The 56659-nt window shown below is 62.0% G+C and carries 51 protein-coding genes, 1 tRNA gene and 3 pseudogenes (1 of these 55 cut by a window edge); 31 read left to right on the forward strand and 24 right to left on the reverse strand.

Annotated features, from left to right (window positions below; genetic code table 11):
• Window positions 1–2 precede the first annotated feature (2 nt).
• A complete protein-coding gene (locus tag VGP39_RS19855; protein WP_327569799.1) occupies window positions 3–2186 on the forward strand; it encodes a PBP1A family penicillin-binding protein in 2184 nt (727 codons plus the stop codon).
• 147 nt (window positions 2187–2333) lie between these two features.
• Here VGP39_RS19855 and VGP39_RS19860 read toward each other — a convergent pair whose 3' ends face one another.
• The 4 genes from VGP39_RS19860 to VGP39_RS19875 all read right to left on the reverse strand — a co-directional run bounded on the left by VGP39_RS19860 (window position 2334) and on the right by VGP39_RS19875 (window position 6486).
• Window positions 2334–3173 (reverse strand): SprT family zinc-dependent metalloprotease, encoded by an 840-nt coding sequence (locus VGP39_RS19860; RefSeq protein ID WP_327569800.1) that lies wholly within the window; start codon window positions 3171–3173, stop codon window positions 2334–2336.
• Window positions 3174–3419: 246 nt separating this feature from the next.
• Window positions 3420–4748 carry a polyhydroxyalkanoate depolymerase gene (locus VGP39_RS19865; protein ID WP_327569801.1) on the reverse strand — a complete coding sequence of 443 codons (1329 nt, stop codon included), beginning with the start codon at window positions 4746–4748 and terminating at the stop codon, window positions 3420–3422.
• 125 nt (window positions 4749–4873) lie between these two features.
• Window positions 4874–5701: an ABC transporter permease gene (locus VGP39_RS19870; RefSeq protein ID WP_327569802.1), complete on the reverse strand. Its 828-nt coding sequence runs from the start codon at window positions 5699–5701 to the stop codon at window positions 4874–4876.
• A complete protein-coding gene (locus VGP39_RS19875; protein WP_327569803.1) occupies window positions 5698–6486 on the reverse strand; it encodes an ABC transporter ATP-binding protein in 789 nt (262 codons plus the stop codon). The genes VGP39_RS19870 and VGP39_RS19875 overlap by 4 nt, the downstream gene beginning before the upstream one ends.
• 241 nt (window positions 6487–6727) lie before the next feature.
• Here VGP39_RS19875 and VGP39_RS19880 point away from each other — a divergent pair, with 241 nt between their 5' ends.
• Window positions 6728–8053 (forward strand): ActS/PrrB/RegB family redox-sensitive histidine kinase, encoded by a 1326-nt coding sequence (locus VGP39_RS19880; RefSeq protein ID WP_327569804.1) that lies wholly within the window; start codon window positions 6728–6730, stop codon window positions 8051–8053.
• 92 nt (window positions 8054–8145) lie between these two features.
• Window positions 8146–8700 (forward strand): ActR/PrrA/RegA family redox response regulator transcription factor, encoded by a 555-nt coding sequence (locus tag VGP39_RS19885; RefSeq protein WP_327569805.1) that lies wholly within the window; start codon window positions 8146–8148, stop codon window positions 8698–8700.
• Between the two features lie 38 nt (window positions 8701–8738).
• Here the strand turns inward: VGP39_RS19885 and VGP39_RS19890 are convergent, their stop codons facing one another.
• Window positions 8739–9224 carry an MmcB family DNA repair protein gene (locus VGP39_RS19890; RefSeq protein ID WP_327569806.1) on the reverse strand — a complete coding sequence of 162 codons (486 nt, stop codon included), beginning with the start codon at window positions 9222–9224 and terminating at the stop codon, window positions 8739–8741.
• 172 nt (window positions 9225–9396) lie between these two features.
• Between VGP39_RS19890 and VGP39_RS19895 the strand changes: the two genes are divergently transcribed.
• Window positions 9397–11085, forward strand: a complete 1689-nt coding sequence (locus VGP39_RS19895) for an alpha-amylase family protein (protein ID WP_327569807.1) — start codon at window positions 9397–9399, stop codon at window positions 11083–11085.
• A 118-nt stretch (window positions 11086–11203) separates the two neighbouring features.
• Here the strand turns inward: VGP39_RS19895 and VGP39_RS19900 are convergent, their stop codons facing one another.
• Window positions 11204–12820, reverse strand: coding sequence for an alpha-amylase family glycosyl hydrolase (locus tag VGP39_RS19900; protein ID WP_327569808.1), 1617 nt, complete (start codon window positions 12818–12820; stop codon window positions 11204–11206).
• A gap of 147 nt (window positions 12821–12967) precedes the next feature.
• On the opposite strand from VGP39_RS19900, the gene VGP39_RS19905 reads away from it, so the two are divergent.
• Together VGP39_RS19905 and VGP39_RS19910 are read left to right on the forward strand one after the other, a co-directional pair.
• Window positions 12968–13636: an MBL fold metallo-hydrolase gene (locus tag VGP39_RS19905; protein ID WP_327569809.1), complete on the forward strand. Its 669-nt coding sequence runs from the start codon at window positions 12968–12970 to the stop codon at window positions 13634–13636.
• A 212-nt stretch (window positions 13637–13848) separates the two neighbouring features.
• Window positions 13849–14598 (forward strand): hypothetical protein, encoded by a 750-nt coding sequence (locus VGP39_RS19910; RefSeq protein WP_327569810.1) that lies wholly within the window; start codon window positions 13849–13851, stop codon window positions 14596–14598.
• A gap of 181 nt (window positions 14599–14779) precedes the next feature.
• Here the strand turns inward: VGP39_RS19910 and VGP39_RS19915 are convergent, their stop codons facing one another.
• Together VGP39_RS19915 and VGP39_RS19920 are read right to left on the reverse strand one after the other, a co-directional pair.
• A complete protein-coding gene (locus VGP39_RS19915) occupies window positions 14780–17278 on the reverse strand; it encodes a PAS domain-containing protein (protein ID WP_327569811.1) in 2499 nt (832 codons plus the stop codon).
• Between the two features lie 142 nt (window positions 17279–17420).
• On the reverse strand, window positions 17421–18638 hold the full coding sequence (locus VGP39_RS19920) for a PHB depolymerase family esterase (protein ID WP_327569812.1): 1218 nt from the start codon (window positions 18636–18638) through the stop codon (window positions 17421–17423).
• 432 nt (window positions 18639–19070) lie between these two features.
• Between VGP39_RS19920 and VGP39_RS19925 the strand changes: the two genes are divergently transcribed.
• Entirely contained in the window at window positions 19071–19211 is a 141-nt protein-coding gene (locus VGP39_RS19925) for a formylglycine-generating enzyme family protein (RefSeq protein WP_327569813.1), read from the forward strand.
• Window positions 19212–19576: 365 nt separating this feature from the next.
• On the opposite strand, the gene VGP39_RS19930 is transcribed toward VGP39_RS19925, so the two are convergent.
• On the reverse strand, window positions 19577–21172 hold the full coding sequence (locus VGP39_RS19930; protein WP_327569814.1) for a hypothetical protein: 1596 nt from the start codon (window positions 21170–21172) through the stop codon (window positions 19577–19579).
• A 438-nt stretch (window positions 21173–21610) separates the two neighbouring features.
• Here VGP39_RS19930 and VGP39_RS28205 point away from each other — a divergent pair.
• A pseudogene (locus VGP39_RS28205) lies at window positions 21611–21901 on the forward strand (formylglycine-generating enzyme family protein); the annotation flags it as partial.
• Between the two features lie 148 nt (window positions 21902–22049).
• Here the strand turns inward: VGP39_RS28205 and htpX are convergent.
• Window positions 22050–22958, reverse strand: a complete 909-nt coding sequence (gene htpX / locus VGP39_RS19940) for a zinc metalloprotease HtpX (RefSeq protein WP_327569816.1) — start codon at window positions 22956–22958, stop codon at window positions 22050–22052.
• Window positions 22959–23191: 233 nt separating this feature from the next.
• Here htpX and VGP39_RS19945 point away from each other — a divergent pair, with 233 nt between their 5' ends.
• The 4 genes from VGP39_RS19945 to VGP39_RS19960 all read left to right on the forward strand — a co-directional run bounded on the left by VGP39_RS19945 (window position 23192) and on the right by VGP39_RS19960 (window position 30068).
• Window positions 23192–24433: an LLM class flavin-dependent oxidoreductase gene (locus tag VGP39_RS19945; RefSeq protein WP_327569817.1), complete on the forward strand. Its 1242-nt coding sequence runs from the start codon at window positions 23192–23194 to the stop codon at window positions 24431–24433.
• 219 nt (window positions 24434–24652) lie between these two features.
• A complete protein-coding gene (locus tag VGP39_RS19950; protein ID WP_327569818.1) occupies window positions 24653–26164 on the forward strand; it encodes a glucan biosynthesis protein G in 1512 nt (503 codons plus the stop codon).
• Complete coding sequence (gene mdoH, locus VGP39_RS19955; RefSeq protein ID WP_414644742.1) at window positions 26152–28305, forward strand: glucans biosynthesis glucosyltransferase MdoH; 2154 nt, start codon at window positions 26152–26154, stop codon at window positions 28303–28305. The genes VGP39_RS19950 and mdoH overlap by 13 nt, the downstream gene beginning before the upstream one ends.
• Window positions 28306–28691: 386 nt before the next feature.
• A complete protein-coding gene (locus VGP39_RS19960; protein WP_327569819.1) occupies window positions 28692–30068 on the forward strand; it encodes a cytochrome P450 in 1377 nt (458 codons plus the stop codon).
• Window positions 30069–30203: 135 nt separating this feature from the next.
• Here VGP39_RS19960 and VGP39_RS19965 read toward each other — a convergent pair whose 3' ends face one another.
• Window positions 30204–31223, reverse strand: a complete 1020-nt coding sequence (locus tag VGP39_RS19965; protein ID WP_327569820.1) for an adenylate/guanylate cyclase domain-containing protein — start codon at window positions 31221–31223, stop codon at window positions 30204–30206.
• Window positions 31224–31373: 150 nt separating this feature from the next.
• Here VGP39_RS19965 and VGP39_RS19970 point away from each other — a divergent pair.
• Window positions 31374–31604: pseudogene (locus tag VGP39_RS19970) on the forward strand (hypothetical protein); the annotation flags it as partial.
• A 170-nt stretch (window positions 31605–31774) separates the two neighbouring features.
• Here the strand turns inward: VGP39_RS19970 and VGP39_RS19975 are convergent.
• Window positions 31775–32617 carry a glucose 1-dehydrogenase gene (locus VGP39_RS19975; protein ID WP_327569821.1) on the reverse strand — a complete coding sequence of 281 codons (843 nt, stop codon included), beginning with the start codon at window positions 32615–32617 and terminating at the stop codon, window positions 31775–31777.
• Between the two features lie 159 nt (window positions 32618–32776).
• Here VGP39_RS19975 and VGP39_RS19980 point away from each other — a divergent pair, with 159 nt between their 5' ends.
• Window positions 32777–33745: a sensor histidine kinase gene (locus VGP39_RS19980; protein WP_327569822.1), complete on the forward strand. Its 969-nt coding sequence runs from the start codon at window positions 32777–32779 to the stop codon at window positions 33743–33745.
• Between the two features lie 274 nt (window positions 33746–34019).
• Window positions 34020–35867: a putative bifunctional diguanylate cyclase/phosphodiesterase gene (locus tag VGP39_RS19985; protein WP_327569823.1), complete on the forward strand. Its 1848-nt coding sequence runs from the start codon at window positions 34020–34022 to the stop codon at window positions 35865–35867.
• Window positions 35868–36067: 200 nt separating this feature from the next.
• Here the strand turns inward: VGP39_RS19985 and VGP39_RS19990 are convergent, their stop codons facing one another.
• Window positions 36068–37045: a tripartite tricarboxylate transporter substrate binding protein gene (locus tag VGP39_RS19990; protein WP_327569824.1), complete on the reverse strand. Its 978-nt coding sequence runs from the start codon at window positions 37043–37045 to the stop codon at window positions 36068–36070.
• A gap of 204 nt (window positions 37046–37249) precedes the next feature.
• On the opposite strand from VGP39_RS19990, the pseudogene VGP39_RS19995 reads away from it, so the two are divergent.
• The 5 genes and pseudogenes from VGP39_RS19995 to VGP39_RS20010 form a co-directional block, all read left to right on the forward strand.
• Window positions 37250–37417, forward strand: a pseudogene (locus VGP39_RS19995) (alkene reductase); the annotation flags it as partial.
• A 132-nt stretch (window positions 37418–37549) separates the two neighbouring features.
• Window positions 37550–37626: transfer RNA gene (locus VGP39_RS20000), tRNA-Arg, on the forward strand.
• A 79-nt stretch (window positions 37627–37705) separates the two neighbouring features.
• Complete coding sequence (locus VGP39_RS20005; RefSeq protein ID WP_327569825.1) at window positions 37706–39820, forward strand: FAD/NAD(P)-binding protein; 2115 nt, start codon at window positions 37706–37708, stop codon at window positions 39818–39820.
• Window positions 39821–39871: 51 nt separating this feature from the next.
• Entirely contained in the window at window positions 39872–40198 is a 327-nt protein-coding gene (locus VGP39_RS28210) for a DUF3850 domain-containing protein (RefSeq protein ID WP_414644744.1), read from the forward strand.
• 15 nt (window positions 40199–40213) lie between these two features.
• Complete coding sequence (locus VGP39_RS20010) at window positions 40214–40786, forward strand: hypothetical protein (protein ID WP_327569826.1); 573 nt, start codon at window positions 40214–40216, stop codon at window positions 40784–40786.
• Here the strand turns inward: VGP39_RS20010 and VGP39_RS20015 are convergent.
• The gene (locus tag VGP39_RS20015) at window positions 40771–41181 is read right to left on the reverse strand and encodes an NUDIX domain-containing protein (RefSeq protein WP_327569827.1); all 411 of its coding nucleotides are present in this window, start codon (window positions 41179–41181) and stop codon (window positions 40771–40773) included. The genes VGP39_RS20010 and VGP39_RS20015 overlap by 16 nt on opposite strands.
• A 379-nt stretch (window positions 41182–41560) precedes the next feature.
• Between VGP39_RS20015 and VGP39_RS20020 the strand changes: the two genes are divergently transcribed.
• On the forward strand, window positions 41561–41704 hold the full coding sequence (locus VGP39_RS20020) for a hypothetical protein (protein WP_327569828.1): 144 nt from the start codon (window positions 41561–41563) through the stop codon (window positions 41702–41704).
• Window positions 41705–41755: 51 nt separating this feature from the next.
• On the forward strand, window positions 41756–42988 hold the full coding sequence (locus VGP39_RS20025; protein ID WP_327569829.1) for a rhodanese-like domain-containing protein: 1233 nt from the start codon (window positions 41756–41758) through the stop codon (window positions 42986–42988).
• Window positions 42989–43018: 30 nt separating this feature from the next.
• On the opposite strand, the gene VGP39_RS20030 is transcribed toward VGP39_RS20025, so the two are convergent.
• From VGP39_RS20030 to VGP39_RS20040, 3 genes are all read right to left on the reverse strand, one after another.
• Window positions 43019–43273: a hypothetical protein gene (locus VGP39_RS20030; RefSeq protein WP_327569830.1), complete on the reverse strand. Its 255-nt coding sequence runs from the start codon at window positions 43271–43273 to the stop codon at window positions 43019–43021.
• A 126-nt stretch (window positions 43274–43399) separates the two neighbouring features.
• Window positions 43400–44341, reverse strand: coding sequence for a hypothetical protein (locus VGP39_RS20035; protein WP_327569831.1), 942 nt, complete (start codon window positions 44339–44341; stop codon window positions 43400–43402).
• A gap of 23 nt (window positions 44342–44364) precedes the next feature.
• Entirely contained in the window at window positions 44365–44970 is a 606-nt protein-coding gene (locus VGP39_RS20040; RefSeq protein WP_327569832.1) for a hypothetical protein, read from the reverse strand.
• Window positions 44971–45233: 263 nt separating this feature from the next.
• Between VGP39_RS20040 and VGP39_RS20045 the strand changes: the two genes are divergently transcribed.
• A complete protein-coding gene (locus VGP39_RS20045; protein WP_327569833.1) occupies window positions 45234–45740 on the forward strand; it encodes a hypothetical protein in 507 nt (168 codons plus the stop codon).
• Window positions 45737–46465 carry a DUF72 domain-containing protein gene (locus VGP39_RS20050; RefSeq protein ID WP_327569834.1) on the forward strand — a complete coding sequence of 243 codons (729 nt, stop codon included), beginning with the start codon at window positions 45737–45739 and terminating at the stop codon, window positions 46463–46465. Before VGP39_RS20045 ends, VGP39_RS20050 begins: the two co-directional genes overlap by 4 nt.
• Window positions 46466–46481: 16 nt before the next feature.
• On the opposite strand, the gene VGP39_RS20055 is transcribed toward VGP39_RS20050, so the two are convergent.
• Entirely contained in the window at window positions 46482–46811 is a 330-nt protein-coding gene (locus tag VGP39_RS20055) for a hypothetical protein (RefSeq protein WP_327569835.1), read from the reverse strand.
• A gap of 107 nt (window positions 46812–46918) precedes the next feature.
• Between VGP39_RS20055 and VGP39_RS20060 the strand changes: the two genes are divergently transcribed.
• Window positions 46919–47116 (forward strand): hypothetical protein, encoded by a 198-nt coding sequence (locus tag VGP39_RS20060; protein ID WP_327569836.1) that lies wholly within the window; start codon window positions 46919–46921, stop codon window positions 47114–47116.
• Window positions 47117–47229: 113 nt separating this feature from the next.
• Here VGP39_RS20060 and VGP39_RS20070 read toward each other — a convergent pair whose 3' ends face one another.
• The 3 genes from VGP39_RS20070 to VGP39_RS20080 form a co-directional block, all read right to left on the reverse strand.
• Window positions 47230–47574 carry a DUF899 family protein gene (locus VGP39_RS20070; protein WP_327569837.1) on the reverse strand — a complete coding sequence of 115 codons (345 nt, stop codon included), beginning with the start codon at window positions 47572–47574 and terminating at the stop codon, window positions 47230–47232.
• Between the two features lie 174 nt (window positions 47575–47748).
• On the reverse strand, window positions 47749–48009 hold the full coding sequence (locus VGP39_RS20075; RefSeq protein ID WP_327569838.1) for a hypothetical protein: 261 nt from the start codon (window positions 48007–48009) through the stop codon (window positions 47749–47751).
• A 95-nt stretch (window positions 48010–48104) separates the two neighbouring features.
• The gene (locus VGP39_RS20080; RefSeq protein WP_327569839.1) at window positions 48105–49082 is read right to left on the reverse strand and encodes a tripartite tricarboxylate transporter substrate binding protein; all 978 of its coding nucleotides are present in this window, start codon (window positions 49080–49082) and stop codon (window positions 48105–48107) included.
• Window positions 49083–49219: 137 nt separating this feature from the next.
• Between VGP39_RS20080 and VGP39_RS20085 the strand changes: the two genes are divergently transcribed.
• From VGP39_RS20085 to VGP39_RS20095, 3 genes are all read left to right on the forward strand, one after another.
• Window positions 49220–49639 (forward strand): VOC family protein, encoded by a 420-nt coding sequence (locus tag VGP39_RS20085; RefSeq protein WP_327569840.1) that lies wholly within the window; start codon window positions 49220–49222, stop codon window positions 49637–49639.
• A gap of 143 nt (window positions 49640–49782) precedes the next feature.
• Window positions 49783–51366 (forward strand): AMP-binding protein, encoded by a 1584-nt coding sequence (locus VGP39_RS20090; RefSeq protein ID WP_327569841.1) that lies wholly within the window; start codon window positions 49783–49785, stop codon window positions 51364–51366.
• Entirely contained in the window at window positions 51363–51536 is a 174-nt protein-coding gene (locus VGP39_RS20095; protein WP_327569842.1) for a hypothetical protein, read from the forward strand. The genes VGP39_RS20090 and VGP39_RS20095 overlap by 4 nt, the downstream gene beginning before the upstream one ends.
• A gap of 7 nt (window positions 51537–51543) precedes the next feature.
• On the opposite strand, the gene VGP39_RS20100 is transcribed toward VGP39_RS20095, so the two are convergent.
• Window positions 51544–53835: a xanthine dehydrogenase family protein molybdopterin-binding subunit gene (locus VGP39_RS20100; RefSeq protein ID WP_327569843.1), complete on the reverse strand. Its 2292-nt coding sequence runs from the start codon at window positions 53833–53835 to the stop codon at window positions 51544–51546.
• Window positions 53832–54320, reverse strand: coding sequence for a (2Fe-2S)-binding protein (locus tag VGP39_RS20105; protein ID WP_327569844.1), 489 nt, complete (start codon window positions 54318–54320; stop codon window positions 53832–53834). The genes VGP39_RS20100 and VGP39_RS20105 overlap by 4 nt, the downstream gene beginning before the upstream one ends.
• A 240-nt stretch (window positions 54321–54560) precedes the next feature.
• On the opposite strand from VGP39_RS20105, the gene VGP39_RS20110 reads away from it, so the two are divergent.
• The 3 genes from VGP39_RS20110 (at window position 54561) to VGP39_RS20120 (ending at window position 56495) form a co-directional block, all read left to right on the forward strand.
• On the forward strand, window positions 54561–55355 hold the full coding sequence (locus VGP39_RS20110) for an alpha/beta fold hydrolase (protein ID WP_327569845.1): 795 nt from the start codon (window positions 54561–54563) through the stop codon (window positions 55353–55355).
• A gap of 14 nt (window positions 55356–55369) precedes the next feature.
• A complete protein-coding gene (locus VGP39_RS20115) occupies window positions 55370–55711 on the forward strand; it encodes a hypothetical protein (RefSeq protein WP_327569846.1) in 342 nt (113 codons plus the stop codon).
• Window positions 55712–55820: 109 nt separating this feature from the next.
• Window positions 55821–56495 carry a dienelactone hydrolase family protein gene (locus tag VGP39_RS20120; RefSeq protein ID WP_327569847.1) on the forward strand — a complete coding sequence of 225 codons (675 nt, stop codon included), beginning with the start codon at window positions 55821–55823 and terminating at the stop codon, window positions 56493–56495.
• Window positions 56496–56506: 11 nt separating this feature from the next.
• Here the strand turns inward: VGP39_RS20120 and VGP39_RS20125 are convergent, their stop codons facing one another.
• Window positions 56507–56659: the 3' portion of a tripartite tricarboxylate transporter substrate binding protein gene (locus VGP39_RS20125; protein WP_327569848.1), read on the reverse strand. It continues 855 nt past the right edge of the window; the window shows 153 of its 1008 coding nt (coding positions 856–1008); its start codon lies beyond the right edge, outside the window; it ends in the stop codon at window positions 56507–56509.

The following is a 56659-nucleotide window of genomic DNA, read 5'->3' on the forward strand; positions in this document are numbered from 1 at the left end:
ATATGGCGTGGGGACGGAAAAACAGCGGCGGACGCCGGGAGCCGATGTTCGGGCTCGCCGCATCGTTGGCCGAATTGCGTCTCGGCCCGCAGGATCGCGTGACGGTCGCCGACGACAAGCCGAAGAATAAAACCACGAAGCGCAAGGCGGCCGGCCCGGACAACAGTGCGCCGCGCGCCGGCAAGCCGCCCGCCGGCCGCGGCGGCAGCAAACGCAAATCCAAGGGCGCCGCGCGCGGCGGCGTCTATCGACTGTTCTATTGGGGCGCGGTGCTCGGCCTGTGGGCGGGAATAGCGGTTGTCGGCGCCGTGGTCTGGGCGGGCGCGCATCTGCCCGCGATCCAGTCGCTGGAAATTCCGAAGCGTCCGCCGACCATCCAGATCACCGGCCTCGATGGCAGCGTACTGGCGACGCGCGGCGAAATGGCCGGCAGCAACATTTCGCTCAAGGACCTGCCGCCCTATCTGCCGAAGGCCTTTATCGCCATCGAGGATCGCCGGTTCTATTCGCATTACGGCGTCGATCCGCTGGGGATCGCGCGCGCGGCGGTGGCGAACGTGATGCATCGCGGCGTCAGCCAGGGAGGCTCGACCCTGACGCAGCAGCTCGCCAAGAACCTGTTTCTGACCCAGGAGCGCACCATGCTGCGCAAGCTGCAGGAGGTTGAACTCGCGCTGTGGCTGGAACGCAAGCATTCCAAGACCGAGATTCTCGAACTCTACCTCAACCGCGTCTATTTCGGCTCCGGCGCCTATGGCGTCGAGGCCGCGGCGCAAAGATATTTCGGCAAGTCGGCGAAAAACGTCACGCTTCCCGAGGCCGCGATGCTGGCGGGCCTGGTCAAGTCGCCGTCGCGACTGGCGCCGAACCGCAATCCCGAAGGCGCCGAGAAGCGCGCGCAGACCGTGCTCACCGCAATGGCGGACGCAAAGTTCATCACCGAACCGCAGGCGCAGGTCGCGATCGGCCATCCTTCCTACAATGTGAAGGCGCCCGGCGCCGGCACCGTCAATTATGTGGCGGACTGGATCGGCGAAGTGCTGGACGACCTGGTCGGCCAGATCGACCAGAACATCGTGGTGGAAACCTCGATCGATCCGAAACTGCAGGCCATCGCCGAAGCCTCCATCATCGACGAGCTTGCGGCAAAAAGCGTGAAATTCAATGTCAGCCAGGGCGCGCTGGTGGCGATGACGCCGGACGGCGCGGTGCGCGCCATGGTCGGCGGCCGCAATTATGCCGACAGCCAGTACAATCGCGCGGTGACCGCGAAGCGGCAGCCGGGCTCGGCGTTCAAGCCGTTCGTCTTTCTCACCGCGATCGAAGCCGGAATGACGCCGGAGACGATCCGGCAGGATGCGCCGCTCGACGTCAAGGGCTGGAAACCGGAGAATTATACTCACGAATATTTCGGCGCGGTGACGCTGACGCAGGCGCTGTCGATGTCGCTCAATACTGTGGCGGTGCGGCTCGGCCTCGAAGTCGGGCCGAGAAACGTGGCACGCACTGCATACCGGCTCGGCATTTCATCAAAACTCGACGCCAATGCCTCGATCGCGCTCGGCACCTCGGAAGTCTCGCTCACCGAACTGGTCGGCGCTTACGCGCCGTTCGCCAATGGCGGACGAGGCGTCGCCCCGCACGTCGTGAACAGGATCCGCACCGTGGAAGGCAACAAGGTGCTTTATGCGCGGCCTGTCGATCAACTCGGCCAGGCGATAGCTCCGCGCCATGTCGCGATGATGAACACCATGATGCAGGAAACCCTAGTCAGCGGCACCGCGCGAAAAGCCGAGATTCCCGGCTGGTCCGCCGCCGGCAAGACCGGCACGAGCCAGGATTTCCGCGATGCCTGGTTCATCGGCTACACCGCCAACCTCGTCACCGGGGTCTGGCTCGGCAATGACGACAACTCGCCGACAAAAAAGGCCACCGGCGGCGGCCTGCCGGTCGAGGTCTGGACACGGTTCATGAAGACCGCGCATCAGGGCGTGGCGGTGGCGGCATTGCCGGGCGCGCAAGCCGGCGGTTTGTTGCCGAATTTTGCGCAAGCCAACTCGCAGCCCACGCCGGCCGTCAATGCGCCGGGGAGTTCAGGCAGGCCCGCGCCGACGCGAACCTCGGTGCGGCCCGAGGCGGCCAGCGGACTCGACGGCTGGTTGATGGATCGGCTGTTCGGGCGGTAGAGGCACGTGCCCCGGACGCAGCGCAGCGCGTAGCTCTTGCGAAGCGGTGCGCTGCAGAGCCGGGGCCCAGCTATCTTCGCTAAACCGGGGTCCCGGCTCTGCGGAGCGGCATGAAGAATGCCGCACCGCGTCCGGGACACGACGCCCTCAATCCTGCACCCCGTAGCGGTGGAGGTCGTTGCCGCTCGTATCGAGCCAGGTCTTGGCGCGCTCGACGTGGTCGCAGACCCGCGCGACCACCCTCCAGAACCGCGGCGAGTGGTTCATCTCGACCAGATGCGCGACTTCGTGGGCGGCGAGATAATCCAGCACAAAGGGCGGCGCCAGAATGAGCCGCCACGAGAACGACAGCGATCCTGCGGACGTGCACGAACCCCAGCGGCTCGACTGATCGCGGATCGACAGCCGTTTTACCCGGACACCGAGCGCTGCGGCATAGGACTGCGCCGCTTTTTGCAAATCGCGGCGGGCTTCGCGCTTGAGATAATCGCCGATGCGGCGCTCGATATGCTCGACACCTCCGGCCACGCAGAGAATGCGCTCGCCGCTGTCACGCGTCTCGGTCCAGACCGAGCCGCGTTGACCTGAGCGATGCACGATCCGGTGCGCGACGCCGCGCAATGGAACCACGGTGCCCGGAAGAAACGGCGCTGCCTTCGGCAAGCGGCCAAGACGTGCGGCGATCCAGGCGCCATGGCGGTGCGCGAATTCTTTGGCGTCGGCGAGCGTGCCGCGCGGCGGCATGGTCAGGATCGCCTCGCGATCGCTTGGATGAATGCGCAATGTGTAGCGCCGCGCGCGGCGATGCCGTCGCAAACGTATCGAATAGATTTGCGAGCCATGCTTGACGAGGAGGCGGGAAGGTTCGGCGGGGCGTCGGTAAAGGAGGGCGCGGGCGGCCATGTCTGCTAGTCCGGACAGCGGGAAATCGCCCGGATTCTGCCATATCCGCCGCCAGTGAAATCGCTCGGCGCAAAAACAAATCATTTGCCCAATATACAGGGGCACATGGCCAAAAGCGCTCTACCGGATGGGGTCCGGAACAAAAAACTTTACCTCAAATCCTTCAAATTCGGGGCTCCAAACAATGAAAGATTACTCATTCTTTCAAGATATTCGAGGCCGGCATTTCCGCGGGCGATTTCAGCGGCTTAAGCGACCGCCGTCGAATCAACCCGCCGTTCACCGCTGAAAACCGGCCGACGCTTGATTCAGCTATGGTTTTGTCGCGCGCTATTCCGCAGCGGCCGCCAGCGGCAGCTTAACGCTGGCCGCCGACAGCATGAAATCGGAAATGCGCGGCACGATCTCCGACTTGAATCGGGAACCGTTGAAAACGCCATAGTGTCCGACGCCCTTTTGCACGTAATGCACCCGGCGATTATCGGGAATCGAACTGCACAATGCGTGCGTGGCCTCGGTCTGACCGAGACCGGAGATGTCGTCTTTCTCGCCTTCCACGGTCATCAGCGCGACGCGGGTGATTTTCGACGGATCGACCGGCTTGCCGCGATGGGTCATCTCCCCCTTGGGCAGCGCATGCTTGACGAACACCACATCGACGGTCTGCAGGTAATATTCGGCCGTGAGATCCATCACCGCGAGATATTCGTCGTAGAAATCGCGGTGCTTGTCGACCAGATCGCCGTCGCCCTTCACCAGATCCTTGAACAGGTTCTTGTGCGCGTCCATGTGGCGGTCGAAATTCATGGTGATGAAGCCGTTGAGCTGCAGAAAGCCCGGATAGACGTCCCGCATGAAGCCCGGATGCGGGAACGGCACCTTGCTGATGACGTTGCTGCGGAACCACTCGATGCCTTTTTCCTCGGCGAGGTTATTGACGCCCGTCGGATTACGGCGGGTGTCGATGGGACCACCCATCAGCGTCATCGATATCGGAACGTAAGGATCGTGTTCGGCTTCCATGATGGACACCGCGGCCAGCACCGGCACCGAGGGCTGGCACACCGCGATAATATGCATATTGCCGCCGAGTTCGTGCAGCATCTCGATGACGTAATCGACATAGTCATCGAGATCGAAACGGCCTTCCGCCAGCGGCACCATGCGGGCGTCGGACCAGTCGGTGATGTAGACTTCATGGGTCGGCAGGAACGCTTCCACCGTGCCGCGCAGCAGCGTTGCGTAATGGCCGGACATCGGCGCCACGATCAGCACGCGCGGCTGTGGCGCGCGCAACGGCCGGGTCAACTTGCGATCGAAGTACAGCAGGCGGCAGAACGGCTTTTCCCACACCGTGCGAATCTCGACCGGCGTGCGCACGCCGTTGACCTCGGTATCGTGGAGGCCCCATTCGGGCTTGCCGTAGCGGCGCGTGGTGCGCTCGAATAACTCGCAGCCCGCGGCGATGGATTTGCCGAAATCGGTGTGCGACCACGGATTGAGCGGATTCTGAAACAGAATCCTGGTGGCGTCGGTCACGGCGCGCGCCGGATTGAGCGAGGCCTGCCCCATCTCGTACATCCAGTACATCGGCGTCGTCAGCGCCGCACTGCCTTCACCCGGCAGGGCCGGCGGCCGGCCAAACTCACCAATCGGCATATGTTCCTCGAAACCCGGTTTTGCGTCGCAATATAGTGGTGGTTGCGTAGTAAAGCGTCAATGAGCTGACCACCTTATTCATATGGTAATCGGCGCATGGCCCCATGATTGTGGCTCAAAAGCCGCTATTCGCCACTTTGGATCAAGGAACCGTGCCGCCGCGCGCTGTTCAAAAGCCCAAGAAATATCGCGAATGAGACAATCAACAGCACCGCGTTGATCAGCAACGCGTCCATCATCAGGTCGGCGCGAAACACCTGGTCGATCAAGAGCGCCCGCATGCCCTCGAACACATAGGTCGGCGGCAGCGTCCACGCAAGGAGTTGGAGCCAGTACGGCAGCACGCTCACCGGATAGTAGACGCAGGCCAGCGGCAATATCCCGAACATCACCGTCCACACGATGCTCTCGGCGCCCAGCCCGTTGCGCAGCACGAGCCCGGACACGAAAATGCCGAGCGACCAGCTGGTGAAAATGAGATTGCAGAAGAACGCGATCAGCGGCAGGCCGAGGCTGTAGAAATTGAAGTCGAAGAAAACCATCGCCAGCAGGGTCATCGGGATGACGCCGATGGCGAGCCGGATCAGGCTCATGATCATCAGCGCGATCAGAAATTCGATCGGCTTCAGCGGGCTCATCATGAGGTTGCCGAGATTGCGCGCCCACATCTCCTCCAGAAACGAGATCGAAAATCCGAGCTGCCCGCGGAACAGGATGTCCCACAGGATGATCGCCCCGATGAAGGTCCCCCCGGCGCGCGCGAAGAACCCGGCATTCTGCGCAATGTAGGTCTGCAAAAAGCCCCATGTCACGATCTGCAGGGCCGGCCAGTACAGCAGTTCGAGCAGCCGCGGCCATGACGAGATCAGCAGATACCAGTAGCGCAGGATCATCGCGCCGATGCGGTGCGGCGCGATGCCCCGGTGGCGGTCGATGGTCCGGAGGCTGCTCATGACGCGCTTTCCTGGGCGCGGCCGCGCGCGACGTCGAGAAACACCTCCTCCAGCGTCGCGCGGTTGTAGCGCAGCATGATCTTGTCGGGGCTGTCGTCATCCTCGATGCGGCCGCGTTTCATGATGATGACGCGGTCGCACAGCCGCTCGACCTCCAGCATGTTGTGGGACGCCAGCAGGATGGTCGCGTTGTTGGCCTTGCGATAGGAAATCAGATGCTGCCTGATCCAGTCGGCGGTGTCCGGATCGAGCGACGCCGTCGGCTCGTCGAGCAGCAGCAGTTCGGGCTGGTTGATCAGCGCCTTGGCCAGCGCCACCCGCGTCTTCTGCCCGGAGGATAGTTTCCCATTGGGACGGTCGAGGAACTCGCTCAAGTCCAGATCGGCGGCCAGCGCCTCGATGCGCTCGCGCAGATTCCTGACCGCATAGAGCCGGCCAAACACGGTGAGATTCTGCCGCACCGTGAGCCGCATCGGCATGTCGACATACGGACTTTCGAAATTCATCCGGCCCAGCACTTCGGCGCTTTGCTCGGGCATCGAAGCGCCCAGCACTCGCACGCGCCCCGAAGTCGGCAGCACCAGCCCCATGATCATCGCGATGGTGGTGGTCTTGCCGGCGCCATTGCCGCCGAGCAACCCGGTGATGCTGCCGCGCGCGATACGAAACGATATATCGTCGACGGCGCGGGTGGTCTTGTAAACCTTGACCAGATGCTCGGCCTCGATCGCCGCCGATCCGGTTGGATCGGGCAAGGCGGCCCGCGATGTTTCCTGAATCGTCATGCGGGCCGTTCATTGGGCCATAGTCGCGGCAAGCGCAAGGCTTCGCACGTGTCCCGGGCGCGATGCAGCGCGTAGCCCTTGCGAAGCGCTGCTTCGCAGAACCGGGACCTCGCTCCTTGCGCGCTCGTACCCGGGGCCCCGGCTCTGCAGCGCACCGCTTCGCAAGTGCTACGCGCTGTGCTGCGTCCGGGGCACGAGAGGCAATTTGTGATCCGCCGATCGCGCGGCTAAACTCTGCTCAATGACCGACGTCGCAGCCTCCGATTTCCGCCATCCGCGCCGCTATGTCCGTCTGGACACCATTTTGCGGCTGCGCTGGCTTGCCGCGCTTGGGCAGCTGGCGGCGATTTTTGTCGTGGTGCAGGGGCTCAACTTCGATCTGCCGATCATCCCCTGCGTCGCCATCGTCGGCCTGTCGGCGCTGCTCAATCTCGTGCTGCAGATCGCGTTCGATCCGATGCAGCGGCTGGAGCCGGTTTATGCCGCGGCGCTGCTGGCATTGAACATCGCCGAACTGGCGGGACTGCTGTATTTTACCGGCGGCCTGCAAAATCCTTTCTCGTTTCTGTTTCTGGCGCCGGTGCTGATCTCGGCGACGGCGTTGCCGATCCGCCTGACCATCGCGCTCGGTATTCTCGCCGTTGCCTGCGCCTCCGTGCTGGTGTTTTTCCATCTGCCGTTGCCTTGGGAGGGCGAAGAGCCGCTGGAGCTGCCGCCGATCTATCTGTTCGGGGTCTGGCTCTCGATCGTGCTCGCGATCGGCGTCACCAGCCTTTATGCGTTCCAGGTCACCGAAGAGGCGCGCAAATTGTCCGACGCGCTCGCCGCCACCGAGCTGGTGCTGACCCGCGAGCAGCACCTCACCCAGCTCGACGGCCTCGCCGCCGCAGCAGCCCATGAGCTCGGCACGCCGCTCTCGACCATCTTTCTGATTGCGCGCGAACTCGAAAAGTCAGTGCGGGACAACGGCGCGCTGGCCGGCGACCTCAAGACCCTGCGCGAGCAGGCGCAGCGCTGCCGCGATATTCTCGCCAAGATCACGCAACTGTCCTCGACCGGCGCGCCATTCGACCGCATGCCGCTGTCGACCTTGATCGAGGAAGCGGTGGCGCCGCACCGCGATTTCGGCATCGCGATCAAGGTAAGAATCGCGGTCGCCGGCGCCAGCGAGCCGGTGGGCATACGCAACCCGGCGATCCTCTACGGCGTCGGCAATATCCTGGAAAATGCCGTCGATTTCGCGCGCGGGGTGGTGGAAGTGAATGCCTGGTGGAATGCCGATGCCGTCGAAATCGTCATTTCCGACGATGGGCCGGGCATTGCGCCGGATGTACTGAAGCGGATCGGCGAGCCTTATTTGTCGCGGCGCCGCGGCGCGGACGACGCTCAAGGCGAGCGCAGCGGGCTCGGGCTCGGCGTGTTCATCGCACGAACGCTGCTGGAGCGCACCGGCGCAAAGGTGTCATTCACCAACCGCACATTTCCGGACCATGGCGCCGTGGTGCAGATCGCGTGGCCTCGCGATCGTTTCGAAAGCACTGAAATCGTTAGCGAATCGGCGAACTAAAGTTGCGCCGGCCCGTGCTCAACTTTGTGCGGCCTTGGCAGCACCGTGCTGCCGCGCCATATGGTAGGGTGCCCCAACCAGAGGATTCCGACGTGAATGCCATTGCCGAACTGACAGGCCACACAGACCGCTCGCTGCTGATCGTCGAAGACGACAAGCCGTTCCTGGAGCGCCTGTCGCGCGCGATGGAAACCCGGGGCTTCAACGTTACCTCATGCGAGAGCGTTTCGGAAGGCCTTGCGCATATCGGAAAGGCGGCGCCGGCCTTCGCGGTGGTGGATTTGCGGCTTGGCGACGGCAACGGCCTCGACGTCGTATCGGCGCTGAAGCGCCAGCGCCCCGATGCGCGCGCCATCGTGCTCACCGGCTACGGCAATATCGCCACCGCCGTCACCGCCGTGAAGATGGGCGCGGTCGATTACCTGTCAAAACCTGCCGACGCCGACGATGTGGTGGCAGCGCTGCTGGCGAGCGGCACCGAGAAGTCGGAATTGCCCAACAATCCGATGTCGGCCGATCGCGTGCGTTGGGAGCACATCCAGCGCATCTACGAGATGTGCAATCGCAATGTCTCGGAAACCGCACGGCGGCTGAACATGCACCGCCGCACCCTGCAGCGCATCCTGGCCAAGCGCGCGCCGCGCTGAGGCTTTCTTACCTCTCCCCTGCGGGGAGAGGTGCAACATCAAAACTCGCCGTGGCCCTGCGGATCGATCAGCCGGTTGATCCGCTGCGCGGCGGCCAGCCCGAACCTTATCGTCATCAGCTTGCGGGTCGGCGCCGGCAGGCGATGCTCCGGCGCTTCGCAATGCAGATGCGCGCCATAGGCGTCGGCGACGATCAGGCCGGTATCGGCGGGGAAAATCTCGCACGGCAGATCCTGCGTGAAGGCAAAGAACAGCCGGTCGCAATGCGCGCGATAATCCTGCCATTTCTGGTCGGCGCGCAAATCCTCGATCGAGGATTTGATCTCGACGATCCAGATCTCGCCGCGCTCGTTCAACGCCACCAGGTCGGCGCGCCGGCCCGACGGCAGCGGCAGCTCGCTGATGCAGGAAAATCCCAGCGAGCGCAGCAGCCGCGCCGTGCCGCGCGCGATCGCGAGCGCCGTCTCGGACTGACGGCGGTCCGGCGGGGGCACAACAGAGAGATGAACGGCTTGCGATTCCATTGCCACGAAGCTTAACCGATTTTCCCGATGAGAACAAACAAGCAACCACGACAAAGTGTGATGATTTGATAGGCGGCAATGAACCCAGCCAGGGCAAGGCGAGGCGTCGGGAACCCAGAGCAGCCTAGCCGGCTTGGTAGCCGGTGGCAGCTGGATCAGGGGCGCTCCCCGCATGATCGATGATCTCTGGTATAAGAACGCGGTTTTCTACTGCCTTTCCGTCGGCACCTATATGGATGCCGACGGCGATGGCATAGGCGACTTCAAGGGACTGCTGCGGCGACTGGATTATCTGCATGGCCTCGGCGTTACCGCGATCTGGCTGATGCCGTTTCAGCCCTCGCCCGGCAAGGACGACGGCTACGACATCTCGGACTATTACGGCGTCGATCCGCGCTACGGCACGCTGGGCGACTTTGTCGAGTTCACCCACGGCGCAGAACAGCGCGGCATGCGCGTCATCATCGACCTCGTGGTCAATCACACCTCGGACAGGCACGCCTGGTTTCAGCACGCCCGCAGCGATCCGAAATCGAAGCATCGCGACTGGTATGTCTGGTCCGACAAGCGGCCGGCCAATGCCAATACGGGCATGGTGTTTCCCGGCGTGCAGAAATCAACCTGGACGCACGACAACGAGGCAAAAGCCTGGTACTTCCACCGCTTTTACGATTTCCAGCCCGACCTCAACACCTCGCACCCGGAGGTGCATGCGGAAATCCTGAAGATCATGGGGTTCTGGATCCAGCTCGGCGTCTCCGGCTTCCGGATGGACGCGGTGCCGTTCGTCATCTCGACCAAGGGCGCGAAGGTCCGAAAGCCGGTCGAGCAATATGACATGCTGAGGTCGTTGCGGGAGTTTCTGCAGTGGCGCGAAGGCAACTCCATCATATTGGCCGAGGCAAATGTGCTGCCGGAAACCGACATGGAATATTTCGGCCATGACGGCGACCGCATGCACATGATATTCAATTTTCAGGTCAACCAGCATCTGTTCTATGCGCTGGCGGCGTCGGACTCGCGCCCGCTCGCCAAGGCGCTCGGCGCGACAAAGCCGCGGCCGGCAACCGCGCAATGGGGGCTGTTTCTGCGCAATCACGACGAACTCGATCTCGGGCGTCTTACAAAGGCCCAGCGCAGTACGGTGTTCAAGGCCTTCGGTCCCGACAAGAACATGCAGCTCTACGATCGCGGCATCCGGCGGCGGCTGGCGCCGATGCTGGGTGGCGACCGCCGCCGTCTCGAACTCGCCTACAGCCTGATGTGCACGCTGCCGGGCACGCCGGTGATCCGCTACGGCGACGAAATCGGCATGGGCGACAATCTCGGTCTGCCCGAGCGCAACTGCGCGCGCACGCCGATGCAATGGTCGACCGAGCCGCATGGCGGTTTTACAAAGAGCGACAGGCCGTGTTCGCCGGTGATCGACAAGGGCCCTTACGGCTACGATCACGTCAACGTCGCAAAACAACGGCGCGATGCGAATTCGCTGCTGAACTGGACCGAGCGCATCATCCGGATGCGAAAGGAGGTGCCGGAAGTCGGCTGGGGCGATTTCAAGGTGATCTCGGCGCGCGATCCGGCGATCTTCATCATGCGCTATGACTGGCGCAACAATTCGGTGTTGTTCGTGCATAATCTCGATGAGAGGCCGCGCGAAATCTCGTTCGCCGTCGGCCTCACGGGAGAAGAGGGCAAGCTCTTGATCAACCTGCTGTCGGAAGATCACAGCCGCGCCGGCAAGAACGGTAAGCACACACTGATGCTGGAGGCTTATGGTTATCGCTGGTACCGCTGCGGCGGACTGGACTACCTGCTGAAACGCAGCGACATCGATCGTGAGGTCAAGCATCCGTCGTGACCCTTGCCACAATCACCGCCGTCATCCTGAGGAGCCGCCCAATTGCGCGGCGCTCGAAGGATAGCCGCGAGCGCTTGTTGCCCATCCTTCGAGGCTCGCCGTGAAGAACGGCGAGCACCTAGGATGACGGCGGTGTGTGCGGCAGGCGGATGATCACACCCTCATTGCCGCGCAGCTCCAGGGTCTCGCCGATCGCCTCGCCTTCACGGTCCATCAGCGTCGACAGCAGGATTTCGCCGCTGAGGCCGATGGTGTCGGAACGAACCGATAAAGGTTGGTCACCGAGATTGAGCGCGATAAGAAGCGAGCCTTCGCCGTCCTGCCGCTTGTACAGCAACAGTTCGCCTTCGGCCGCGAGCGGAACATAGGCGCCGGATACCAGCGCAGGCATTTCTTTCCGCAGTCTGATCAACGCGCGATACAGGCTCAGGATGGATTGCTTGTCGGCGGCAAGGTTGGCCGCGTTCTCTTGTACATGATCGTCCGGCAACGGCAGCCACGGTTGCGCAATCGAGAAACCCGCATGAGGCGTCGCATCCCATTGCATCGGCGTGCGGCAACCATCGCGGCCGACACCGATGCCCGGAACGTTCTTCTCGAACGGATCGCGCACCTGATCCGGCGCAATGGCGACCTGACACATGCCGATCTCGTCGCCGTAATACAGCGTCGGCGTGCCCCGCAAGGTCAGCAGCAACATCGCCGCGACCCGCGCCTGGTCCCGCCCGACCCGGCTCGCAACCCGCGGACGATCGTGATTGCCCAGCACCCAGTTCGGCCAGGCGCCCGGCGGCAGTGCTGCTTCATATTCGGCGATGATCTTCTCGATCGCACGCGCATTCCAGGACGCGGACAGCAGCGCGAAGTTGAACGGCAGATGCGCGCCCGAAAGATCCTTGCCGTAATAGGCGACCAGCCGCTCGAACGGCAGATAGATCTCGCCGATCAGAACGCGATCGTCAAATTCATCGATCACGCCGCGCATTTCCGCGATCACGTCCTGCACCTCTGCCTGATCGGCCGTGTACATTGGCAGCAGGCTTTCGTGCGGCGGACGATTGGGGCGAATAGCCGGGTTGGGCGGATTGTCGCGAAACTGCTCGTCCTTGATCAGATGCCAGATCACGTCGACGCGAAAACCGTCGACGCCCCGGCGCAGCCAGAAGCGCATGACGTCGTAGATCGCCGCGCGCACTTCGCGGTTGCGCCAGTTGAGATCGGGCTGCTGCGCGAGGAAGGCGTGATAGTAATATTGCCGGGTGCCGGCGTCGAGCGCCCAGGCGCTGCCGCCGAATTCCGACATCCAGTTGTTCGGCGCGCCGCCGCCCGCCTGCGGATCGCGCCACAGATACCAGTCGCGCTTCGGATTTTCGCGCGAGCTGCGGCTTTCGACAAACCAGGGATGCTGATCCGAGGTGTGATTGGGCACGAGATCGAGGATGATCTTCAGGCCCGCGGAGTGCGCGGCGCTCACCAGCGCATCAAAATCCGCTGTTGTGCCGAACAGCGGATCGATCCCGACATAGTCCGAAATGTCGTAACCGAAATCGGCCATCGGCGAGGGAAAGATCGGCGACAGCCAGATCGCGTCGATCCCGAGCGCGCTTACATAAGGCAGCCGTTCGATGATGCCCCTGATGTCGCCGACACCGTCGCCGTTGGAGTCCCGAAAGGAACGGGGATAGATCTGGTAGAAAACGCCGTTTCGCCACCAGATGTCAGCGCGGTCGCTCATTCGGAAACCAGACCATCATTGTCGAATGCGAAGGGCAACGCCCGAGTTCGAAGCGAGTTCAATCCACCTTCAAGCATGGCGTCGCGGGCGTGCAGTTCCCGCGCAATTTCCCCTTGGCACCCAGCAAAAAATCGGCATTGTGCGACCATGACAGACCAAACCGAAACCAAGGCAAAGGCCGGCGCGGCGATCATTCCGGTCACGCCGTTTCAGCAGAATTGCACGCTGCTGTGGTGCGAGGCCACCAGGAAAGCCGTGGTGATCGATCCCGGTGGCGACGTCCCGGAGATTCTGGCGGCGATCGAGCAGACCAAGGTCAGCGTCGAGCAGATCTGGCTCACCCACGGGCATATCGACCACGTCGGCGGCGCCGCCGAATTGCGCGAGGCGCTGAAGGTGCCGATCGAGGGGCCGCATAGGGCCGACAAATACCTGCTCGACAATGTCGAGATGAGCGGGCGGAGTTTTGGCATGACCGGCGTGCGCAATTTTGTCCCGGATCGCTGGCTCGACGAAGGCGAACAGGTCCGCATCGGTGAGTTGACCTTCGACATTTTCCACTGCCCCGGCCATTCGCCGGGCAGCGTGGTGTTCTTCAACAAGGAAATGCGCTTCGCCCATGTCGGCGACGTGCTGTTCAACGGCTCGGTCGGCCGCACCGACCTGCCGGGCGGCAGCCACGAAACGCTGATCAAATCGATCACCGAAAAACTGCTCCCCCTCGGCGACGACGTCAGTTTTATTTGCGGCCACGGCCCGGGCTCGAGCATCGGACACGAGCGGATCAGCAATCCGTTCATCAACGGGACGATGTAGCGCCTTTCGCCATTGCGAGAAGCCGACGGGTCCGGCTTTTGGCCGGCCCGATGATAAACTCCGCGACAAAGCAATCCAGTCTTCCTTGCGGCCTCTGGATTGCTTCGCGGAGCCTGTCGTCGGGCGGCGCTCCGCGCCGACCCGTTGCCTCGCAATAACGGCTCCCCAGAAGGAACGGGAGTTTCGCTGGCGCGTTGACCGGAATGGCCAAAGTGCAGCTCCGTCGCGAAGTTTTGCCTCGGCCGGCGCGTTCGGTCAGCCGGCGAACACGCTCGAAAGCCGCGGCGGCGAAAAAACGCGGCGTTCTATCCCGCGAGGCGTTGAGGGCGCGCCGCAAGTTCCTGAGAGTGTTTCCCGGTGGCTTTCGCGACGGGGACTATCTCGATCTGGAGCGCGGCTATAAATGGAACGCGCACAGGCGCTGGGAGGAGGCGCTTGGCGAATCCGCCTTTGAAGGTCTTATCAAGAAGAAGAAATTTGAACAGATCGCGGCGGCCGCGATCAGGATCGAATCCCGGACCAACCTGCTTTTTTCATTTGAAAAAATGGCGCTGCGCGATGCGGTCCGCTCGCCTGCGGGTGCAAAGGCCTTCGCGTTGGCGCTGTTCGATTTGCTTCATGGCGCAGACCCGGTGGAGGTGCGGTTTGGCAATTGGGTGGAGGCGATCGCGCGGTTGCCCCGCCGCAAGACCCGGGTGCTGACCTGGCCGCTGGTGACCGTGTTCGGCTTCATCGCGCAACCGAATACGCATTTCTTCTTGAAGCCGACGGTGACACGGGAAGCCGCGTGGCGCTACGGCGTGGAATTACCCTATGCGTCGCGGCCGTCGTGGCCGCTGTACAAGGACCTGCTGGCGTTTGTGCGGCGGGTGCGTAGCGACATCGGCGACTTGCGCCCGCGCGACATGATCGACATGCAGTCGTTTCTCTGGGTGCAGGGCTCGGACGAGTATCCGGATTAGCCCAAACTCCGCCAGGATCGTGTCCCGGACGCGGTGCGGCATTCTTCATGCCGCTCCGCAGAGCCGGGACCCCGGTTAAGCAAGCAAGCTGGACCCCGGCTCTGCAGCGCACCGCTTCGCAAGAGCTACGCGCTGCGCTGCGTCCGGGGAACGAAGGAGAGAGATTCCTTGCAGGGACGACTCAGGCAGGTGACCCCGACACCATCTCCCGAACCCGCTGCGACAGATTATCGAGGTCGAACGGTTTGGTGATCATCTCCATGCCCGGCTGCAGGAAGCCCTTGGCGATCGCGGCGTTCTCGGCATAGCCGGTGATGAACAGGATCTTCAGATCGGGCCGGGTTTCGCGGGCCTGATCGGCGAGCTGGCGGCCGTTCATGCCGGGCAGGCCGACGTCGGTCACCAGGAGATCGACCCGCTGATTGAGCCGCAGGCTGCGAAGCCCCGCCGGCCCATCGACGGCTTCAAGCACACGGTAGCCCTGATCCTGCAGCATCTCGATGATGACACCGCGCACTACCGGCTCGTCCTCGACCACCAGCACGGTTTCGCCGGCCGCGGCATGCTGATCGGCGGACGCCAAAACGATCCGCTCCGCGGCCACCTCGCCGTGGTGGCGCGGCAGATATAATCTGACCGACGTGCCCGCGCCCAGCCTGCTGTCGATCAGCACATGGCCGTTGGATTGCCGGGCAAAACCGTAGATCATCGACAGTCCGAGCCCGGTGCCCTGCCCGATCGGCTTGGTGGTGAAGAACGGGTCGAAGGCGCGCGCCGCCACTTCCGGGCTCATGCCCGTGCCGGTGTCCGACACGTCGATGCGGATGTAGTCGCCCGGCAGCAGCGCCGGTGTATCGGCGGTGATGTCGTCGATCCGTGTATTGGCGCATGTGATGGTGAGCTTGCCGCCATCGGGCATGGCGTCGCGCGCGTTGATGGCAAGATTGAGCAGCGCGCTTTCGAGTTGGTTCGGATCGCACAGCGTGCACCACAGCCCGGCGGGTGCGACGATCTCCAGGTCGATGGTCTCGCCGATGGTCCGGCGCAGCAAATCCTCCAGCGACACCACGAGCTGATTGGCGTCGACGGATTTCGGTATCAGTGGCTGACGCCGCGCAAACGCCAGCAATCGGTGCGTCAACGCCGCGGCGCGATTGGCCGACGTCATCGCCGCGTGGATGTAACGCGCGACATTCTCGGTCCGCCCCTGATCGAGCCGGGTCTGCAGCAGATCCAGCGATCCGACGATTCCGGTCAGCAGGTTGTTGAAGTCATGGGCGATGCCGCCGGTTAGTTGCCCGACCGCTTCCATCTTCTGCGACTGGCGCAACGCCTCTTCGGTGGCTTTCAGCCGGTCAGTCGCGGCCTTTTCGGCGGTGACATCGCGGGCGACCGCATAGATGTGATCCTTGTCCGACACGCCGGTCCAGGACAGCCAGCGATACGAGCCGTCCTTGTGGCGGAACCGGCTTTCGAATCTCACGGTGGTATCGTCGGCACTCAGTCGTTTGACATGCCGCCGGGTTATTCCGCCGTCATCGGGATGCTCTAGCCATTGCGAGGACCGGTTCAACAGTTCGGCGTCGCTCCAGCCGAGCGTCCTGGTCCAGGCCGGATTGACCGTTTGCCAGATGCCATTGCGATCGGCGACCAGCAGTAAATCTTGCGACACATTCCAGATGCGGTCGCGTTCGCGGGTTTTTTCCTCGACCCGCTCGGCCAGCGTCGCGTTCAGGCTTGCGAGCTGGTCGGCGAGCTTGCGATATTCCTCTTCGCTCTGCCGCAGCGCCCGCTCCGCGTCGACCTGTTCGGTAATGTCGGCGTGGGCGCCGACCAGACGCACGGCCTTGCCGTCCTCATCGCGCTCGATCGTGGACCTGACCGAAATCCAGCGCAACTCACCGTCGCTCGGCCGGACTATCCTGTACTGCACGGTATATTCGCGAACGGCGCCGGCGACGGCGTCGCGGAATTTTTTTTCGGTGGCTTCGCGGTCGTCGGGGTGAATGCGCCGCACCCAGTCTTCGTGCGTCTCGTTGACCGCCTCGGGCGGCAGGCCGTGGATCAGCAAGTATTCCGGCGAACGACGGTTGCGGAAGCCGGTGCGCAGATCGACTTCAAGGCCGCCGATCCGGCCGATCTGCTGCACGCGCGCAAGCTCGGCCTCGCGCTCGCGCAACGCCTCGGCAGCAAGGTGCTCTTTCGTCACGTCGCGGCAGACCACAAGAACGCCGCCGACGCCGTCGGCTTCGTCGATCGGGCTGTAGCCATAGGTCCACCAGACCTGATCGAGCCTGCCGTGACGCGTGACCGGGATCAGTTGATTCTCATGCCAGGTCGCGCCGCCGCCGCTCATCACCTGTTCGATCTGGGGGCCGATGATGGGCCAGATTTCGGCCCAGCAGTCGCGGCCGCGCTGGCCGAGCGCGCTCGGGTGCCGCTCCGGACCCATGGTCTGGCGGTAGGCGTCGTTATAGAACTGAATGAGCTCGGGGCCCCACCAGATGAACATCGGCTGGTTGGTGTTGAGCACAATGCGCACAGCCGTTCGCAGGCTCTGGGGCCAGCCATCCGGCGGTCCGATCGGAGCCGCGGACCAGTCGTGGGCCCGCATCAATGCGCCCATTTCCCCGCCGCCGGCGAGAAAATCCGCAAGTTTTACTCGATGGAAGTCAAGCATTCAGGACAATCTGGCCAGCCCGACCAAAACACCAGCCGGAACTTAGCCCGCCTGTCACCAACGCTGCAACGCGCCGCCTCGCGTTCGGTTCCGGTTTATTTTCGCAATGCTGGAACAAAATTCGGGATTGCTGCGCGCGCCGTTATTTCATGAGGCCCGCGGCGGTCAGAGCCCGGGTGATGACCGCGCTGACGTCGATCGCGGGCCGCCGCGGCGGCTGGCGGGGCTCGGCATGGCGCGGCGACACAGCTATCGGCCAGGGTATCGCGTTGAGTTCCGGAGCGGACGGCGGCGCAAGCGCGGGAGGCGCCACCGTAATCGCCGCAGCCGCAACCGGCTTCGAGAACTCGCTGGGCTGGTGAACCCGATCGATCAGGCCGAAAAAACTGGCGATGTGATACGACGACGAAATTCCGGCCTCGATCATGAATGCGCCCTGGGCGCCGTAGCGCTCATCATTGTCGGCGATCCCGAGCGGGGTGCCGTGGGCCATATCGGTGATGGTGTAGGATTCGACCAGCGTCTTGCCGTCCGCATTCCACCACAGCGCGCGGGGATAGCCGTCGACCGTGGATTGCGACATCGGCGCCGGCGGCAGATGATGCACATCGAGCCACTGCTTGACGATCTCGCTGGCGTTGGACGGATTGACGGTTTTATCGGCGCTGCCGTGCCACACCGAAAGTCTTGGCCACGGGCCCTTGTGCGACGACGCGTTGCGCACGAGATCGCCGAGTTCGCGCGCCGGGCGCGACGGCGACTGGTACATGCCGCTCAAGGCCTGCTGGAGATTGGTGGCGATGCCATAAGGCAGGCCCGCGATGACAGCGCCGCCGGCGAACACTTCCGGATAGGTCGCCAGCATTACCGTGGTCATGGCGCCGCCGGCGGAAAGGCCGGTGACGAAGATCCGATCCTGGTCGATGCTGTGATCGCGCGTCATCCGCGCGATCATCTGCCGGATCGAAAAGGCTTCGCCGCCGTCGCGCACGGTGTCCTCCGGGTTGAACCAGTTGAAGCAGCCGTTGCCGTTGTTTGAGGTCTTCTGCTGCGGCATCAGCAGCGCAAAGCCGTAGCGCTCGGCGAGCGTGGACCAGCCGGCGCCGACGTCGTAACCCGCGGCATTCTGGGTGCATCCATGCAACACCACGACGAGGGGCAATCTCTGCCGCGCCCGCTGGTCGCCGGGCAGATACGAGAACATCCTCAGATCGCCGGGATTGCTGCCGAAGCCGCTGGTTTCGGTCAGCCGGCTGGTTCCGCCCGGGCGATTGAAGCCCCGCGCCAGACCATTCAAGGCTTTGAGTTCGTTCAGTTTTGGCAGGCGCTTTAGAAATTCGATGTTATCGGCGAGGGACACGGCAGCTCCTTTGTGAGAAAGTTATAACCTCACCCTCATCAATTAGTTGCTGCACTGCAAAATAAAAGGCCGTGTGCTGTCAGTTCCCAGGAATCTGGCGGTAACGGCTAACCGGTTCATACGGTGACGCGGCAACGTCAGCTCGAATCGCCGAACGAATCGAAATCTTTGATTTTCTTCATTGCTGTCGATCCAACCCGGCGCGGCGTCTACCTGCAATGTGAGTGCACGACGCCATTCCGCGCCTGAACGCAATTCCGCTTGCGCGCGACCAAACTTCCAGTTGCCCCTCTCGAAGGATCACCCATGACTGCCCCATCGAAGCTGCTCGCCGCGCTCGCGGCGGCAATGCTCACGCTTGCTGGCCGGCGATGCCTCGGCCAAAGCAAAACCCGTCAAGCTTAAGTCCCCAGCGCCGCAGCAAGCGGCCGCATGCCCGCCAACGGCATCAATTTCAAGGCGGCAAAATCCTATCTGGCGTGGCTGTCGCGCAAAGTGGGCCGCACCTACCGGCTGCCCAGCGAATCCGAACGCGAATATTTCGCGCGCGCCGGAACCACGACGCCATTCTGATTCGGCAAGACCATTTCCGCCCAGAACGCCAATTATGACGCCTCCAACAGTTACCCCGGTGGGCCTTATGGCACAGACAGCAAGGCCCGAAACCAGTCGACTTCTATCTGCCCAACGCCGAGGAGTGGACCGAGGATTGCTACAACAAGCGCTACAACGAGGACACGCCGACCGACGGCTCGCCATGGCTGGAAGGCGACTGCAGCAAGCGCATGCTGCGCGGCTGGCTGGATCGGGATGGCGCTGACGCAACGGTCCGGCTACCGCAACGAAACGAGTGTCGTCGCCGGCATGCGAGCGTGGCGGGAAGGGCTATGTCGATGTTTTGTTTCTCAAGGCAGGCTGAAAGAAGTCCGAGCGCCTTGTCACTTATCCCTCAAATCGTTGAGGTATATTTCCTTCACCTTCACCCGCAATGCAACCGGGCTTCGAAACACGGTCGGCGGGTAACGTTCATTGAGCTCCGCAAAGAATGCGTCCCACTTGGCCGCAGAGTCGGCCGGTGCGCGCTTCGTTATTAAGTTGAATATATTGCGATAAAAGTTCCGATGCGAGTCCGATGTCATGACAATCGGGCATTTCATCCTCACTTCTTCAAGACCTGGAGGCGCGGAAGTGGCAAGTGCCGCAGGGTCCAGATATGCAATCGCGAGAGGTCCGTCCGTTACATGAAAGCCGTCGAGCGGCGGCAGTGTCCACGATGAATCGGTTTGAGTACAAATTGTCGTGCCGGGCGGGACGTGGGACCGAAGCCAATCGCGCGGTTCTCGTTTCAGGAGTTGAATGCCAATGATTTCTGATTTTCGCTTGGCGACGGCGGCGGCGTAGATTCCGGAAGAATAGAAAATGCCCGATGCAAAAGCGAACCCACCAACGGCGATGGCTGCGATTTTGACAAGCCGATGTGCAGATGAACTGAGAAGCCGCGCGGCGCCGAACCCGACAACGGCAAAGAACACCGGCAGCAGATGGTATCCGCCGCGCTGGTATTTTAGCGAAGCGGCCGCCGCCGCCACAGAAAGGACGACGAACAACAGCGCCAGGAAAATAGCCGGTCTGGAACGATGAACGATAGCGATAACCAGGGTCGCCGCTGCGCAGGCCAAGTAGAGGACAATAAACGCGGTGCCGTGCCCCATCATCAGGTCGATATTGTAGTACAACGGGGAAGCCCCGACGGTTAACGAGCTCCATGCGCTCACCTGTGCCACCGAGTCTTTGTAGTGCTGCATGATTCCGAGGGGCGTGAGCTGGTAAAAATATCTCAGCATCAGCAACAAAAAAGCCGGCAAGAACGATGCGAAGCCGATGGCGGCGAAAAAAACCAGTCGCTTGATCGTCGTGAAGCGGAAGGCGGCCAGCGCCGCTATGGCCGGAAAAACACCAAGGAATAATCCATTAAGCTTGATCGTGGCTGCGAAGGCCAGCGCCAGTCCGAGCACTACAGCGTGCCGTTTGCGCTCTTGCCCGATTGCGAGAACGCAGGAACAGTAAAAAATGACCATCAGCGGAAATGTGACGAGGAAGTCGACGCGGCCCATGTTTATTTCGACCATCTGCGGCGCCAGAAAAAGCCCGATCGCCATCAGCACGGAAATCGAAATGTATCCGGTGAGCCGATACATCGCGGCATAGAAAATCGTGCAGGCCGCCGCATAGGCCAGGATGTTGGCAAGCAGCGCCGCGCCGAGGGCATAACTCAGGTCGTTGGGAAAATACGAGCGGAGCGCCACGATGTGGCTGCTGGCCAGGCGCAATAGCCCGTCGAAAGCGCTGTAAGCGATAAATTGCCCGTCGAGGTAAACGTATGGAGCTGTTTGAGGTAGAAGGCTGATATCGAACGTCGAAAAGAAGTTTTTCCAAATATCGATCAATTTCCAGCTGAAATCCGGCTCAACCACGAATTCCAGATCTTCCTGACGGAGGCGGAATGCCAGCACCAGGAAGACAAAGAACAGCAAAAGGCCAGTCCGCTTTGATCGCGTCATGACGATGCTCTACTCAGCGAGCGGTGAACGTTCGGCCCGCCGCTCGAGAGTTCTGCGAGATGCTGAAGCAGGCCGCGCATGCTCCAACCGGAAAACTGTGGTGAAGAAGTGGAACCGGATCGGTTCAGATACATCGCAGCCCCCGGATATCGGAACGCTCCTTAGCCGAAGCGCCCCAAGGTGTAAATTCCGCAACAAATGCCGGATTGGCTGGCCATCACATCGGGCCGCGGCAGGCTGAGATTTGGCGGTAGTCCGGGAAGCGCCTTCAAAATGAAAATTTTGATGCGCCATTCTGATCAGAGGCCCTTCAAAAAGCCGATAGCTGAGAAAGCAGACAAAAACCGATATCCCCAGCGCGGATCAGTATCGGACGTCGAAATGGTGGTGGTGCCGAGGGGTTCTTTCATGATGGGAACGCCGGCCGACGAGCCGTATCGCATCAAGGGCGAAGACCCGGTTCACAAGGTGACCATTGCAAAACCGTTCGCGGTCGGGCGCTTCACGATCAGCTTCGATGAATGGGATGCCTGCCTTGCCGATGACGGCTGCAATGGCGTCAAAGGCGACGACCGCGTGTTCGGCCGCGGCCGCCTGCCTGCCCACGGCATCAACTTCGAATCGGCGAAATCCTATCTGGCATGGCTGTCGCGCAAGGTGAGCCGAACCTACCGGCTGCCGAGCGAATCCGAGCGCGAGTATTACCCGCGCCCTGGTTCGGAAAGACCATCTCCGCGCAGAACGCCAATTACGACGCATTCAACAGTTATCCAGGCGGCCGTATGGCACCGCCAGCAAGGGACCGAAGGTCGTCATCTGGCGTCATCAAGCCCGCTGGAAATTCGCAGCCCTATCCCCATGGTCCGCGCGCGCCGGATCGGCGATTCCAAGGGCCATGCTGCGTTGCCGGGGCCGCGCCACGGCCCTGCGGCCCGAGCGATGCAGCCAGCTGCTGCAAGGCGGCGACGCGATTCCCGGTGGAGGGGTGGGTAGCGAACAGGCTGTCCATGCCGTGCCCCGATAGCGGATTGATGATGAACATGTGCGCCGTCGCCGGCGCATGCTCGGCTTGCGGATTTGGAATCCGATGCGCGGCATCGTCGATCCTGGCGAGCGCCGAGGCGAGCCACATCGGCTGGCCGCAAATCCGCGCGCCCATCTCGTCCGCGGCGTATTCACGGGTACGGCTGATCGCCATCTGCACCAGCATGGCGCCGAGCGGCGCGAGAATCATCAGCGCCAGCGAGCCTACAAACCCGGGGCCTTCGCCGAAGAACATGCCGAATTGCGCCAGCATCGACACCGCGCCCGCGATGGTCGCGGTGATGGTCATCAGCAGCGTATCGTGGTTCTTCACATGGGCGAGTTCGTGGGCGATGACACCGGCGAGTTCCTCGCGGGTCAGCGACTGCATCAGCCCGGTGGTGACGGCCACAGCGGCGTTCTCCGGGTTGCGGCCGGTTGCGAAAGCATTCGGCTGCGGATTATCCATCAGGAACAGCCGCGGCATCGGCAGTCCGGCGCGCGCCGCGAGATCGGCGACCAACCGATGAAGCTCCGGCGCGCTGCGGGCATCGACCTCATGGGCGCCGTACATCGACAGCACCATGCGGTCCGAATTCCAGTAGGCGAATAGGTTCGTCGCGCCAGCGAACAGCAGCGCAATCAGCATCCCGCCGGTTCCGCCCAGCAGATAACCGATGGCCATGAAAAACGCCGCCAGCCCTGCCAGAAGAACGGCGGTCCGGAAATAGTTCATGTTCTCCTCCAGCGCCCGACAATGGCGTTGTCGCGGCGCACCTCGAAAGATGGGGATCGACGGCATCGGGGCGCAAGATGCGCCCCGCGGCAGCGCGTCGCGTCGTCCGGCTCCCCCAAAAGCGCATGCCGTTGCGGCGAAGTTGCACCGTGCGGTGCCGCGTCCCGCATTTACAGGCCGCGGCGGCTGGCCTACCAATGCCCCGGACAACGACATCCATCCGGAGGAATACGATGCAGCGCCTGAAATTCGGAGCCTTCCTCGCCCCGCATCATCCGATCGGCGAGCATCCGATGCTGCAGTTCCGCCGCGACCTCGATTTCGTCGAGCAGATCGACGCCCTCGGCTTCGACGAATTCTGGTGCGGCGAGCATCACTCTTCGGGCTGGGAAATGATCGCGTCGCCTGAGATGTTCCTGGCCGCCGCGGGCGAGCGCACTAAACGGATAAAACTCGGCACCGGCGTGGTGTCGCTGCCCTATCATCATCCATTCAACGTGGCGCAGCGCATGGTGCAGCTCGACCACATGACCGGCGGCCGCGCCATCTTCGGCTCCGGCCCCGGGGCGCTTGCCTCCGACGCGCACACGCTCGGCATCGATCCGATGACGCAGCGCGACCGCCAGGACGAGGCGATCGGCATTATCAGGCGGCTGTTCAACGGCGAGCGCGTTACCGCCAGGAGCGACTGGTTCACCATGAACGACGCCGCGTTGCAGCTTCTCCCGCTGCAGGAGGAGATGCCGTTCGTGGTGGCATCGCAGATATCACCCTCGGGCATGACGCTGGCCGGCAAATACGGCATCGGCATCATCTCGCTGGGCTCGATGTCGACGCAAGGCTTGATGGCGCTGCCGACGCAATGGGGTTTTGCGGAGGACGCCGCGAAGAAGGCCGGCACCACGGTGAGCCGATCCAACTGGCGCGTGCTGCTCTCCTGGCACATCGCCGAGACCCGCGAGCAGGCGCAACGCGAGGCCGGCGAAGGATTAATGCGCTGGCACAACGAATATAATGTCGGCACCTTGCAGCGGCCGGGCCTGCAGCCGTTCACCTCGCCCGAGGATGCGGTCGAAAAAACCGCCGGCGGCGAGGCCGCGGCCTCCACCATCGGCACCCCGGACGATCTGGTGAAGACCATCAAGAACCTGATGGAGGTCAGCGGCGGCGTTGGCACCATCGTCGGCTTCGTGCACGACTGGGCCAATCCGGAAAACACCCGCCGCAGCTGGGACATGGTGGCGCGCTACGTGATCCCGGAAATCAACGGCTACACCGCAAAGCTGCGCGAGTCGCAGAAATTCGTGATCGAGAACCGCGCGATATTCGAGCGCGCGGGGCAGGCGGTGATGGCCAAGATCATGGAGAACGACAAGGCCGCCGCGGCCCTGCCGCTCACCGGCCCCGGCCGCGTCGCGATCCCCACCATCAACGCCCCGGACCTGCAGAAGGAGGCCGCGAAAAGGAAGGCGTAAATTCGTAGGGTGGGCAAAGCCATCGGGCGCGCGAACGCGCGTCCGATCGCGTGCCCACATTCAACATCACGCGTTGATATTTTTTATGGTGGGCACGGCGCAAAAGCGCCTTTGCCCACCCTACAGTCTTGCTGCGAGAATGCAGGCTGTTCCGCGGAGTGGAACTGGACGGGTTGAACGGAGTTTCCCACCGTTGCTCTTGCAGTTTCTGGAGGCTCCTTGAACCGTCGTGGTTTTCTTCAAGTCTCTGCCGCGTTGCCGCTCGCGGCCGCGACGGCACGCGGTCTCCTCATACCTGCACAAGCCCAGGCGGCTCCATTCGATCGTTCGATCGTCCGACAGATGGCGCGGGATGCGGCCAGCAAACCGTTCAAGGCGCCAGACAGCAAACTGCCGGATAATCTGAAGGACCTCGACTATGATCGCTACCGGGCGATCCGGTTTTTGCCCGATCGCGCATTGTGGCGTGGCGAAAAACTTCCCTTCGAAGTGCAGTTCTTCCATCGCGGCTTTTTCTACGCCAACAGGGTGGATATCTATGAGGTCGCAAACGGTCAGGCGAGCAAGATCGCCTATCAACCCGAGCACTTTTCGTTTGGCGACACTGCGCCGCCCAAGCCCGGCATCGACCTGGGTTTCGCCGGCTTTCGGCTTCATGCCCCGATCAACAAGCCCGATTACTATGATGAGGTCTGCGTTTTCCTCGGCGCCAGCTACTTTCGCGCTGTTGCGAAGGGCGAACTTTACGGGCTTTCGGCCCGCGGACTTTCGATCAACACCGGCCAAGCCAAGGGTGAGGAATTCCCGTTATTCAAGGCATTCTGGATCGAGAAGCCGGTTGCGAACGCCACATCGATCGTCGTGCACGCGCTGCTCGACAGCGAAAGCACGGCGGCGGCATATCGCTTCACGATAAGGCCCGGCGATACCACCGTGTTCGACGTCGAGATGGCCATTTATCCGAGGGTTGATCTCGAGCATCCCGGCCTCGCGCCGATGACCAGCATGTTTTTCTTCGGACCAAACGACCGGATCGACGTCGACGACTTCCGGCCGTCGGTGCACGATTCCGACGGCCTTGCGATTTCCAATGGGCGAGGCGAGCAACTCTGGCGGCCTCTGCACAATCCAAAAGATCTTCAGATCAGCACTTTCTCCGATCTCAATCCGCATGGTTACGGATTGATGCAGCGGCAAAAGGATTTCTTCGCCTATCAGGATCTTGAATCGGGCTTCGAGCGGCGGCCAAGCCTGTGGGCTGAGCCGATCGGCGATTGGGGCGAAGGCGCGGTGCAGCTGATCGAAATCCCCACCAAGGAGGAGGTTCACGACAACATCGCCGCCTTCTGGCATCCCAAGTCGGCGCTGCAGGCAAAAGGCGAGCACACCTATACCTATCGGCTGCACTGGGGTCCCGATACGCCCAAACCTATGTCGCTGGCGCGATTTTCTCGCACCGCCGTCGGCGCCAAAAACGAGGGCAGCAAAATATTCGTGCTCGATCTGGTCGGCGAGAAGCTGAAATCCATCGACCCCAAGAATATTCGCGGCGTCGTCTCGGCGGAAAAGGCCAAGGTGCAGAACATCGTCACCCAGCCCAATCCGATGACCGGCGGCTGGCGGTTGAGCTTCGAAATTTCCAAGGAAAAGGCGCCGGTGGAGCTTCGCGCATCCCTGATGCAGGGCAGCGACGCCATATCGGAGGTTTGGGTCTATCGATGGACACCTTGACCCATGCTGCGGCGGAGGAATTCTGCGGTCGGGATCGGCGCGAGGATTTCCTTCCCGCGGAATCGCCGCTGGCGATGTCGACGCAGGCTTTGCGTGATTTTTCCAGCCAAGACCGCACCGAGCAACGTGACAGAACGCCGGTTTTGCTGCGACGGGTCTACATCCTCGTCGGCACCGCCGCCCTGACCTTGGCGGGCTGCTACGAGATGTATGACGTTCTCAAGATCGGCGGCATCACGGTGCTTGAAGCGCTGGTGCTCGGACTGTTCGTGCTGCTGTTCGCATGGATCGCGTTTTCATTCATGTCGACATTGGCCGGTTTCTTCGTCCTGCTGCTGCGGATACGCGATCCGCTCGGCATCGATCCCAACGCCCCGCTTCCGTCGATCCGCAGCAGAACTGCAATGCTGCTGCCGACCTATAATGAAGACCCCTATCGCATCATGGCCCGGCTTCGCGCCGTATCCGAATCCGTCGAGCAGACCGGGCAGGCCGTGCAATTGGACTGGTTCATCCTGAGCGACACCACCGATCCTTCGATCTGGATCGCCGAAGAGAAATGCTTCCTGCAGCTTCGCCGCGACCTTGGCGCGGGCAAGGTTTTCTATCGTCATCGTGCGAAAAATACCGCGCGAAAATCCGGCAATATCGAGGACTGGGTCAGGCGGTTCGGCGCCGGCTATGACCATATGATCATACTCGACGCCGACAGCCTGATGACGGGCGACAGCATTGTCCGGCTTGTCGACGCCATGGAACGGCATCCCGCCGTGGCCCTGATCCAGACGCTGCCTGTCGTGGTCAACGCCCGAACGTTATTCGCGCGATTGCAGCAATTTGCGGGACGGCTTTACGGTCCCTTGATAGCTGCCGGAATCGCATGGTGGCACGGCTCCGAAGGCAATTATTGGGGTCACAATGCAATCATCCGCGTGCGCGCATTTGCGCGCGACGCCGGACTTCCCGAACTGCGCGGCCGCAAGCCTTTCGGCGGGCATATTCTGAGCCATGATTTCGTCGAAGCCGCGCTGATGCGACGCGGCGGGTGGGCGATACGGATGGCGCCGACGCTTGGCGGCAGCTTTGAGGAATGTCCGCCCTCGCTGCTGGATTTTGCCGCGCGCGACAGGCGGTGGTGCCAAGGCAATCTTCAGCATCTGGCGGTTCTTCCGGCGCGCCGGCTGCACTGGGTGTCGCGGCTTCATCTGCTCACCGGGATTGGGGCCTATCTCACCGCGCCGCTCTGGCTGATCTTTCTGGTGCTCGGGATTTTGACATCGCTACAGGCACAATTCGTCCGGCCCGAGTATTTTCCGAAAGGATTTTCACTGTTTCCGACATGGCCCGCGCAGGATCCTGTCCTCGCTGCCTGGGTTTTCCTCGGCACGATGGGATTGCTGATCGTGCCAAAACTGCTCGCTTTCATCCTGCTGCTGACGCAATCCGAATACCGAAAGCAGTTCGGCGGAGGTTTTATTGTTTTTGCCGGCATCGTGATTGAGACAGTTTTGTCCGGACTGATCGCGCCGGTCATGATGATCTTTCAATCCTCCGCTGTGGGAGAAATCCTTGTCGGGCGTGATGCGGGTTGGCAGGTCCAGCGACGCGACGATGGCGAGGTGCAACGTGGTGAAATCGTTCGCAGATACGCGCTGCCGACCTTTTTTGGCGTCCTGATGGCTGCCAGCGCGTATGCCGTATCGTTGCCGCTGTTGCTGTGGATGGCGCCGGTGATTCTTGGCCTGTTGCTGGCTATTCCCATCGCCATGCTGTCGTCCGTGGCCCGCTCAGCCGATGGCCGGTCCAGGCTGTTTGCCACCCCTGAGCGGCAGGCGCCGCCGAATGTTTTACGCCGCGCCAATGAACTCGTACATACGTTGCACCAAGCTGTTCGCTGCCCTTTGCAAGAACTCCGCAGCGATCCCGACCTGTGCGCAGCGCATTTGAGCAGTTTATCGGCTCCGGCGCTGCGGATTCGCGGCCAGGTCGATCCGTATCTGGCGGTTGCGCGGGCGAAAATCGAGGATGCCGAGAATTTCGATGAGGCTGTTGAATATCTAAGTCCGCGAGAGACATTTGCGGTGCTCAATTCGAGAGCCATGCTTCAGAGTTTACTTAAGCTGCCGCCTCGGCGCGCCTAGAGCGTAATGAGTTCAGGTTAACGCGGCTCCCTTTCACCTCTCCCCGAAGGGGAGAGGTGAAAGCCGAAGCGCCAGCGAAGGCTTCGGGTGAGGGGTCTCTCCACGCATTCGGATTCGCGGAGAGTCCCCTCACCCGCCGCGCATCTAACGATGCGCATCGACCTCCTCCCCTGCGGGGAGAGGTGAACTGGGGGCCGTGCCGATTCGAGTTAAAATCATCATGCTCTAGCTTAAGAGCAGCGCGCACCGATGCCGCCGGCAAGTGGATTACGCGCTTTTTGCCCGCATCGGTCTTGCCAACAGCCCGCCGACGCGACAACCTCTGCTTTCAAACAAGGCCGGACAAGCCGGTGGATTTGCTTAAGCATCAACCGGAGCTTTTCGCCATGTCGATGCAAAGTGTGGCCTCTCCCGCGACGGTCTTCGTCGGCCCGCCGAAACGCGCGGCGCTTGCCCATATTCCCGGCGACGAGGGCTGGCCGATCATCGGCCGCACGCTGGCGGTGCTTGCCGACCCCAAGGGCGAAGTCGAACGGATGGCCGCAACATACGGCCACGTCTATCGCAGCCGCGTGCTCGGCGAGACCAGCATCAGCGTGCTCGGTCCCGAAGCCAACGAACTGGTGCTGTTCGACCAGAGCAAACTGTTTTCCTCCACCTATGGCTGGGAGATCGTGCTCGGCCGGCTGTTTCCGCGCGGGCTGATGCTGCTGGATTTCGACGAGCACCGGCTGCACCGCCGGGCGCTGTCGGTGGCGTTCAAGTCGGGGCCGATGAAGTCCTATCTGTCCGAACTCGACGCCGGCATCGCGGCGCGGGTGGCGCAATGGCGCGCGCAGCCGGGGCCGATCCTGTTCTATCCGGCGATGAAGCAGCTCACGCTCGATCTCGCCGCCACATCGTTTCTCGGCGCCGGCATCGGCCCCGAGGTCGACGAGATCACCCGCGCCTTTGTCGACATGGTCGCCGCCGCCGTCACCCCGATCCGCACGCCGTGGCCCGGCACCCAGATGGCGCGCGGCGTCAAGGGCCGCGAACGCATCGTCAAATATTTCTCGCAGCAGATTCCGCTCCGGCGCGAGAAGGGTGGCGAAGACCTGTTCTCGCAACTATGCCGCGCCACCCATGACGACGGCGCGCTGCTGTCGACTGAGGATATCGTCGACCACATGAGTTTCCTGATGATGGCGGCGCATGACACGCTGACCTCGTCGCTGACGTCGTTCATCGGCGCGCTCGCCGCCAATCCGCAGTGGCAGACAAGGCTGCGCGACGAGGTGAACGCGCTGGGCTTGCGCGCCGAGGAGGCGACGACGTTCGACAAGCTGGAGGCCATGCCGCTGTCGGAGATGGCGTTCAAGGAGGCGATGCGGATGAAGCCGCCGGTGCCGTCGATCCCGCGCCGCGCCACCCGCGCCTTCACCTTCAAGGGGTATGCGATCCCGGCGGGCACCATGACCTCGGTGAACCCGCTGTTCACCCACCACATGCCGGAGATCTGGCCCGATCCGGAGACGTTCGATCCGTTGCGATTCACCGACGAGGCGCAGCGCGCCCGCCACCGCTTCGCTTGGGTGCCGTTCGGCGGCGGCGCGCATATGTGCCTGGGGCTGCATTTCGCCTACATGCAGGCCAAATGCTTCGCGCGGCATTTCCTGCAGAATCTCAGCGTCTCGCTGGAGCCCGGCTACACGCCGCAATGGCAGATGTGGCCGATCCCGAAACCGAAGGATGGATTGCGGGTGACGCTGAAGGCGGTGTGAAACACCGTCATTGCGAGGAGCTCTTGCGACGAAGCAATCCAGCAGCCGCAAGAAAGGCTGGATTGCTGCGCCGCGGAGTTTATCATCGGGCCAGCCAAAGGCCGGACCCATTGGCTCCTCGCAATGACGGCGCTCTTACGCCGGCGCGTCGAGGCCGACCACGTCGATGCCATCGGCGCGTCCGCGAATCGGCAGTTGCCCGAGGTCGCGAACCGCGAAGGGCGGCGCGGAGTTGAACCGCGCCATCGCCGCGCGGGACGCAAGAAAGCCTCCCTCCACATTGCGGCTGAGTTCTTCCAGCCGCGCCGCGGTATTCATGACGTCGCCATTGAAAACGATGGCGCGCTTGATGTCGCCGATTTCGCCGACGATCACAGGCCCGAAATGCAGGCTGCCGCGGATCCGCGGGCTCGAGCCGAATTCGCGTTCGAACTGGCCTGAGGCGCGCGACAACGCATCGCGCATCGCCATGAAACAACGCAGCGGACGGCCATCGACTGAGCCGCCGCGTTCCGGCCAGGTCACGATCACCTCGTCGCCGACATAGCCCAGCACTTCGCCGCGCGTGTCCACGACGGCGACGGTGAGCAGGCGGAAGGTGCGATCGAGGAAGCGGTGGATGCCGACGCCGCCGAGCCGTTCGGCGAGGCCGGTCGATCCCGCGATGTCGACGAACAAAACGAAGCGGTTTTCTTCGACCGGCGCGTGATAGCGCCCGGTGATGAAATTCAATAACGCGCGCGGGCCGATCAGGTTGGCGATGCCGAAGACCAGATTCATCAAGACCGAGAGCACGGCGGAATAGATAAAGCCGAACCAGAAATTTCCACTGGATGTTTGGCGTGGCACGCCGGCGATGACCTCACCGGGCTGGAAAAGCTGGATGATCACAATGATCGAGGCGTAGATCGCACTCCGTGCAATCAGATTGGCCGTGAACGAGAGATTACCAAGCCACGCCCGCATCGGGCCATCCAGGACGAATAGCTCGACGCCGCCGATCGTCGCGCTGATCAGCAGTCCGTATACGACTCCTACCGCCATGGAGGTAGGTGAAGTGCGCCCCAGCGCAAAGCTGACCGCAAATCCCGCGATCGTGCCCGCCACAATGATGACGGCGAATATTCGCAGCCTTCTTTCGAGCCTTGCGTTCATGATGCACCCCCGCGTGACGCCCACCGACTATACACGGGAGCGGGCGCAATACCGCGGGGCGATCGCATCGCCAAAAAGGAGATTGGATTTTATCGGGCGCGGGTCCAAAATACGGTCAGCTTCAAGGAATCGGAGCGCCCGGAGCCTGTCATGATCCGCAACGATCTCGATCCTCTCATCCTCGACCTCCTGGAATGGATCGGCCGCGAACCCCGCAGCTACGCCGACGTGATCGACGCGTGGCGCACCTCGTGCCCGCGGCTGACGGTATGGGAGGACGCGATGGACCGCGGATTTGCGGTGCGCGAGCATGTGAAGGGGAGCGAGGTGATGATCCGGCTGACCGCGTCGGGGCGCGGCTTTCTGCGCGAGCACGGGCGGGTCGTGAGAGACGCCGCAAAGCAAATCGTGCTGAGAGGCGTCTTGGCTTCAACAAGCACACCGTCATCCTGAGGTGCTCGCCGTTCTTCACGGCGAGCCTCGAAGGATGGGCCACAAGCGCCCGTGGCGATCCTTCGAGACGCCGCGCAAGCGCGGATGACGGCAAGTGACTACACCTTGCCCTGATCAAATGCCTTGCGCATCGCGGCGAGGCCCTGCTGCTGCCCGGTCCAGTTGCGGCCGCCGGTGATCGCGCCATCGATCACGAGGTCATGGCCGTTGACGAACGATGATTCATCGCTGGCGAGGAACACCGCGGCATAAGCGATATCTTCCGGCAGCCCGGCGCGCTGGATCGGCTGCTGCGTCTTGTAGATCTCGCGCATCACTGCCGGGGTTTTCTCCGCCGCTTCGACCGAGAGGCCGAGCGCCTTGCCGAAAATCCCGGTGGCGATCGCGCCCGGTGAAATGCTGTTGACCCGGATGCCGGATTCGCCGAGTTCCATCGCCACGCATTTGGTCAGATGAATGACGGCGGCCTTGGCCGCGCCATACACCACCGACGACGAGAAGCCTGCGAGCGTTCCCGCGATGCTGCCGTTGTTGATGATGCTGCCGGAGCCCTGCTTTCGCATATGCGGCGCGGCGTGTTTCATGCCCAGCATCACGCTGCGCAGCAGCGTCGCCATCGCGGCGTCGAACCGCGCGACGTCGAGACCCTCGATGCCGCCGGTCTGCGCCGGGCCGCCGGCATTGTTGAACAGGCAATCGATGCGGCCGAACGTGTCGACGGCATGCCCGATCAGCGCGCGCATCTGGTCTTCCTCGGTGACGTCGGTTTGGCGGAAGATGCAGTTGGCGCCGAGGTTTTTGGCGAGCGCCTCGCCCTCCGGCGCGCGGCGACCGGCGACCACGATTTTCGCGCCTTCCTCGACGAAGATTTCCGCCGTCCGCAATCCGATGCCGCTGGTCGCGCCGGTGATGACCGCGACCTTTCCGTCCAGCCGCCCCATGTCGTTCTCCTGTGTAGGCAAGTTCGTCCCGGCATATTCCCGGCTTGCGATCAGCAAAGCAAGCCATGCCGGCCGCTGTCAGCCATTTGCCTTTGCCATCGGGATTTTTCCTCTATGGTCGGCCTTATTTTCGATATTCCGGTCGGCTGAATGGGACAGATGGCGAAATGGATTGACGAATTTCGGCGCGGCTGGCAGGGGACATCGCAACCGCCGCTGCTTTTGAGCGTCGGCTTTGCCGCATTTTGCCTTGTGCTTGCAACCGCAGCGCGCTGGGGCCTGTCGCTGATCCGGCCCGAACTGGCCTTTGCGCCGTATTTTCCGGCCGTGCTGTTCGCGACGACATTCGGCGGCTTTCGCATCGGTCTCGCCACCGCGGCGGCGGGCGGCCTGCTCGGCGCGGTGGTGGCCTTTGGCGACACTCCGGCCGATTCCGTGCGACCTGCCCTGTTGCTGATCTATGTGCTGGTGTCAGGGCTCACCATATGGGGCGCCTGCCACTATCGATCGATCGCGTCCCATCACCGCGAGATTTCAAAGCGCCTGACCGAGGAAGAGACCTACCGAAAGCTGGTCGTCGACGAGCTTCAGCATCGCCTCAAGAACAAATTATCGACAATCCACGCAGTCCTGCGTCAGGTTCTGCATAATCAACCGCAAATCTGGGCCAGCATCGACGGGCGCATTCGCGCGCTGTCGGCGACCGACGAACTCATTGCACGGGCTGACGGGAACGGCTGCGACCTGCGGGAACTGCTGCTCTCCGAACTCGGCCCGTACGGCCATGTGCGATTTACGTTGAACGGCGAGCCGCTGTTTCTTCCCGCCAAGTTCGCCGTCAGCCTTGCGCTGATTTTCCACGAACTCGCCACCAACGCCGTCAAATACGGCGCGTTTTCCGCGGCCCGCGGCTTGTTGCAGGTTTCCTGGTCCGTCAGCGACGACCGCCTCACCATTGTCTGGGACGAGACCGAAGGCCCTCCAATCGGCGCCGTGGGTGAACCCGGCTTCGGGACTAAACTGCTGAATTACGCGCTGAAGCCGTTTGACGGCAAGACCGAGATCGCATTCCTGCGCAGCGGCGTTCATTGCACGCTGAAATGCCGGATACCGCGCGATCTGTCTTAAAATAGCTCGTCATGCCCGGCCTTGCGCCGGGCATCCACGTCTTACCTTCACCAAAGCAAGAAAGACGTGGATGGCCGGGCCTTCGCCTCGCCGAAGCGGCTTCCGCCGCGCAGGCGGGACCAAGCCCGGCCATGACGACTGAGGGTCGCCGTTGACACTCTATTAATGACAACTCGCGTCGGTTCCATGCAAACCGGCCCCGCCATGTGCTGTCATCAGGTTTCTCGGAATGACTTAACGAAAACTACAAGAGAGGTTGCGAAGGTCGGCGACCATGCAAAGTGCCGACAAACAACACTTCTCCACCCTCGCAGGCGACGGCGAACGGACCTCCGCTCGCCCCGGCGCGGCTTCCGCCACAATCGGCGTCGGGCGCGAGCGCGACGTTCACGCCGAACTGAACCTTCTGACCGAAATTTTCAGGATGCTCCCCACCGGCATAACGGTGCAGGACGAGCACGGCTGCTTTCTGCTGGTGAACGACGCTGCCGCAGCCCAATTCAAGCTTCCAGCCGCCGATTTGCTCGCCGCCCCGTCAACCGCGCCGCTGCCTACAAAAGAGCTGGCCGGTCGCCGCCAGACCTGCGTCGAGTTGCTGCGCGCGGACCGCGTTGCCGTCACTGAGGAATGCGTCGCCGATGGCCACGTCAAGCGGACATTTCTCACCACCCACCGGCCGGTCGTTATATCCAATACCAGGCTGCTGCTGACCAGTTCCGCGGACCTTAGCGAGCAGAAGGCGGTCCAGGACGAGCTGTTCCGCCGCGCCTATTATGACGAGCTCACCGGGCTGCCGATGCGGCGGGTGATCGAACGGCATGTCAACGACCTGCTGCATGATGACGAGCCGGACAAATTCGCGCTCGCCTTTCTCGACATCGATAATTTCAAGCACATCAACGACTATTACGGCCACGCCATCGGTGATGCCTTGCTGGTCGAGGTCGCGCGCCGCCTCGGACTCGATTTACGCGAAAGCGACATGCTGTCGCGGATCAGCGGCGACGAATTTTTGCTGCTGCTCAATCCGATCCAGAGCCAGCAGGAGGTGACCGAATACATCCAGTTCCTGCTGCAGCGGCTGCGGGCGCCATTCTTCGTCGACGGCTCCGAGGTGTTTGCATCGGCCTCGATCGGCGTCAGCCTCTATCCCGAGCATGGCCGCAGCTATGACGCGCTGCGCCAGAACGCCGACATCGCGATGTACCGCGTCAAGAACGAGGGCAAGGGCGCCGCGGTGTTCTTCGACGTCAGCATGGAACGCGAGGCGCTGGCGCGCATGGAAATCGAGCAATCGCTGCGGCTGGCGATTCTCGACAAGCGCTTCTGCTGCGCGTTCCAGCCCAAGGTCGATATCAGAACGCGTGAAATCAAAGGCATCGAGGCGCTGGTTCGCTTGCGCAACGACGACGGCGTGATTCAGGCGCCCGGCACTTTCATCAATCTCGCGGTGGAATTGGGGCTGATCGACGAACTCACCCATCTGGTGCTGGCCGAGATCATGAAGTCGATCGACCTGATCAACGATACTTTTGGGGCCAACACCAGCATCAGCATCAATGTCGCCGCAAAACAGGCCGGCAATCCGGAATTCATGCAGTCGTTTGCCCGCGCGCTGGAGGCCACCGGCTGCCCGCGGCGTTTTATTATCGAAGTCACCGAAGATGCGTTCGTTGCAAAAACTCATTTCCAGGATGAGATTCTGCCGATCTTCCGCCAGCTCGGGGTCGGGATTTCCATCGACGATTTCGGCATCGGCTATTCGTCGCTGTCGGCGCTGGCCGACATCACCGCCGACGAGATCAAGATCGACCGCTCCTTCATCACCGACATCCACAAACGCCCGCGCAGCCAGGGCATTTTGAAAGCCATCGAGTCCCTGAGCGAAGCGCTCGGCATGACCGTGATCGCCGAGGGCCTCGAGACCTTCGAGGAACTGGCCTATCTGCAAGCCGCCACCAAAATCCGCTACGCCCAGGGTTTTTATTTCTCCAAGCCGATTTTTTTGGAGGAACTCGGCGCGCTGGGGCGGGCCGCAAGCGCGGTGCGAGCTATCTCGGAAAATCGTCCCGCGCCGGAAACCCGTCCGGTTTACTCCCGCGCTAACGGCTATGGGCGGTAAGTAAAAACGCACCACTGCCGAAACGAGACGACACGGCGTATGGGTCCCCGCCTTCGCGGGGACGATTCAGAGTTCGTCATGCGAAGAGCACTTGCGACGAAGCAATCCAGTCTTACTTCGCGGCCTCTGGATTGCTTCGCGGAGCCTGTCATCGGGCGGCGCTTCGCGCCGACCCGTTGGCTCGCAATGACGGAGTTTTGCTACTCGCCCTTGATGTTGTTCTCCTGCACGATCGGCCCCCACAGGTCCATCTGGGCTTTGAGAAATTTGCGCTCGTCTTCGGGGCCGCCCAGCAGCATCGTGACCTGCAGATTCTCCGAAATCTGTTTCGAAATCCCCGGCTCGCGCAGGGTTTCGATCAGCGCGTTGCCAAACCGCTCGTTGATCGGTTTCGGCGTGCCGGCCGGCGCGAAGACGCCCCACCACGCGTAGGATTCGAAGTCCGCAAAGCCGCTGTCGATGGCGTTCGGCACCATTGGCAGTGTCGGAATGCGCGTCTTGCCGGTTTGCAGCAGCGGACGGATCGTTCCGGCGCTCACTTGCGGCATCACCAATGCGGCGCTGCCGATGATGAAGTCGACGTGGCCGGCGATGGCGTCGTTCATGGCCGGCCCGCCGCCGCGATAGGGCACATGCACCATCTTGATGCCGGCGCGTTTTGTCAGTTGCACCATGGTGAGATGCCCGACGCTGCCTGAGCCTACCGACGCGTAGGTCAGGGTGTCGGGTTTTGCTTTCGCCGCGTCGATGACGTCAGCCAGCGTTTTGTAGGGACGCGACGGGTGCGTCGCCAGAACATTGGGCGCGGTGCCGATCAGCACCACCGGATCGAGGTCCCTCACGGTGTCGAACGGAAGGTTCTGCAAGAACGGATTGACGGCATGGGTGTCGAACACGAACAGCCAGGTATTGCCGTCGGGCGCCGACTTCGCCACCGATGCGGTGCCCGCGCTGCCCGACCCGCCGGACTTGTTTTCGATGACGATGGTGGCGCCGAGCCGCTGCTGCATTCCGGTCTGCGCCAGCCGCGCGATCGGGTCCACGGTGCCGCCCGGCGGAAACGGCACGATGATCTTGATGATGCCCGATGGCCAGTTTTGCGCGTTGGCTGTTCTGCTGCGCGTCAGAAACGGCGCCAGCGCCGCGCCGGCAATCATTGTACGCCGCGTTATCCGCATGAAATTCTCCCCATCGGCTTCTCAATTTGTTGGCGGCTGAACGCCGCGGGCGAAGTGAACCACACCCCGCGCCAACAATACAGATGGCGTAAAGCAACCCACAAGTTCGTCATGGCCGGGCTTGTCCCGGCCATCCACGTCTTTATCTGGCTCAAAGATGTGGATGCCCGGCACAAGGCCGGGCATGACGCATCAATTCAAACCCAATATGATGCCATCGCCTTCGGCCGGCATTTTATTTCGAATCCGGACCTGCCGGCGCGGATCAGGCATGGCGTTCCGTTCACGCCGTATAACCGCGCGACGTTCTATGGCGGCGAGGCGACCGGATATACCGACTATCCGTTTCATGACGAGTTGCAACGCGCGTAAGCCTCGTGTCCCGCACGCGGTGCAGCGCCCCTTCGCTGCTCCGCAGAGCCGGGACCGCGCCAGACGCCGGCCGCCGTTATGCCCCACCGAGCCCGTTGCCGAGGTGCGCCTGATCGGCTACATCACCACCACGCACCCGTAGCTCAGCTGGATAGAGCGTTGCCCTCCGAAGGCAAAGGTCACACGTTCGAATCGTGTCGGGTGCGCCAATTATCTCAACGATTTAAGTAATTTGGTGCTTTTTACTACTTTGGGCAGGTAAGCACCGGGTAAGCGGCGCGAGGGAACATGAGGCCGACACAGATCTTCAGAGGTTGCAAGATCGGTGCGAACTCCCTCTATTCAATCGGCACTTTTCACAGCGGCGTTACGGTACTTAGCCAACAGATTCGCGCGCTCAATCTGGCTTGGGCATTTATCGAAGGCAAAATTGTTGACTGTGTCATCCCAAACCGACGCACGAGCAAACCGAAAACGGTCGCCATCGTGGGTGGTGGGTTTGCTGGTTTGACGTTTGCGGCGGGATTAATCGCCAAACGCGCGAACGTAGAAATCACAATCTTTGAAGAGAGAGATACTCTCTTGCCCCTTCAGCACGGCAGCGACTCTCGTTGGCTTCATCCTCAAATCTACAACTGGCCCGGCCCGCGAAGCGAAATGAATGTAGCGATGTTGCCAGTCCTAAATTGGTCCGCGGCGCGAGCATCGGACGTCGTTGTACAGATTATGACGGAGTGGAAGGCAACCGTAGAGCACGCCCCGCTAAAACCTAAGCTTTATTGCAATGCGGGTCACCTGCAGGTCACCGCAACACCTGGGAAGGGGCTAGCCGTCGAATGGGTGGGAGAGCGACGTAACCCAGGAGATGCAACCATGGACGAGGACGCCCAGGTTCATGCAGTCGGTGCATCTAAGGTTTTTGATCATGTGGTCTTGGCTGTGGGATTCGGGCTTGAGCAGCATGATGCGATCTCTTATTGGCGCAACGAGCAATTAGGCCAGCCTAGCCTCGATCAACCCAGCAAGACATTTCTTGTTTCGGGGCAGGGCGATGGCGCCATGATCGACCTTCTTCGTCTTAGAATTTCTCACTACAGACCAGATCGAATCTTGGACCAGCTGTTTTCCAATAAGCCAAAGTTACTCGGCGCGATAGTAGACCTTTATCGTCGCGATCTCGCGGCGAGGCGCCCTACTTCCTTATTCGCCTCCTTCGAATCACTGGGCGAGCAGCAGGGCCCGATTGCGATTGAATTTAAAGCCATCTGCGACGATCTGCGCAAAAGGTTGCGACGAGATACGAACGTAATTCTTCACATTCGTCAACAAAGCTTTGCAGCCGTCTTTGGGCCGGGGACATCGTTTCAGAATCGCTTTCTAGTCTATCTCCTGTTTAAGTGTGGCGGATTCATTCCAACCAGCATCGATGCCGAAAAGGTCATCGCGCAGCACGACCTCGGTCGCGATTGTGTCGTAATACGACACGGGACTGACAGAATTGCTCAAATTACGCGAATACTTTCTGGAACGCTTTTATCCACATTCAAAAGGCGGTCCCGATCATCCTCATTCTCTCTGTCGGATAGCATCGCCTGGCGGGGCGGCTACTTCGGATTTTTTGGACCGAGGGACGGTGCTTCCCGACTGCCCGACGAACTGAAAAAGAGCTGGCGGAAAGAGTATCTTCCAAGCCCGACTGCGCTTCTCGCGACAGCATTGTGTTCGTCGATTGCGGGGTATCTCAGCGGTTCGCATCCCCTCGATAAACGGCTACGTGTAACAATTCATCGAGCGTTGCAGATCGGCACGGAGGAAGTGCTGCAACAAGCCTGCGATTATCAAGGCATCGCCTTGGTGCCGGAGAGGACCGCAGGGCGCACCTTTCCAGCTCGCAACGCGACTATCGGCTTGGCGTACCAGTGCCGTCGAGTAATTCGCTCTAGGCGTCGTGTTAGCAAGCGTCTTCTGGAGAACACCATGACCAATCTCCGATTGAACGACGCATCCAGCAAAATGGCTAAGGAAGTCGGGTTCATTCTGGCGATCCCATTGGTCGAGCCTGAGCGCAACTACACTCTTCCAGAGCCGGTTGCAGCCGTTATCTATATTGACAGTGACGCTCCTGATTTCTTTGTCGATGACAAGAGCTTGCAGATCCTTATTTCGATTGCTCAGCGTTTTCTGAACAGCCTCACTCGTTCCTCTTTTGCCGACGACCTCGGCCGAGTACGAAACTTCCGCCTTTCGGCCATTGGCAGCAAGCGTACTGCGGTGAAGGCGCTGGCAGGCAAAGCCGCCCGATCGTTGGAGCTTGTAGACGTTTCGCCCCCGGCAACAACTTCAGCTTTTCAGCTAAATTTCGATTATTCGGACTTCGTACCCACGCAAATCAGGCCTATATGATAGGTCCAGTTCACGGAGCCGCTTAGAAAAGCGACGAGCCAGGGAGGCAATATGGTTCGCCAAGATCAAATCGCTGGAGCACAGACCAGCAAGGTGACCACCAATGCTGTGGCTCATCGGCTCAAGTGTTGGCCTGAGTTTTTTGACCCAATTCGACGCGGCCTTAAAACGCATGACCTTCGTCGCGCGGATGACCGCGCGTTTGCGGTGGGCGACAAGATTTTACTTGAAGAATACGACCCAGAATCACGGGCATACACGGGCCGATCCGTGGTTGTTCGCATTACGTACATAACATCTTCGGATGTTCCTTGCGCGCTATCACAAGATGCCCTGCATCCCAATTTTTGCATTCTTAGTATTGCGCTTTGCGGGTAGGAGGCGCGATCAGAGATGCCGAAGCTCTTGGGAGTTACCGGCTACTCTGGTGCGGGGAAGACTTCCGCCATTGAGTACATAACTGCTCGAAGCGGAGCAAATCGCATTTATGTCGGTCAATTAATCACCGATGAAGTCATTGCACGGCGATTGCCACTTGGGGCCGACAGTGAAAAAAATGTAAGGGTTGGACTTCGAGAACTCTACGGGATGGCAGGTCTCGCTGTGCTTGTTACTCCCACAATCCGAGCCAGTTTTGCCCTCGGACGATCCGTCGTCATCGACGCTATCTGCTCGTTAGAAGAGCTAGATCATTATCGAAAGACTTTCGATGCGACGGCTGTCTTGGTATCGATTTTAGCTTCGTTCGACGTTCGTGCCGACCGTGTTGCGCTAAGATCTGAGAAGACCATGACACGTGAAAAGCTCGTCGAAAGAGACGAGCTCGAGAAAAACGTTCTTCGGACTGATCTTGCAATAGAAGCAGCAGAAATTAAGATTTGTAACGAGGGTGATTTGCCCGGCCTTCACGAGCAGCTAGACGCTCACGTGTGTGGCTTGATCCCGTCGTTTCACAAGTGTCCGTGAGAACAGAGAAATGGTACTATTTGATTTTGCAAACTAGGAGCGAGAGTTGGATCGCTCTCACAGTCCGGCTTGAACCACCTCAGCTGCTCGATTTCAGACTGCGGCGATGGCAGGCCGGTTAGCTTGGCAGAATAAAGTCTGACAGTTACTATGGTGTCTTGAAGGTCAGCTGCCACGTCAGAGAACGAGCCTAGAAAATCGATGCTTGATGCATCAACACCACAACCCAGCTCTTCTTCTATTTCCCTGACGAGAGCTTGCCGATCATTTTCCCCTAGCTCGGGCTTGCCGCCAGGTAGGATGAAACTTTCTCCCCCCTTCTTCCTTACCAGTAGCAGCCGGTTGCCGTCGGTGACCGCTAAGCCGATTTTCACGATCTCGCGTTGCTGTGACATCTGACTGGCCAGTTGACTGGGGGATAGCGAATCAGGGCATTGAATCTATGTGCGCACTGCGCCGCAAGCTGAATTTAGCAATGCCCTCTGTGGATAAGTTAGCGGGTTTAGCGGGGAAAAGTCCCATCTCTAAGCTCGAAGAGCTCTAGTCGCCATCGCTCTCCCCGCAGGGGAGAAGTCGACGCGCATCGTCAGATGCGCGGCGGGTGAGGGGACTTCCTGCGAGTCCAGTTGCGTGGAGAGACCCCTCACCCGAAGCCTGCGCTGCGCTCCGGCTTCGACCTCTCCCCTCCGGGGAGAGGTGAGAAGGAGCCGCTTCAACCTAAATCCATCATGCTCTAGAGGGTAACTGCGCAGTTCCGCGCCTGACGATCGGCAGATGTTCGCCTTTCAATTCCTCTCGGTGAGCGCCGGCCAATCCATGGTCCGCGACGAACGCGGATCCGCGATGGACAGCGTGCACGAGGTTGACTGGACCTGCGAGGGCGCGATTGAATGTGTGATTGAATTGCTGCATTTATGATGCGACTACGATGCGGCACGCAGCCGCGATCCCTTCAAAACCCTTTCCCCGATGACCACACCCGCCGTCACCCCCTCACAAGTCCGCAGCGCGCTGCTGCTGCGCGATGAAATCGCCCTGCTCGATTTGCGGCACGAGGCGGCCTATGCCACCGGCCATCCGCTGTTCGCCGCCAATATGGCGGCCGACAGGATCGAGCTCGAAGCCGAGGTCAGGCTGCCGCGCAAGAATGTGCCGATCGTCATCTACGACGCGGGCGAAGGCCTTGTCTCCTTGGCAGCGGATCGCTTGGCGGCATTGGGATACACCGACATTCGCCAGCTCGGCGGCGGACTGCGGGCCTGGCAGATGGCGGGCTATGAGTTGTTCAGGGATGTGAATTCCTACGCCAAGGCGTTCGGCGAACTGGTGGAACAGCGCAAGCACACGCCTTCGCTCCCCGCCGACGAGGTCGCCGCGCTGATTGCGGGCGACGCCAATATCGCGATTCTCGATGTTCGTCGCTTCGACGAATATGCGACCATGAACATACCCGGCTCGATCAGCGTGCCCGGCGCGGAACTGGTGCTGCGCGCGGGCGGCATTGCCCCGGATCCGGAGACCACCATCATCGTCAATTGCGCCGGCCGTACCCGATCGATCATCGGCGCCCAGTCGCTGGTCAACGCCGGCGTCGCCAACCGGGTGCTGGCGCTGCGAAACGGGACGATCGGCTGGACGCTTGCAAACCAGCGTCTCGAACATGGAGCGGAACGGCGCGGCGGGATCGGCCTGTTCGAGGGAGCGCAAACCAATGCCCGGGATGTCGCCTATCGCGCCGGCGTTCGCCATCTCGGCACGGAAGACGCCATCGCGCTGCAGGCGCAGGCTCACCGCACGCTTTATCGCTTCGACGTTCGCTCTGCGGACGATTATGCGGCCGGTCACATTCCCGGCTTCCGCCACTATCCGGGCGGGCAGCTGGTCCAGGAGATCGACATGGCCGCACCCGTACGCGGCGGGCGCATCCTCTTGACCGACGACAGGGGCGTGCGCGCGGACATGACCGCGTCCTGGCTCGCGCAGATGGGCTGGGACACCTGCGTGCTCGACGGCGGATATGACCGCGCGCTGGAGGTGGGGCCGCCGGACGTTTTGCCAAAACCCGATCCGTCCCACCGCTATCGGCGTCCCTATGAGGGCACCGACGTCGACACCGACGCAATGCAGGCCTATCTCGATTGGGAATACGGGCTGGTCGAACAGCTGAGGCGCGACGCCAGCCACGGGTTCTCTGTGATTTGAGCAAGACCGCCGTGCGGGCGAATCTTTCCCTCACGCCTTACGGGCACAGGCCTTTCGGTCCTTGACCGGTTGGAGTGCAGGCGGCGGTGCGTGATGGCCCGGGCCGGAAGCCGATTCGATCGCTCGCATGAATTCCGCTTGCGCGGCACTCGACGACCAGTCGACGTAGACGATCGCCGCGCCTGACACCGCGAGCAAGACAGCAATCTGGAGCGCCAGGATCGCAAGGATTCCCAGCCGATGGGCGCCGCGGTTGTTTTCTCCGGCTTGATGGCGTGAAGGCATCGACGCCTCCCAATAAGTGTTGCACCGCGATAGCCCGAAAGGCGGTGGGCGGATGTGAACTGCCTCACATCGCGGAAAATTATTCGCCGGGCCGCCGGGCCCGACAGCCGCGCGGCCGACATCGCGTCATTGTGATCGGCGCAGCAGGACGTCGGCCATCGCCGCGCTGATTGGCAGGCCCGTTTCGATCTCGACAAACAGATACTGGCCGTCGGTGTTGACCTCCAGAAAGTGGGGGATGCCGCTTGCGTCGCACCGAAGATCGTAGGCGCCGTAGATCAGCCCCGCCGCGCGGTGAAAGCGGAGCAGGCGCGCTTCGGTGTCGGTCGGCAGTTCCGCCGCCTCCATGACGCGGCTGAAATGCAGCCGCCCATCGACCGGATGCTCCGCCTCGGCGAGATCAACCTTTGCCGTGAAGACGCGCATGCCGATGATGGTCACCCGATATTCGATCATCCCTGCCAGATATTCCTGCATCAGCACGGGACAGAGCTTGATCGAGCTGAAATCCGGAATCGCGCTGCTGTCGATGAAGCGCGTCTCGATCAGCCGAAAACGCCAGCTTGCGATGGATTTTGTCACGACGCGGGAATGCCGGCTTAGAAATTCAAGCGCCTTTTCCGGCTCGTTGGTGATGATCGTGCTCGGAACGGGCAATCCGCACTCGAGTGCCAGCTGCAGTTGCAGCGCCTTGTGATCGATGAAGCGATTGCGTTCGGCAGGATTTACGATCAGCCGCGCCCGACCGCACAATATGCCTTCGAACGTGCTGTCGGTCGCCCGTCTCGCATAGTCGCGATACTCACCGTGAAGCTTGTCGTCCAGCGTGTAGGGGCGGAAACGCCGAAGCCACACGCTGTGGCGGCGTGGCTCGGCAAAACGAGCGGCGCCGAGTTCGCGAGTCTCCTCCGTGCCGTCCCAGGCATAGGTCAGCGCTTCGGCGGCGGGGAATGCTTCATTCGACAGGATGGCGCAGGAGCCGCCACGGCCTTCGATCTCCCGTTTGACCGCAAGAGCGTGAACGTCTTCCGGAGTGGAGACGATGATGACATCCGATCCAGTGGTCATGCAGGCCGAGAGATAGACCGGGATCAGTTGTCGATGATGGGATCATCGTTCTTTTGGCCGTCCCAAACCTGCTTCTCGTTATCATCGTCATGATCGCCGGCCTTGACGTGGATGTCCGGCAACGTGCCGACTGCCGTGCCGGAGTAGCTTGCGGTTGTTTCGGTACGGTACTGGTCCGTCATTCCTGCGTATAAAGGCCGGTTCGTTGCGGGCGGCTCCTGCACAAGCCCGCGGTCCATCAGCCAACGCTTTTCGCGGTTGGGATAGGCGAATGTGGGCTCGACCGCGTCCGCCCAGGACGGCACCTGGAACGCGAACGGCGCTTCGGCGAAGAAATCCTTTGCCGGCACCGAAAAGGCGCTGCGGATCGCCGCGTTCGGTCGCAGGCGAATCTGCGCGCGGAAACCGCGAGTATCGGACGACGCGAAGATCCGATCGGGCTGCGAAACGTCGAGCACGTCGCTTTTTGCGATCAGATATTCGGTCTGAAAATGAAGAATCCTGATGTCGTTGTCGTCATGCGCAAGGATGTAGGCCTTGAGTTCGCGCTCGCCGCCATCGTCGACGTCGCTTTGATTCGGGGGACCATATGGAACGTACTTGCTTGCCAGAAAGTCTGTGAGTTCCATTTCGATCCCTCCCTCGTGAGCTATGATCCAGACCAGCGCGCAAAGCGAGTCCGCAAGCGATTAGAGCATCTCGTGGCCGATCGTGCAACCATGCCTGGCATGAGGAGACCGAGGCAACGTGCAGGCAGTACCGGATGGCTTCCGGGGCTTCCCGAGTTCCTTAAAATGCCCGTCGCGAATGGTTCCGGCCGCGCACCGGATATAGGCCGTTAGCCCGTGAAACTTATCGCGCGTTCGCGCTTTTGTTTCTTCGGAGAATCCACGTGAACCGCATATTGAAACCCTTTGTAGTTGTGCTCTCCGTCATCTACTTCCTGGCCGACGCGATTTTCATAACGGTGGCCAAGCCGCTCGCGGACTGGATGGCGGCGCGCTGGGTTTTCGCCCGCTTGCGGGCATGGATCGCTTCCCTGCGACCGTACCCAACCCTTGCTTTGTTCGCCGTGCCTGTGATCCTTCTTGAACCCGTCAAGCCGGTCGCCGCATATTTCACAGCCACCGGTCGCGTCGCATCGGGCCTGGCGATTCTCGTCGTCGGTGAAATCCTCAAGCTTGTGCTGGTGGAACGCCTGTTCAGCATCAGCCGCGACAAGCTGATGTCGATTCCGGCGTTCGCCTGGGCATATGGAAAATATGGTTTGGCCAAGGACTGGCTTCAATCGACGGAGGCGTGGCAACGGGTGCGGCGCTGGAGCCGCATTACCCGACTGGCCATCCGCAACACCATCGCGGAACCGAACGCTTCATCCGGCCTGCCGATGGCGCGATGACGCGACCGGTTCGGATCGGCACCGCCGGATGGAGCATCCCCTCGCTTTATCTCGGCCAGGTGCCGGCGGGCGCGAGCCATCTTGAGCGTTACGCCCGGCATCTCAATGCCGTCGAGATCAATTCGTCCTTCTATCGGCCGCACCGACGCGCCACCTATCAGCGATGGGCGCAATCGGTGCCGGACGATTTTCGCTTCTCGGTCAAGCTGCCGAAGGCCATCACGCACGACGCCGGGCTTGCAGATTGCAGCGCATTGCTCGATCGTTTCGTGGACGAAGTGACGGGACTGGGCGACAAGCTCGGCGTGCTGCTGGTGCAGCTGTCGCCGAAATCGGAATTCAAGAAGCGCATCGCCAATGGTTTCTTCCGCGATCTTCGGATGCGGATCGATGCCGATGTCGTGGTGGAACCGCGGCATGCGAGCTGGTTCGCGGAAGGGACAGACGCGTGGCTGGCGAAACGCCGCATCGCCCGCGTCGCCGCCGATCCGGCGCGGTTCGCCAGCGCAAGCGAGCCGGGCGGCGCGCATGAACTGAGGTATTATCGCTGGCACGGCTCGCCGCGGATCTATCATTCGAATTACGATGCCGCGGCGCTGGCAGCGCTGAAACGGCGCCTCGAGGACCGCGCGCGCCAGTCTTCCGCGTGGTGTATCTTCGACAATACGGTGGCGGGTGCGGCGCTTGGAAATGCGCTTGAGCTTGCGCGGTCGCTTCGGCCCTGACTCGAAGGCTGCCCTGTTATCTCGGCTGCGCCGGCCCGACACCCGCCGGTCGGTTCTGCTCGTTGGTAGGCTTTATCAGCCCCGGAAAAGGAAATTTGAACAGGCCGCCCTGATCGGGCTCGGGTTCGCCGGCCACTGTCGGCGCCGGGCTGGGTTCAACCGCGGCAGCGGCGGGCGGCGGGGTCGGCACCGGAAGAGCGTCGCATTTCATGGAGTAGACCAGTTTGCCGTCCGCGGTCCGGCCGATCGGCGCACAATTGTCGACACGCTTGCCGCCGACAGGCTTGCTCTGCGCCCAGGCCGGCGAGGTCATCAGCAGGATGACGAGCACCAGTTTTTTCTTCATGTCACCTCCTGGCCGCATGAATACCACGCCAGTTTCGCATGAGGCCGCTGTAGACTGGAAGCCCGTAGATTCGGCAGCGGCCTTGCTGCCAGGAAGGCAACACCCAAATGAGCGAGCGGCTGGAGACGCTGAAAAAAGCCCGCGAACGAATGGCCGACGATCGGCACGTCTTCGCAAAAGTACTTGCCGCGCCGTTCGATCGTGACAAGGCCGAGCGGGCGCGGATCAAATTTATCGAGACTCAGGCGCTGATTGACGCCCTTGATCGCGCGATCGAGGGCGAACAGATCGGGCCGGCGACGTAGCCCTGCAACGGGTCAGGCCTTCACCAGGCTTTTGAACCCGCCATAGATCATACGCTTGGCGTCGAACGGCACCGTCTTGAGATTCATCATGTCGGTCAGCCGCTTGTCGGCCATCACCTTCTTGTTGACGCGATCGCGATGCGCGCGCGACTTGGCGCATACTCGTCGTGACGCTTTACCCAACTCATCAGGTTGCCGCCCGGGCCTTCATCGCGTCCCTTGGGCGTGATGTCGAGCAGCGTGTAGGTGACAAGATTCTCCTCGGCGCCACGGCCATAGCTCGAATAGGTATGAAAGATGCTGCCGGATTCGTCGCGCGCGAAAACGCTGTGCCCCGGCGATTCGTCCATCGACGTTTCGATCATCTCGTAATTGTATTCCACCTTGCCCTTTGCGGCATCCTCCGGCCGGAACGAGACGTGAAAGTCGTAATTGAAGTCGTTGCCGTGTGGCGTCATTGCGAGGAGCACTTGCGACGAAGCAATCCAGTGCTTTGTGGCCCTCTAGTCTAGACTAGATTGCTTCGCTCATCGGGCGGCGCTTTGCGCCGACCCGTTGGCTCGCAATGACGCAACAACAAAAAGCCCGCTGCCTCGGAGAGGCAGCGGGCCGACTTGTTCGGTCTTGCGCGATCAGCGCTTCGGAGCTTCCGAATTGGACTCCTTGCCCTTCGGCTCCGGAGGCGTGGTCATCGGCTTCTGCGATGGGCTGGTGTTGGCGCCGGTGGTGGGCGCCATGTTGGAGTCGCCGGCCTTCATGCCGTCTTTCGACATGTCCTTGTTCATCTTGGTATTGTCCTGCGCGGCCGGGCCGGTGGCTTGCGCCATGGCTGCACCTGACAAGCCAAGTATCGCGGTCGCGGCAACGGCGGCCGTCAAAAGATTGGTCTTCATTGCTGGATTCCTCCGAGATTGTTGTCAGAAAGCAACCGGAGGTCTCGCAAAAGGTTCCGCGCCGCGCGGTTCCATTTCATCCAGGCCGCAGCGCCTCACTCCACCTTGGTTATTTTGGCGTCCTCGATCACCTTCTTCCATTTCTCGGTTTCGGCAACGATCATCGCGCCGAACGCCTCCGGCGTGCCGATCAGCGGCTCACCGCCGAGATCGATCAGCTTCGCCTTGATCGCGGGTTCCGCCAGCACCGCATTGATCTCGCTATTCAGCTTGGCGATGATTTCGGGCGGGGTCTTCTTTGGCGCACCCATGCCGAACAGCGCGCTCGCCTCGTAGCCCGGAACGGTAGCCGCGACGGTCGGAACACCCGGCAATAACGCCGACGGCTCCGTCGTCGTCACCGCCAGCGCGCGCAGGGCACCGCCGCGGATATGCTGGAGGACCGAGGGCATATTGTCGAATATCACGTCCACCTGGCCGCCGAGCATGTCGGTAAGCGCGAGCGCGGCGCCCCGATAGGGCACGTGCTGCATTTTGATGCCCGCCATCGCCATGAACATTTCGCCGGACAGATGCACCGACGTGCCGTTGCCCGACGAAGCCATGTTGACCTTGCCGGGGTTGGCCTTCGCATAGGCTATGAAGTCGGCAACGGTCTTCGCTTCCACGTTCTTGCCGACGGTCATCACATTCGGCACGCGATTGAATGCCGCGATCGGCGCGATGTCGCGAGGGACGTTGAACTTCAGGTTGGCGTAGAGCGAGGTGTTGATATAGTTGGCGGGATTGACCAGCAGCACCGTATAGCCGTCCGGTTCCGCATTGATTACCGCCTCGGTGGCAATGTTGTTGCCGGCGCCTGGCTTGTTTTCTATGATGAATTGCTGGCCGAGCCGCTCCGACAGCCGCTGGCCGATCAGGCGCGCGATGATGTCCGTGGCGCCGCCGGGCGGATAGCCGACCACCCAGCGCACCGGCCGCGTCGGATAATCCAGCGCGCAGGCGCCGCCGATCGAAGCAAAAGCCGAAATTCCGATCGCGATCAGAGCAATCGCGGTGCGACGTGATGTCATGCGGTTTCTCCCTGGGCGGCCGCGTTGCTTCGCGGTCCGTTTGTATTGAATTGACAGCGGCGCGCGTTGTAACAAACAAATCCGGACCCGGCCAGTGCGGCAGACGCGCGCGCCAGCCTGCGACGAAAGGATAATCCATGACCGTCAAGGTCGACGCCCTCGATCATCTCGTCATCAATGTCGCGGACGTGGCGCGCTCCGCGCAGTGGTATCGCAAGGTGCTGGGCATGGAGATCAAGGTATTCGATCCCGGCCAGGGCAGGACGCCCCGCACCTCGCTGATGTTCGGGAACCAGAAGATCAATGTGCGGCCGCGCGATGCCGACAAGGTGGAGTGGTTCACCGCCGACCATGCGACCGCCGGCAGCGACGATCTGTGCTTTCTCACCTCCGCTTCACCGGCGGAGGTGGTCGCGCATCTGATGGCTTGCGGCGTCGCCATCGAGGAAGGCCCGGTGGCCAAGCAAGGCGCGCGCGGCACGCTGCGCTCGGTGTATTGCCGCGATCCCGACGGCAGCCTGATCGAGATTTCGTCGTATGAGAAAGGTGCGTTTTGACGCCCATCGGCTCACAGCAAAGATCGTCTTGCCCGGGCTTGTCCCCGGCATCCACGTCTTAAACGTATCGCGGTAAGAAAAGACGCGGATGGCCGGGACAAGCCCGGCCATGACAAAAACAAAGGGCCGCACGGGGAGGATTCATGCCAAACTCACAGCCGCCGGGCGTCGTCGGCCCGTTCGCAGGCCTCGACGTGCCATGGCTGCTGCGGATGCGGGCCGAAACGCGCCGCGACCATCCGTTTTTGATCTGGGCGCCGTTCGACGCCCCGGCGCGCAAATGGAGTTACGGCGAGTTTCACGACCAGGTCGGCGCGTTCGCCGCGGGCCTCGTCGCGCGCGGCATAAAGCCCGGCGAATTCGTGCTGATCCATCTCGACAATTGCATCGAGGCGATGCTGGCCTGGTTCGCCTGCGTCGAACTCGGCGCCATCGCCGTCACCACCAACACCCGCTCCGCCCCCGCCGAGATGGAATATTTTGCCGGCCACTGCGGCGCGGTTGCCGCCATCACCCAGCCCGCTTACGCCGAGACGATCGCAGCGCATTGCCGCGGCCTGCGCTGGATCGCGGTGACCTCGCACGACGCCGGAGTCCCACCTGCGCAGGGTCACGCAGCGCCGCGCGCCGATTCGTTTCAATCATTGTTCGCAAGCAGCGCCGACCGGCCGCGCCGCGCGATCGATCCATCCGCGCCCTGCAGCGTGCAATACACCTCCGGCACCACGTCGCGGCCCAAGGCGGTGCTGTGGACCCACGCCAACGCGCTGTGGGGCGCCAAGGTCAACGCGGCGCATCAGGATCTGCACGCCGGCGACGTGCACCAGGCCTACCTGCCGCTGTTCCACACCAACGCACTGGCCTATTCGATGCTGGCAAGCCTGTGGGTCGGCGCTTCCTGCGTGATCCAGCCGCGGTTTTCGGCGAGCCGGTTCTGGAACGTCGCCGCCGAGCACGGCTGCACCTGGACCTCGACCATCCCGTTCTGCATGAAGGCGCTGCTCGAGCACGAGATCCCGAAACAACACAGTTTTCGGCTCTGGGGCACCGCGATCTGCGAGCCGCCGGCCTTCGCGGCGTTCGGCGTCAAGATCATCGGATGGTGGGGCATGACCGAGACCATCACCCACGGCATCGTCGGCGAGATCGATCAACCTAACATCCCCATGTCGATCGGCCGCGCCGCTTCCGAATACGCAATCCGCATCACCGATGACGATGGCGCGCCGACAAAGGTCGGCGGCACCGGCAACCTGTCGATCAAGGGCATACCCGGATTGTCGCTGTTCAAGGAATACCTGCACAACGAGAAGGCCACCCGCGAAGGTTTTGACGCGCATGGCTTTTTTCTCACCGGCGATCGCGTCACCCTGCTGGAGAACGGCTTTGTAAAATTCGGCGACCGCGCCAAGGACATGCTGAAGGTCGGCGGCGAGAACGTCGCGGCCTCCGAGATCGAGCAGGTGATCGCGGCGGTAGCGGGCGTGCGCGAGGCCGCGGTGGTTGCCAAGAAGCACCCGATGCTGGACGAGGTGCCGGTGGTGTTCATCATTCCGCAGGCCGGCGTCGCGGACGCGCCTGCCGATCTGCACGACGTTGTGATGGCCGCCTGCCGCAACGCGCTTGCGGATTTCAAGGTGCCCCGCGAAATCCGCTTCGTGGACGAGATGCCGCGCTCGACGCTGGAGAAGGTGGCGAAGGCGGAGTTGCGGAAGATGCTGGGATGAATTCCCTCGTCATGGCCGGGCTCGTCCCGGCCATCCACGTCTTCAAGGTGTCAAGCAAGAAAGACGCGGATGCCCGGGACAAGCCCGGGCATGACGAACGTTTGGACAGCGGCGCCATAGAAAAAATCCGCCGGAAGCAATGCTCCCGGCGGATCATTGTTGCTGCGTGAGCGGCAACTACGCCTTCATCGCAGCCTTCACCGCTTCCGCGGTGATCGGCAGCGCGCGGACGCGGGCGCCGCAGGCGTTGAAGATGGCGTTGCCGAGCGCGGGTGCGACCACCGTTACCGCCGGCTCGCCAACGCCGGTGGCTTTTTCGCCATTGGCGATGACGCTGACGGCGACTTCCGGCACCTGGCTCATCCGCAAGGGCGTGTAGGTATCGAAGTTGGTCTGCTCGATGCCGCCATCCTTCAGCGTCGCCTTTTCGTACATCGCAAGCGACAGCCCCCACAGCGCCGCGCCCTCGACCTGCGCTCGAATGTTGTCGGGATGCACCTGGGTGCCGACGTCGGTGGCCACGGTGAGCTTCTTCACCTTGACCTCGCCGGACGGCGCCACCGCGACGTGGGCCACGCACGCGGTCCAGCTAGCCGTCGCGCGTTCCTGCGAGGAGACGCAGGCGACGCCCATGCCTTCGCCCTTGGGCAGCACCTTGGTGCCGTAGCCGGCCATGCCCATGGCGGCAAGCAAAGTGTTGCGCAGGCGTTGCGCGCCGCCGTCGTTCTTGCCCTTGCCGTCGAGCAGCGCGATGCGGAACTGCGCCGGATCCTTGCCGGCCGCATTGGCCAGCTCGTCGATCATGCTTTCCACCGCCCAGAAGGTCCAGCCCGGCGCCACCGACCGCAACTGGCCGGAGGGCGTCGCGTTGTGCGCCATCTCGTTGAGGATGGCGCGGACGTTGTGGTTGGGCACGGAGTAGAAGAAGTCCGCGCCGTTCACGGTGAACGCATCGAGCGCGCCCTTCTTGTCGACCGAAGGCGACAGGAAGTCCGGGATGCCCCAGCGCTTGGTCGGCCACGCCGAAACCACGTCGTGATTCATCGCGATCAGCTTGCCGTCGGCGTCCAGACCCGCCTTGATCTTCTGGAACGTCAAGGGCCGCGAGAAATCCATCGTCATGTCGTCTTCGCGCGAATAGATCACCTTGACCGGCTTGCCGACGGCCTTCGCCGCCTGCACCGCGGGCACCATCATGTCGGCGTCGAGACGCCGGCCGAAGCCGCCGCCCAGCCACATCTGGTGCATCACGACGAATTTGGGATCGACCCCGGCGGCACCCGCCGCGATCGCGCCGGAGCGCGTCGCGAACTGGTTACCGGAATAGATGTGCCAGATATCGCCCTGCAGCTGCGCCGTGGCGTTCATCGGCTCCAGCGGCGCATGGATGTTGATGCTGGTGGTGTATTCCGCCTCCAGCACTTTCGCCGCGGTGCCCAGCGCCGCCGCGGTATCGCCGTCCTTGACAAAGAACAGGCCGGAATCGTCCAGCGCCTGCAACCGCTTCGCCTCGTCGAGCAACGATTGGCTCGACAGTTTTGCGTTCGGCCCATTGTCGTAGGTGACCTTGAGCGCGTCGGCGGCCTTCTTGGCGTTGGCGTAAGTGTTGGCGACCGCCACCACCCATCCCGTCGTTGTGCCGGTCTTGTCGTCCAGCGTCACTGCCTTGACGAAGCCCGGCACCTTCTTAGCCGCGCTGTCGTCGACCGACTTCACGGTGGCGCCGTAGCGCACCGGCGGCATCACGATCTTGCCATACAGCATGCCCGGCAGCATGACGTCGATGCCGTATTTGGCTGATCCGTTGGTCTTCGACGGGATGTCGAGCTGCGGCACCGATTGGCCGATCATGACGTATTGATCGGGGGTCTTCAGCTTGATCGCCTTGAGTTCGTCGGGCGTAAACGTCTTGGTCGCCTTGCCGCTCTTGACGACGTCGGCAAACGTCATCGACTTCTTCGATTTCGCGTGCGAAATCACCGAGTCCTTAACGGTGAGTTCACTCGCCGGCACGCCCATCGACGCGGCGGCGGCTTCCGTCAATACCATGCGCCCCGCAGCCCCCGCGCGGCTCATCGCATCGAAGTTCATCATGGTGCTCCAGCTGCCGCCGGTGATCTGCGCACCTAACACCGGATCGTTGAACTTCGGGTCGTTGGAAGCGAGTTGGACCCGCATGTCCTTCCAGTTCGAGCCGAGTTCCTCGCAGATGATCTGCGCCATGGTGGACGCGATATGCTGGCCCATGTCGGCCTTGCCGCAAGTGATGGTGACGAGGCCATCCGGCGCGATCGAATACCACACGCTCGGATCGAAATTGCCGGCGGCGGCGAATGCCTGATCGGCGCCGAGCAGGCCCGGCACCGACGAGTAGCCGAGCGCAAGGCCGGCCGCGGCCGAGCCTACGAGGAAGGAGCGGCGCGACAGATCGGCCGGCTCACTCTGGGTGATTTTCACGTGCGTATTCATGTCGGCCTCCGGTCGGCAGCGTTGGACGCGGTGCGCATGTCGGCGGCGGCGCGCATGATCGCCTTCTGGATGCGCGAATAGGTCATGCAGCGGCAGAGATTGCCGTCCATGGCCGCAACCACTTCCTCTTTGGTCGGGTTCGAGTTCTTCGACAGCAAGGATGCCGCCTGCATGATCTGGCCGGACTGGCAGTAGCCGCATTGCGGAACCTGCTCGGCAATCCATGCCTTCTGCAGCGGATGATCGCCCTTGGCGCTCAGGCCTTCGATGGTGGTGATCTTCTTGCCGGCGGCATCGCTGAGCGAGGTCTGGCAGGATCGCACCGCCTCGCCGTTCAGATGCACCGTGCAGGCGCCGCACAGGCCGGCGCCGCAACCGAATTTCGTGCCGGTCATCTGCAATTGTTCGCGGATGACCCAGAGCAGCGGCGTATCGCCCGCCGCATCCACGGACATCGCGCGTCCGTTGATATTCAGATTAGGCATTTTCTCTTCCCCTCCGGTGCATGAAGCCGCTTACGGCGGCATCTCACTTGTGGGCTAAGCCGCGGCACCCACCGGGTCGATGCCGCGACGAGGCGCAGAATGATCGCGTTCCAATCTGGAAGCAATTCAAATTAGAATCGGTCGAACAGAATAAACTTGCAAAGCCACGTTGTGCGATGCGGTATTTCCTATCCGGAAATCGATCGTTACAATGGAAACGAAAACAGCCAGGAACTTGCGATGCCCAAACTTAACCGCGACGGCGTCAACATCCATTACGAAGTTCACGGCAGCGGACCGCCGCTGCTGCTGACCCATGGCTATTCGTCGACCTCGGCGATGTGGCAGGGCCAGATCGCGGCGCTGTCGAAACAGCACAAATTGATTTTGTGGGACATGCGCGGCCACGGCCAATCGGATTATCCCAATGATGCCGCGGCATATAGTGAAGCCCTCACGGTCGGCGACATGGCGGCGCTGCTCGACATGGCTGGCGCGAAGTCCGCCATTGTCGGCGGCCTGTCGCTCGGCGGCTACATGTCGCTGGCGTTTGTTCGCACGCATCCGCAGCGCGTTCGCGCGCTGCTGATCATCGATACTGGGCCGGGCTTCAAGAAGGACGAGGCGCGCGACGCATGGAACAAGCGCGCGCACGAGACCGGCGACCGTTTTGAGCGCGAGGGCCTTGAGGTTCTGAAATCCTTCAGCCGCGAACGATCCAGCGTCGTGCATCGCGATGCGTCGGGGCTGGCGCGCGCCGCGCGGGGCATGCTGACCCAGCGCGACGCCGGCGTGATCGAAACCTTGCCGCACATAAAGGTGCCGGCGCTGGTGGTGGTCGGCGCCGACGACACGCCGTTCCTCGCGGCTTCGGATTACATGGCTGCGAAAATTCCCGGCGCGAAGAAGGTGGTGATTCCGGCCGCCGGTCACGCCGTCAACATCGACCAGCCGCAAGCTTTCATCGACGCCGTTCTCCCTTTCCTCGACGGCTTGCGGCGGCAAAGGGCTTCCGACAAAATGGCCGCGTCATGAAATCCATTAACGCAATGGCCCTGTTAATTGTTGCGATTTTTGGCGCGGCGCTTGCGCCAGCCCGCGCGCAGCAATTCGTGCCGTCCGGCCCGCCGCCTTACTCACCACCTTTTACTGCAACGTTATCGAACAACACGCCGCTGGCGTTCGGCATGAACGAGCAGGACGCGGCGAGCGCGCTGGGCACGCCGCTGACCTACATCCGCGGCCGGCCCGGCGATGAGATCTATCTTGCGATCCGCGACATCGGCGGCACTGGCTTCTTCAACCGCAAGGACCGGCTCTATCTGCAGTTCCGCCGCGGGCGCCTCGCCGGCTGGAAGGGCGACTGGGGCCGCAACTGGATGTGGCACTAACAAGCCTCGTCCAGCAACCTCGCAGCATCCTCACCCAATCCGCGCGTATTCCGCAAAAGTGGAAACCGGTTTTGCAAACAGAATACCCGCCATTTTAAAAGGACGACCCATGGGACACGACATCGCACTGACGGCCTCCGACAATTTCAAACTGGGCGGCTATCGCGCCGACCCTTCCGGCAGACCCAAGGCCGCCGTGGTGGTGATCCAGGAAATCTTCGGTGTCAACCATCACATCCGCGCGGTGTGCGACCGCGCCGCAGCTCAAGGCTACGTCGCCATCGCGCCTTCGATTTTCGACCGCGTCGAGCAGAATTTTCAGTGCGGCTATACGCCGGAGGAAGTCGCAATCGCGCGCAAGTTCGTGGCCAATCCGGACTGGACCGGGATGCTGCGCGACACCCAGGCCGCCATAGATGCGGTGCAAGATGTCGGCCCGGTCGGCATCGTCGGCTTTTGCCTCGGCGGCAGCGTCGCCTATGCCGCCGCAACGAAATTGTCCGGCCTGACCGCGGCGATCGGCTTTTATGGCGGCGCCATCGTGCGCTTCGCCGACGACAAGCCGACGGTGCCGACGCAACTGCATTTCGGCGAAAAGGACACCGGCATTCCCTTAAGCGATGTCGAGATCATCCGCAGCAAGCGGCCCGAGGTCGAAATCCACGTCTATCCCGGCGCGCAGCACGGCTTTAACTGCGAGGAACGCGCGAGCTATGACAAGGCCAGCGCCGACCTCGCGCGGCAGCGCGCCAGCGAATTTTTCAAGAAGCATCTCACTGCCTAGAGAGAGCCGGATCACTCGCCCTTGACGCCGGCGGTTTTCGCAACCGTCGCCCATCGCGCATGATCGCGGCGCAACGTTGCCTCGAAGGTTTCGGCAGTGCCGCCCACCGGCACGAGATTGAGCGCCTGCAATCCCGCAATCCCTTCGGCAGAGGAAATGATCCG

Origin of the sequence: Bradyrhizobium sp., from assembly GCF_036009065.1 — a bacterium.
Classification (GTDB): domain Bacteria; phylum Pseudomonadota; class Alphaproteobacteria; order Rhizobiales; family Xanthobacteraceae; genus Bradyrhizobium.

Bases quoted from the DNA above. Each gene is read 5' to 3' on its own strand.
- VGP39_RS20105 (WP_327569844.1), bottom strand. From the start codon at position 54,320: ATGCCTAATCTGAATATCAACGGACGCGCGATGTCCGTGGATGCGGCG.
- VGP39_RS19985 (WP_327569823.1), top strand. From the start codon at position 34,020: ATGCAAAGTGCCGACAAACAACACTTCTCCACCCTCGCAGGCGACGGC.
- VGP39_RS19860 (WP_327569800.1), bottom strand. From the start codon at position 3,173: ATGATTTGTTTTTGCGCCGAGCGATTTCACTGGCGGCGGATATGGCAG.
- VGP39_RS28210 (WP_414644744.1), top strand. From the start codon at position 39,872: ATGGTTCGCCAAGATCAAATCGCTGGAGCACAGACCAGCAAGGTGACC.
- VGP39_RS19895 (WP_327569807.1), top strand. From the start codon at position 9,397: ATGATCGATGATCTCTGGTATAAGAACGCGGTTTTCTACTGCCTTTCC.
- VGP39_RS20050 (WP_327569834.1), top strand. From the start codon at position 45,737: ATGACGCGACCGGTTCGGATCGGCACCGCCGGATGGAGCATCCCCTCG.
- VGP39_RS20055 (WP_327569835.1), bottom strand. From the start codon at position 46,811: ATGAAGAAAAAACTGGTGCTCGTCATCCTGCTGATGACCTCGCCGGCC.
- VGP39_RS20095 (WP_327569842.1), top strand. From the start codon at position 51,363: ATGAATTCCCTCGTCATGGCCGGGCTCGTCCCGGCCATCCACGTCTTC.
- VGP39_RS20085 (WP_327569840.1), top strand. From the start codon at position 49,220: ATGACCGTCAAGGTCGACGCCCTCGATCATCTCGTCATCAATGTCGCG.
- VGP39_RS20035 (WP_327569831.1), bottom strand. From the start codon at position 44,341: ATGACCACTGGATCGGATGTCATCATCGTCTCCACTCCGGAAGACGTT.
- VGP39_RS20020 (WP_327569828.1), top strand. From the start codon at position 41,561: ATGTTCGCCTTTCAATTCCTCTCGGTGAGCGCCGGCCAATCCATGGTC.
- VGP39_RS19965 (WP_327569820.1), bottom strand. From the start codon at position 31,223: ATGAACGCAAGGCTCGAAAGAAGGCTGCGAATATTCGCCGTCATCATT.
- VGP39_RS19925 (WP_327569813.1), top strand. From the start codon at position 19,071: ATGCCCGCCAACGGCATCAATTTCAAGGCGGCAAAATCCTATCTGGCG.
- VGP39_RS20060 (WP_327569836.1), top strand. From the start codon at position 46,919: ATGAGCGAGCGGCTGGAGACGCTGAAAAAAGCCCGCGAACGAATGGCC.
- VGP39_RS19915 (WP_327569811.1), bottom strand. From the start codon at position 17,278: ATGCTTGACTTCCATCGAGTAAAACTTGCGGATTTTCTCGCCGGCGGC.
- VGP39_RS20075 (WP_327569838.1), bottom strand. From the start codon at position 48,009: ATGAAGACCAATCTTTTGACGGCCGCCGTTGCCGCGACCGCGATACTT.
- htpX (WP_327569816.1), bottom strand. From the start codon at position 22,958: ATGAACTATTTCCGGACCGCCGTTCTTCTGGCAGGGCTGGCGGCGTTT.
- VGP39_RS20110 (WP_327569845.1), top strand. From the start codon at position 54,561: ATGCCCAAACTTAACCGCGACGGCGTCAACATCCATTACGAAGTTCAC.
- VGP39_RS20010 (WP_327569826.1), top strand. From the start codon at position 40,214: ATGCCGAAGCTCTTGGGAGTTACCGGCTACTCTGGTGCGGGGAAGACT.
- VGP39_RS20025 (WP_327569829.1), top strand. From the start codon at position 41,756: ATGACCACACCCGCCGTCACCCCCTCACAAGTCCGCAGCGCGCTGCTG.
- VGP39_RS19975 (WP_327569821.1), bottom strand. From the start codon at position 32,617: ATGGGGCGGCTGGACGGAAAGGTCGCGGTCATCACCGGCGCGACCAGC.
- VGP39_RS20030 (WP_327569830.1), bottom strand. From the start codon at position 43,273: ATGCCTTCACGCCATCAAGCCGGAGAAAACAACCGCGGCGCCCATCGG.
- VGP39_RS19890 (WP_327569806.1), bottom strand. From the start codon at position 9,224: ATGGAATCGCAAGCCGTTCATCTCTCTGTTGTGCCCCCGCCGGACCGC.
- VGP39_RS19865 (WP_327569801.1), bottom strand. From the start codon at position 4,748: ATGCCGATTGGTGAGTTTGGCCGGCCGCCGGCCCTGCCGGGTGAAGGC.
- VGP39_RS19945 (WP_327569817.1), top strand. From the start codon at position 23,192: ATGCAGCGCCTGAAATTCGGAGCCTTCCTCGCCCCGCATCATCCGATC.
- mdoH (WP_414644742.1), top strand. From the start codon at position 26,152: ATGGACACCTTGACCCATGCTGCGGCGGAGGAATTCTGCGGTCGGGAT.
- VGP39_RS20115 (WP_327569846.1), top strand. From the start codon at position 55,370: ATGGCCCTGTTAATTGTTGCGATTTTTGGCGCGGCGCTTGCGCCAGCC.
- VGP39_RS20120 (WP_327569847.1), top strand. From the start codon at position 55,821: ATGGGACACGACATCGCACTGACGGCCTCCGACAATTTCAAACTGGGC.
- VGP39_RS19875 (WP_327569803.1), bottom strand. From the start codon at position 6,486: ATGACGATTCAGGAAACATCGCGGGCCGCCTTGCCCGATCCAACCGGA.
- VGP39_RS20005 (WP_327569825.1), top strand. From the start codon at position 37,706: ATGAGGCCGACACAGATCTTCAGAGGTTGCAAGATCGGTGCGAACTCC.
- VGP39_RS20015 (WP_327569827.1), bottom strand. From the start codon at position 41,181: ATGTCACAGCAACGCGAGATCGTGAAAATCGGCTTAGCGGTCACCGAC.
- VGP39_RS19880 (WP_327569804.1), top strand. From the start codon at position 6,728: ATGACCGACGTCGCAGCCTCCGATTTCCGCCATCCGCGCCGCTATGTC.
- VGP39_RS19855 (WP_327569799.1), top strand. From the start codon at position 3: ATGGCGTGGGGACGGAAAAACAGCGGCGGACGCCGGGAGCCGATGTTC.
- VGP39_RS20040 (WP_327569832.1), bottom strand. From the start codon at position 44,970: ATGGAACTCACAGACTTTCTGGCAAGCAAGTACGTTCCATATGGTCCC.
- VGP39_RS19980 (WP_327569822.1), top strand. From the start codon at position 32,777: ATGGCGAAATGGATTGACGAATTTCGGCGCGGCTGGCAGGGGACATCG.
- VGP39_RS19990 (WP_327569824.1), bottom strand. From the start codon at position 37,045: ATGCGGATAACGCGGCGTACAATGATTGCCGGCGCGGCGCTGGCGCCG.
- VGP39_RS20100 (WP_327569843.1), bottom strand. From the start codon at position 53,835: ATGAATACGCACGTGAAAATCACCCAGAGTGAGCCGGCCGATCTGTCG.
- VGP39_RS20080 (WP_327569839.1), bottom strand. From the start codon at position 49,082: ATGACATCACGTCGCACCGCGATTGCTCTGATCGCGATCGGAATTTCG.
- VGP39_RS19870 (WP_327569802.1), bottom strand. From the start codon at position 5,701: ATGAGCAGCCTCCGGACCATCGACCGCCACCGGGGCATCGCGCCGCAC.
- VGP39_RS19960 (WP_327569819.1), top strand. From the start codon at position 28,692: ATGTCGATGCAAAGTGTGGCCTCTCCCGCGACGGTCTTCGTCGGCCCG.
- VGP39_RS19905 (WP_327569809.1), top strand. From the start codon at position 12,968: ATGACAGACCAAACCGAAACCAAGGCAAAGGCCGGCGCGGCGATCATT.
- VGP39_RS19900 (WP_327569808.1), bottom strand. From the start codon at position 12,820: ATGAGCGACCGCGCTGACATCTGGTGGCGAAACGGCGTTTTCTACCAG.
- VGP39_RS20070 (WP_327569837.1), bottom strand. From the start codon at position 47,574: ATGACGCCACACGGCAACGACTTCAATTACGACTTTCACGTCTCGTTC.
- VGP39_RS20090 (WP_327569841.1), top strand. From the start codon at position 49,783: ATGCCAAACTCACAGCCGCCGGGCGTCGTCGGCCCGTTCGCAGGCCTC.